The following is a 57,671-nucleotide window of genomic DNA, read 5'->3' on the forward strand; positions in this document are numbered from 1 at the left end:
ATGCTCCTTGGTTGGGGTGGCTTCCGATGGCGATCGCCGTCTGAGGCCCGATGTGCCCGAGCGCAGATGGCCGGGCCGAGAAGTCTGGGCGGCTTCGAGAGCACGCACCAACGGCCAAGACTACCGGCCGGGGGCGAGAGCGTCAAACAGCGGCGAGTAGCATTCCGGCGTGAGCATCCTGATCGACGATCCCGTCTGGCCCGCCCACGACACCGTGTGGTCGCACCTCGTCAGCGATTCGTCGTACGACGAGCTGCACGAGTTCGCCGAGGCTCACGGCGTCCCGCGACGGGCGTTCGACTTCGACCACTACGACGTTCCGGCGAGCCGCTACGCCGAACTCGTGGACGCCGGAGCGCTGCCGGTGGGCGGCAAGGAGCTGGCCGTGCGCCTGCAGGCCAGCGGGTTGCGCGTGCCGCAGTGGCGTAAGCGGCAGTTGCGCTGATCCTGCGCGCCCCATCTGCAAATTCGAAGGAGATTTCGGTGCCGCACCCCGTCGGATCCTTGAGTTGTCGTGCCGGTGCCGGCGTTTCTCCTTCGAATTCGGCAGCGGCCTAGCGGGGAGCGGGCGGGGCGAAGCGCGCGAGCGACTCCGCGTCGGAAGGCGGCGCGGGCGCCGGCGCGGGCGTTTCGGCAGGATCGACCGCAGGATCCGGCACGGCGTGGGCCGAGACCGATGCTTCTTCGCCACCGACCGAGCTGGCCTCGGAGGGCCCGACCGAGGGATCCTCGTCGCCTTCGACGTCAGTCGTCGACGCGGCGACCGCGGTCTCGGCTCCGGCCGCCTCGAGACGCATCGCCCAAAGCCAGGAGAGCGTGACTCCCCCGGCCAGGACGGCGGTGAGCTGCACGCCGAGTGCGAGAGGCGCGAACACGGTGCCGACGACGATTGCCGCTACGTCTCCCGAGGGCACGGCGGCGATCAGGCCCACGACGACGAGTGCGGCTGCTCCGGCAGCTCCGGCTGCCACGGCTCGCGCCAGGGCGAGCAGAAGGGACACCGTCGCGGTCACGCGGAAGACCACGGCCAGGGCGAGGAGAGCGATGACGTAGAAGGGCAGGGGGTCGAGCACGACCGCGCGCAAGAAGAGTCCGACCGGAGCGGCCAGAAAGCCGGTGGCATAGGCCGAGGGATCGTAGGCGACCGCGTTGCCCAGGAGCTGGATCAGCGCCACGACGAATCGGACGACGATCAGCACTCCCACGGCGACGGCGGCGGCAAGCACCGACCCAGCCGTGACCCCGACGTCTGCCAGGCCTTCCGGCAGGCGCGAACTTCGGAGGCGGCGCCTCGACGACGCCCGCCCGCCGGATGACGCGTGCGGGGCCGAGTGCGGGCCGGGAGGGGTCATCGGTGTGGACACGCGCGACTCCTCTCGGCCCGACCAGCTATTACAGGTCGTCGGACGATACTCCCACGCCGAGGATGAACGGGCCCGCCTCGTCGTCACCGGCCGCCGGTGCGGAGGCCGGAGCGGCTGCCGTTCCCGTGCTGGAGGCGCGACGCGACCGGTTGCGGCCCTGACCGGGCTGCTTGGGTTCGGGCAGCGCACCCAGGACGGAGTCGAGGATCTGCTCGGCGTCGTGAGTCGAGATCTTGCGCGGTGCGCGCTCGACCTTGGCGACGGGGATGTCGAGGATCGCGACGGTCGCCTCCGGCTGGACCACGGTCGCCTGCGAGCGACGCGACGGCGCCTTCTCGCGGACGACGGGGGCCTCGGTCGGCGTGGTTTCAGCCGGCGTCGACTCGGCCTGCTTCGGCTCCGCCTGCGCGGACTCGGCCTGCGCGGACTCGGCCTGCGTCGGTTCAGCCTGCTTCGACTCGACGGGTGCCGAACCGGCACTCGGCAGATCGATGACAGCGGGTGCCGACGACGTCTCGGCCTCACCCGACGCTGCCGACGACGAGGCACGACGGCCACGGCCGCGACGCGAGCGGCCCTTGGCCGGCGTCTCGGTCGCGTCGTCGTCGAGGGAGATCGACGCTGCGGTCGAAACCGAAGGATCCGGCGTGGTCGCCGACACGGAATCGCCCGCTGCGTTCTCGGCCGCAACGGCATCGATGGCTGCTTCGACCGCGGCAGCCGTCTCGGCGGGGGTCGCGGGAGTGTCGTCGGAGTGCACGACGGTCGACGCGGCGATCTTGGCGAGGGCGTTCTTCACGTCGTCGGTGATGGCGTGGATCGTGCCGGTCGCGGGCTGCGACTCAGAGCCGCGCTGCGAGCGACCAGTGCCGCCGCCGTTGCTTCCGCCAGTGCCGTTGCCGTTTGCTGCACCGCCGTTGCCGCCCTGCTTGGCACGACGACGCTCCTGCGAGCGCTGACGGTTCTGCTGCTGCTGCTCCTGGGCCTGCTGGCGGTCGACGCCGATCTCTTGGAACGACTCCATGAGGCCGAGGCCGAGCTTCTTGCGGGTCATCTGCACGAGCCCGAGCGACGTGACCTCGGCGACCTGGTGCTTGGTGCGGTCGCGGCTGAGGCACTCGACGAGACGGCGCAGCACGAGGTCGCGGTTCGTCTCGAGCACCATGTCGATGAAGTCGACGACGATGATGCCGCCGATGTCGCGGAGTCGGAGCTGACGCACGAGCTCTTCAGCGGCCTCGATGTTGTTCTTCGTGACCGTCTCTTCGAGGTTGCCGCCCGACCCGACGAACTTGCCGGTGTTGACGTCAACGACCGTCATGGCCTCGGTGCGGTCGATCACGAGCGAGCCGCCAGACGGGAGCCAGACCTTGCGGTCGAGCGCCTTGTCGATCTGCTCGTTGAGTCGGTACTCGTCGAACGAGTCTTTGTCGCCCTCGTAGGCCTTGACTCGATCGAGGAGGTCGGGCGCGACCGCCGAGAGGTACGTCTCGATGGTCTGCTGCGACTCTTCGCCGTCGATGACGAGCTCGTGGAAGTCTTCGTTGAAGACATCGCGCACGATCTTGATCAGCAGGTCGGGCTCGGAGTGCAGGAGGTTGGGAGCGTTGCCCGCCTCGACCTTCTTCGAGATGTCGTCCCACTGGTTGAGGAGGCGCTTCACGTCGAGCGTGAGCTGCTCTTCGGTCGCGCCCTCGGCCGCCGTGCGGACGATGACGCCGGTGTTCTCCGGAAGGGCCTCTTTGAGGATCTTCTTCAGACGAGCGCGCTCCGTGTCGGGCAGCTTGCGGCTGATGCCGTTCATCGAGCCGTTCGGCACGTAGACGAGGAATCGGCCCGGGAGCGAGATCTGGCTGGTGAGCCGCGCGCCCTTGTGACCCACTGGATCCTTGGTCACCTGCACCAGGACGCGATCGCCCGGCTTGAGGGCGAGCTCGATTCGACGGGGCTGGTTGCCGTGCTCGATCTTGTCCCAGTCGACTTCGCCGGAGTAGAGCACGGCGTTGCGGCCGCGCCCGATGTCGACGAACGCCGCCTCCATGCTGGGGAGCACGTTCTGCACGCGGCCCAGGTAGACGTTGCCGATGAGCGAGACGTTCTGCGACTTGGCGACGTAGTGCTCGGCCAGGATGCCGTCTTCGATGACGCCGATCTGGATGCTGTCGCCCTGCGAGCGGACGACCATCTTGCGGTCGACGCTCTCGCGCCGGGCGAGGAACTCGGCCTCGGTGACCACGGGGCGGCGGCGACCGGCGTCGCGGCCGTCGCGACGGCGCTGCTTCTTGGCCTCGAGGCGGGTGGAGCCCTTGATGCGCTGGGGCTCGGTGATGAGCTCGGGCTCGGGGCGCTCACGCGGCTCGCGATTGGCGCGCGAACGGGTGCGGCTCGTCGAGACCTCGTCGGAGCCCTCGCCTCCGTTGCCGCCGCGGCTTCTGGATCGACGACGCGCCGGCCCCTGATCGCGGTCGTCGTCGTCTTCGTCGTCGTCGTAGCGCGCCGGCAACGGCGAGATCTCGGGCGCGTGGAAGATGAGGCTCGTCGTGCTGAGCGGCGCTTCGAACGGCGAGGCCGACGGGACGACGGGCGTCTGGTCGGCCGCGTCACGCTCGATCGTCTCGGTGTCGACCAACTCGGCCGAAGCGGCGCTGTCGTTGTTCGTGCCGGTGCCGTCGTTGCCGGCGTTGTCGATGGTGCTGTCGGGCTGGGTCACAGCGGTCGCCTCCTGGGGCACGTTCGTGTCGGCGGCCGGGGCGCTCAGCACCGCGTCGGCTCGCTCGGAATGAGAGGAAGGTGCGGTCGAAGCCGTGGGCTCCGCCTGCTTCGCTGCCTGCTTCGACCGGAATCCGGCGAACAGGCGACTTCTTCTCTTGGGACTGTTTTCGTTCTTCTCCACCATTGGTGGTGCAACTCCTCGCCCCGTGCGACGTTCTGCGGGTGCTCTGTTCGAACACCACCCGGATTGCCGCCGGGAAATCATGTGCGCGTGAACCTGACTGGACGAAGCGACCCCTGGTCGCCGCATCTCGCTGCTCCGCGAAATCTGTTCTGTCACGGGATCCGGTCAGGATCCGTGGAAATCTGTTCGGTCGCCCGTCGTTTCTGGCGACCGTCTTGCCTGTCGTTTCTGGCAGCCGACCGTCACGGTCGGAAAGCTCGCCCGGCTCTCACCCTGGGACTGTCCCGATTATCGCACGCCCTGCCCGTCGGGGTGGATTCTCTGCGTGTCATAATCCGTGGGTGCCGTCAGCCAAGGTTTCCACCAAGCCCGTAATCCAGCATCCGCTCACCGCGATCCTCCTGATCGTGGCCGGGGTGGTCGGGTTCTATGGCTCGTTCAAGCTGGTCGTCGAGAAGTACGAGCTGCTGGAGAACCCCACCAAGGGGCTCGCCTGCGACATCAATCCGTTCGTCTCGTGCTCGACCGTGATCGACAGTTGGCAGTCTCACCTCTTCGGCTTTCCCAACCCGATCCTCGGTGTCGCGGGGTTCGTCGCCCCGATAGCCGTAGGGGTCGCACTGCTCGCCGGGGCGAAGTTCGCCCGCTGGTTCTGGATCGCCTTCAACGCTGGCCTCTTCCTGGCCTGGGCGTTCGTGACGTTCCTGTTCATTCAGACGGTGTTCTTCATCGGCGCCCTCTGCCCGTGGTGCATGCTCGTCTGGACGGCCACGATCCCGATGTTCTGGGTCTTCACCGTCTGGAACCTCGCCAACGGCAAGCTCACTCGCAGCACGACGCTCCAGCGCCGCATGCGCGCCTTCCTGCCCTACTCGTGGGTACTCCCGGTGGTCAACTACCTCGTGATCGTCATCATCATCATCCAGCACTTCCCGCTGCTGCTCTCGGTGCTGTTCGGCTGATTCACCCTCCCGGGCCCGCCCGCCGCGCCCGCGCCGCGCGCCGCGCGGCGTGCCCGCCGCGCCCGCTGAGGCACCCCCCGCTGGCCAATTCGGGGGTGGCATCCGGGGGTTGTCTGGCCATCCGGGGGTGCGCCAAGCCCGGGCGAGTTCATTTCGGATACTGAAGAGGCCCTGGGGGATCTCCCAGGAAGTCCATGACGTGTCACCGTTCAGCCTCGGCCAGACACCTGCCCCGGCTACTGTCGTTGATCGACAGCCGATGTTTACGCAGATCTGAGGACCAATGACACCGCCCCCCGAGACCGGTCAGACCAAGCGCGATCGTCGCGACGAAGCCCGAGAGAAAGCGCGCGTCGCCCGGGAAGCAGCCGCACGCCGCCACCGTCGTAACAAGGGCCTGCTCATCAGCGGAATCATCGTCGGCGCGCTCGCCCTCGTGACCGCGGTCACGCTCATCATCGTCAGTTCGGTGCAGCCCGCCGGCCCCGGCCCGAAGAACATGGCGTCGGGCGGGATCCTTCTTCAAGGAAGCGCGTCGACCAGCAAGATCACCGCCGTCGAGACGAAGGCCGTGCCGGCCGGCGGCAGCACGACCCCGACCGACCAGAAGAAGCTCGACAAGACCGTCAACATCTCGGTCTACCTCGACTACCAGTGCCCCTACTGCAACCAGTTCGAGACCACTAACGAAGCGCAGATCTCGACATGGCTCAAGAAGGGTGCGATCACCTACGAGATCCACCCGATCTCGATCCTCGACGCGTCGTCGCTCGGCACGAAGTACTCGACTCGCTCGGCCAACGCGGCCATGTGCGTCGCCAACTACGACCCCGACTCGTTCCTCGCGGTGAACACCTCGTTCTTCGCGAACCAGCCGGCCGAGGGCTCCAAGGGGCTCACCGACGAGAAGCTCAAGAGCTTGATCACGGCCGCCGGCGCGACGAGCCCCGACATCTCGTCATGCATAGACGACGGTACCTTCAAGGGCTTCGTCGCCGACCAGACCAAGGCGGCGCTGAACGAGAAGCTGCCGAACTCGTCGCTCGCCAAGCTCACCGGCACACCCACCGTGATCGTCAACGGTCAGGCGTACTCGGGCTCGCTCACCGACGCGGCGGCGTTCTCGTCGTTCGTGACCAGCCAGGCGACGAGCTAGCCGCTCTCCCGCACAAAGAAACGGCCCCGCACCTCGTCAGAGGTGTGGGGCCGTTCGGCGTTGTGGCCGCAGGTGCCTAGGCGAACCAGAGGGCGAGCTCGCGCGCCGCCGACTCGGGCGAGTCGCTGCCGTGCACGAGGTTCTGCTGCACTTTGAGGCCCCAGTCGCGGCCGAGGTCGCCGCGGATCGTTCCGGGTGCCGCGCTCGTCGGGTCGGTGGCACCGGCCAGGGAGCGGAAGCCGGCGATGACGCCGTTGCCGCCGATTCGGAGGGCGACGACGGGGCCGGACTCCATGAACTCGACGAGCGGCTCGTAGAAGGGCTTGCCGACGTGCTCCTCGTAGTGAGCTGCGAGGAGCGAGCGGTCGGCCTCGACGAGCTTGATGTCGACGAGACCGTATCCCTTCGCTTCGATGCGGCGGAGGATCTCGCCGGTCAGGTTACGGGCGACGCCGTCGGGCTTGACGAGGACCAGGGTTTCTTCGAGATCGGACACGGTGGCTCCTTAGGGGTGGGGGCGATGAGAAAGGCTTGCACTACTGATAGTCGCGCGGATCGAGGCCGGGGTTGGCCTCCATCCACGCGCGCAGGGCGGCGTTCCGCCGGTCGATCTGGATGCCCTTGACCAGGCAGAAGATCCAGATGCCGATGAAGACTGCTGCGACGACGTACATCAAGACGACGAGGATCCCGGTCAACGCCAGCAGCACCTGAACGATGCAGCCGAGCACGACGCCCCAGCGGTAGCGGAGGCCGGCGCCGGCGACGAGCATGAGAACGAGGAACCCGGCGCCGCCGAGAAGGGCCACGCTCCAGGGCAGGACCCCGGCACCGCCGACGTTCAGCACGAGGAAGAACAGCACGCATGCCTCGAGCACCAGCATGATCGAGAGCAGGCTCTCGGTCAACGAGCGCTGGCGACGCGGGCGAGCGGTACGGGGGCTGCGCCCGGTCGCCGCATCCGCCACGGGGACCTCAGGATCCGAGGCGGCCCCGTCAGGATCGCTCGTCACGTTGCTCACTTCTCTCCGGCCTCGAGCGTCAGGCTCATCACTTCACCGACCAGCGTGATCGATCCGGTGACGACGACACCGCCCTTCTCGGTCTCGTCGGCGAGGTCGCGGGCGATCGAGAGCGCGGAAACCACGTTCGTCTCGACGGTCACCCGGTCGGGGCCGACGATCCCGACGGCGATCTGAGCCAGCGTGTCGGCGTCGATGGCCCGCTCGGAATCGGACTGCGTGATGACGAACTGCTCGACGACGGGCGCGAGGGCACGGATGATGCCACCCGCGTCTTTGTCGGAGAGGATCGCGAGCACGGCGACGACGCGGTCGAAGTCGAAGTACTCGCCGAGCGCCTCGGCCAGCGAGTGCGCACCGTGCGGGTTGTGCGCGGCGTCGACGAGGATAGTCGGATCGTTGCTGAGCACCTGGAGTCGACCGGGCGACGACGAGCCGGCGAGCCCCTCCGTGAGGATGTCGGGGTCGAGCGGCTGGGTGCCGTTGCCGAGGAACGACTCGACGGCTGCGATCGCGACCGCCGCGTTCTGTGCCTGGTGGCGGCCGAACAGCGGCAGCGGGATCTCCTCGTAGCGGCCGGCGATCCCCTGCACCGAGATCAGCTGACCGCCGACGGCGACCTTCGACTCGAGCACCTGGAATCCGGCGCCCTCCGAGACGAACGTCGATTCCGAGAGCTCCGTGGCGCGCTGCAGCTCGGCCAGCGCCTCGGGCACCTGCGCGGCCGAGACGACGTTCGACGAGGGCTTGATGATGCCCGACTTGGTGCGGGCGATCTCGAGCACGGTCGAGCCGAGCCGCTTCGTGTGGTCGAGCGCGATCGGGGTGAAGACGGCGACCTGACCATCGGCGACGTTGGTGGAATCCCACTCGCCGCCCATGCCGACCTCGAGCACGACGACGTCCGCGGGTGCGTCGGCGAACGACGCAAAAGCGAGCACCGTGAGCGCCTCGAAGTAGGTGAGCGGCTCCTCGCCGGCCACCGTCAGCTCGTCGTCGACCATGCTCAGGAAGGGTGCGATGTCTCGCCAGTTGGCGGCCAGCGCGGCGTCGCTGATCGGCTCGCCGTCGATCACGATCCGCTCATTGACCTTGACCAGGTGCGGGCTCGTCATCAGGCCGGTGCGCAGTCCGTAGGCGCGCAGGATGCTCTCGATCATGCGGCTGGTCGACGTCTTGCCGTTGGTGCCGGTGATGTGGATCACCGGGTAGCTGCGGTGCGGGTCACCGAGCAGTTCGACGGCACGACGGGTCGCCTCGAGACGGGGCTGCGGGGTGTTCTCACCGATGCGCGCGAGAAGGGCCTCGTAGACCAGACGGGCTCCCGCCTCGTCGGCGGACTCGTCGAGCTCCTTCTCGTCGTCACGATCGTCGTGATCGCGTTCGTCGTCGTCGCCCATCGAGGGGAAGTCGCCGAAGTCGTCGCGCGTGCCGAACACGTCGGGCAGCGGCCCGGGGTCGACAGTCTCGTCGTCGTCGTCGTCGCGGCCGGGGCCTGCGGGGGTGTCACTCATATTTGCTCACCTGCACTGTCACGGCCGCACCGTCGCCGACCGGAACGGCGTCGTCGGGGGCCTCGGAGAAGAGATCGACCTCCAGGTTCAGGGTGAGGGTCTCACCCATGATCAGGTCGCGGTGCGCCTCGACGGCAGCCTCGGCCGCCGCGTCGACGCCGAGGGTCAGTCGGATGCGGTCACTCACGTCGAGCCCGGCGGATTTTCGCGCGGCCTGAACGGCGCGGACGACGTCGCGGGCGAGCCCTTCGGCCGCGAGCTCGGGCGTGATCTGCGTGTCGAGGAGCACGAAGCCGCCGTCACCGACGAAGGCGATCGCCCCGGCGCCCTCGGCGACGGTCAGCTCGAGTGTGAACTCGCCGGGGATGAGAGCGATACCACCCACGACGACGCCCTGCTCGCCCGACGCGTCGATGTCGCCGAGCGACCAGTCGCCCTTCTTGGCGGCCGGAATAACCTGCTGCACCTGCTTGCCGATGCGCGGACCGGCGGCCCGGGCGTTGACCGTGAGCTTGCGAGTCACGCCGTAGTCGCCGAGCGACTCTTCGGTGAGGGCGTCGAGGGTGACCTCTTTGACGTTCAGCTCGTCGCGGAGGATGGCTGAGAAGGGCGACAGCTGCGCGGGATCCTGAGATACGACAGTGATCGAGGCGAGCGGAAGGCGAACCCGGAGCCCGGTCGACTTGCGGAGCGCCAGGCCCGACGACGCGATCGCACGGATCCGGTCCATCGAGTCGACGAGCGAGTCGTCGCGTGGGAACGCCGACGAATCGGGCCAGTCGGTGAGGTGCACGCTGCGACCTCCGGTGAGGCCCTGCCAGATCTCTTCGGTGACCAGGGGCGCCAGCGGCGCGGCCACGCGGGTGAGCGTCTCGAGCACGGTGTAGAGCGTGTCGAAAGCGTCGTGGTCGTCACCCGACCAGAAGCGATCGCGCGACCGACGCACGTACCAGTTGGTGAGCACATCGGCGAAGTCGCGGAGCTTCGCGGTCGCGAGGGGCGAGTCGAGCGCCTCGAGGTCGTGAGCGACGTCGTCGATAAGCTGACCGGCCTTGGCCAGCAGGTACCGGTCGAGCACATCCGTCGAATCGGTACGCCAGGTCGGCTGGTACCCCTTCGAGTAGAGCGTGAAGAAGTAGTAGGTCGACCAGAGCGGGAGCAGGAACTGCCGGACGCTCTCGCGGATCCCCTCTTCGGTCACGATCAGGTTGCCGCCTCGGATCACGCTCGACGACATGAGGAACCAGCGCATCGCGTCGGCGCCGTCGCGGTCGAACACCTCGTTGACGTTCGGATAGTTGCGGAGGCTCTTCGACATCTTCTGGCCGTCGGAGCCCAGCACGATTCCGTGGCTGATCACGTTCGAGAAGGCCGGACGATCGAACAGACCGGTCGACAGGGCGTGCATGACGTAGAACCAGCCGCGGGTCTGCCCGATGTACTCGACGATGAAGTCGGCGGGGCTGTGGCTGTCGAACCACTCCTGGTTCTCGAACGGGTAGTGCACCTGCGCGAACGGCATCGAGCCGGAGTCGAACCAGACGTCGAAAACGTCTTCGATGCGACGCATGGTCGACGCGCCCGACGGGTCGTCGGGGTTCGGCCGGGTGAGGTCGTCGATGAACGGTCGGTGCAGGTCGGGCTCGCCCTCCGCGTTCAGCGGCAGGCGACCGAAGTCGGCCTCGAGCTCGGCGAGCGAGCCGTAGACGTCGACGCGCGGGTACTCCGGGTTGTCGCTCTTCCACACCGGGATCGGCGATCCCCAGTAGCGGTTGCGCGAGATCGACCAGTCGCGCGCGTTCTCGACCCACTTGCCGAACTGGCCGTGCTTGACGTTCTCGGGAACCCAGTTGATCTCTTCGTTCAGCTCGACCATGCGGTCGCGGTAGTCGGTCACGCGCACGAACCACGACGACACGGCCTTGTAGATCAGCGGATTGCGGCAGCGCCAGCAGTGCGGGTAGCTGTGCTCGTAGCTGGCCTGGCGGAGCAGACGCCCCTCGGCACGCAGCATCTGCGTGAGCGGCTTGTTCGCATCGAAGACCTGCAGTCCCGCGACCTCGCCGAACATCGGCAGGAAGCGCCCGCCCTCGTCGACCGAGATGATCGTCGGGATGCCGGCGGCCGAGCAGACCTGCTGGTCGTCTTCACCGTAGGCAGGAGCCTGGTGGACGATGCCGGTGCCCTCGCCGGTGGCGACGTAGTCGGCGACCAGGATCCGCCACGCGTTTTCAGTACCCCACTTTTCGAGGTCGGCATAGTGATCCCACAGCCGGTCGTACTGGACCCCGTCGAGCTCGCGTCCCTGCACAGTGCGCTCGACCGCGGCGAGCGCGTCGTCGGCGCTCTCGTAGCCCAGGTCTTTCGAGTAGGCGGCGACGGTATCGGTCGCGAGGAGGAAGCGGGTGAGCCCGTCGGCCGACCCGTCAGCGGCACCGAGCGGGCCGGAGGGCAGCACCGAGTACTCGATGGCGGGGCCGACCGCGAGCGCGAGGTTCGTCGGGAGAGTCCAGGGGGTGGTGGTCCAGGCGAGAGCCTTGACGGCCGTCAGCCCGAGCACCTCGGCCCGCTCGCCGACGAGGGGGAACGTCACCGTGACGGTTTGATCTTGACGCATCTTGTAGACGTCGTCGTCCATGCGCAGCTCGTGGTTCGACAGCGGCGTCTCGTCGTGCCAGCAGTACGGCAGCACGCGGAAGCCCTCGTAGGCGAGGCCCTTGTCGTGGAGTGTCTTGAAGCCCCAGATGACGCTCTCCATGAAGGAGGTGTCGAGGGTCTTGTAGTCGTTCTCGAAGTCGACCCACCGTGCCTGGCGGGTGACGTACTCCTGCCACTCCCCCGTGTATTCGAGCACCGATTTGCGGGCGGCCGCGTTGAACTGCGCGACGCCCATCTCGTCGATCTGGTGCTTCTCGGTGATGCCGAGCTGGCGCATCGCCTCGAGCTCGGCCGGGAGTCCGTGGGTGTCCCAGCCGAAGCGTCGGTGCACCTGCTTGCCACGCATGGTCTGGAACCGGGGGAACACGTCTTTGGCGTAGCCCGTCAAGAGGTGACCGTAGTGCGGGAGGCCGTTGGCGAACGGGGGGCCATCGTAGAAGACCCACTCCTCGCAGCCCTCGCGCTGGGCGATCGACTCCCGGAAGGTGTCGTCGCGCTTCCAGAAGGCGAGGATGCCCTGCTCGACGTCGGGGAACTTCGGCGACGCGGGAACGGCACGACGATCGGTGCCGACGTGGTCGAGATCGGTGGGGGCGGACTCGGGGGTTTCGTCGAACTCAGCGGCCATTGTCAACTCCAGTGCAGATGCGCGGTGCTTGCTTCTCGCACGAGGACGGCTACCGGAAGTCACCGGGAGTCGCGGTACCACCCCGCTTGCCCACCTCGATTGCCGGAGGGCCACTCATTGTCAGGCGATGTCGGGCCTGCCCCGCTCGGTTCTACCGGCCCGCACTTCGCCGACCGTGGTCTGCTCGCTGCAAGCGTTCTTCCGAGTGCTCCCCGGTGATGGCCGGATCAGTGCGCTCCAAGTGTAGCCGCAGACCGTGGCCCTCGAAGCGGGGATCGGGGCAGGTCGAGCGCCCCCATCACGATGAGTCGGTGACGGGTCGGCCGGATCCTCGTCTGTGCTTTACGTCGGCGGTCCTCCCAAAGGCCCACAGACAGGCGGTACCAGTCCCCCAAAGCGGGGATTACTAGGGCGTGTTCGGTCTGCCTAGTGTGAAAAGACGGTCTTCGGGGACCGTCGGTCAGGGGATCCATCATGGCGTCCACACGTCTTGCATCACGGCGCCGCAGCGCGCTCGCTCTTACCGTCGCGATCGTCGTCGCGGCGCCACTCGCCAGTGCCATCGATCTCGCGGCACCGGCCTCGGGCGCTCAAGCCGCGACCACCCAGGCGGAGTCTCCGGACTTCGCGACCCGCGCCTACGGCGACCCGTGGGACTACTCCAACTCGGGCGATCAGAACACCGACGCGGCCCGCGTCCGCGGCCTGAGTATCAAAAACGGGGTGATGAACCTGCGCGTCGGCGGCGGCGACTACTTCACACCGATCATCTCGCAGCCGGGCTCTCTCGCCGTGGGGCGCGACGGCGCCGCGAAGCCCGTCTCCCCGTCCGGCTACGACCACGTGTCGTTCAAGATGAATCAGCCCTCGTCGGGCGTCGGCGCCATCTGGTGGTGGACCTGCTCGACCACCCTCGCGACCTGCGGTGGCGGACAGACCTTCAAGCTGTACAAGGGCACGCACGTCTACAACTTCAACCTGACCTCCAAGTCGACCGTCGGGGCGAAGAGGCCGTGGAACGATCACGGCAAGCCGATCGTCCGGTTCCGGATCGCCCCGACCATCTCGGGGTCGAAGACCAGCCCGATCCTCGCGAAGATCGACTGGCTCCGCATCTACAAGAAGACCGGTTCGCTCGCTGCCTACCCCGCAGGCACCTACGACGGAGTCAAGGTCGTCTCGCGACCGATCTCGGTCGTCGACAGCCCGAACACCACCGAGGGCAAAGACATCAGCACCGCCCAAGGACGCAAGCAGTGGGTCTTCACGAGCGCGGCGGCAGCCCGCGGGGTGAAGGTCAAGAACGCGACCGTCAAGGGCTACGGCGCGGCCGGGATGACCGCCACCAACTCGGGGTCGAACCGCAACGACCCGGAGGTGCTGCTGCCCGTCAGCGCCTTCTCGGGCAGCACCTACCGGTACTTCTCGTTCCGGCTGACCTACAACGGCGGCTACTCGCTGGCCAACAGCCCGGGCGGCGGCAAGATGGCTCGGCTCGTGTGGAACGCCAAGGGCACGACCGCCCCCCAGGAGAGCAACGACATCGTCACCTACTCCGGCCCGAACGCCCGCACCCTCAGCGTCGACCTGGCCAAGGGCAACCCGCTCGACGAGAACTCGCGTTCGCCCCGTCTCGGCTGGAAGGGCCGCACGATCACCTCGCTGCGCTTCGACCCCAACGAGGATCCGGGCGCCAACACCTGGCACCTGTCATCGATCCACCTGCGGAAGGCCCCGGCGGCCAAGGCCTCGACGGTCATCAAGTTCCACGATGCCGCGTGGATCGCTGGCACGACGGCCACGATCAAGGTCGGCAAGAAGGCGCCCGGCGGCAGCGGATACACGACCCTCGCCCCCGACATCCCCGTCACGAAGGGCTCGAACCACCGCCGCTTCACGCTGGGCTCGAAGGCGACCGGGGCGTACTACGTCCAGGTCACGCTGCGCCACCCGGGTGGCGGCACCTCGACGTCGTACTCGACCGCGCCGATCACGATGTCGCGCTGACGCGGGCTCCCCGCCTCGCAGCACCGGCTGCACCCACCGCCCCGAAACCACCGCGGAGCAGTGGGTGCAGACTGGGCACATGACGACACCCGACGCCCACAGCTCGACTGCCAGGGGCGACGGTTCGTCCGCCGAGGGCGACGGTTCGTCCGCCGAGGGCGCCAAGCCCGAGAGCTCGCTCACCGTCATCGTCGCCTTCACGGCCAACCTCCTGGTCGCCGTCGCGAAGACCATCGCGTCGCTCCTGACCGGTTCTGCCTCGATGGTCGCCGAGGCCGCGCACTCCTGGGCAGACACCGGCAACGAGATCTTCCTCTTCGTCGCCGATCGCCGGGGCGGTCGCCGACGCGATGCCGACCACCCGCTCGGCTATGGCAAAGAGACCTACGTCTGGTCGATGTTCGCCGCATTCGGCCTCTTCACCGTCGGCGCCGTCGTGTCGATCTACCACGGCATCTCCGAACTGGGCTCGGCCGAAGAGGAGACGAGCTTCGTCGTCAACTACGTCGTGCTCGGCGTGTCCGCCTGTCTCGAGGGAGCCTCGTTCATCCAGGCGCTGCGGCAGGCGCGGGGTGTTGCTAAGAAGCGCAGGATCCCGGTGCTCCGCCACGTCCTCGGATCCTCGAACTCGACGCTTCGTGCCGTCTTCTTCGAAGATGCGGCGGCTCTCGTCGGCCTGCTGATCGCCTTCCTCGGCATCTTCCTGCACCAGGTGACCGGCTCGGCCGTCTTCGACGCGATCGGATCGATCCTGGTCGGCGTGCTGCTAGGTGTGGTCGCGGTCGTGCTGATCGATCGCAACCGACGGTTCTTGATCGGCGAGAGCCCGACAGACGAGGTCGAGTCGACCGTGCTGCGCCGCCTGCTCGAGCGCGACGACATCGATCGCGTCACCTACCTGCACACCGAGTTCGTCGGCCCGAGCCGCCTCTACGTCGTGGCTGCTGTCGACATCGTGGGCAATGCCGACGAGGAGCACGTCGCCGTGGCACTCCGCCGCATCGAGCGCGCCCTTGAGGGGCACGACATCGTCGAGGAGGCTGTGCTGACGCTCTCGACGCCCAACGAGCCGAGCCTTACACCCGCCAAGGCGCGGGATGCGGCGCCGGGGTCGCTGGCCTGAGGTCGCACCCGGTCCCCTGCAGCACTCGCGCAGACAGCTAGTCGCGTTTCGCAGGTCTAGTCGCGGTATTTCGCGATTAAACCTGCAAAACGCGACTATGAGCGGCGAGTACGCGGCGCAGGCGACCTAGGCCGACGCCGAGCCCCGCCGGCGTCGCGCCACCACGAGCAGCCCGACGCCGAGGCCCAGCACCGCGAATCCGACGAGCGCCTGCGGGCCGGAGTCCGACCCGGTGAAGGCGAGCTCGGCCGGAGCCGCGCCAGCGACAGCAGCCGACGTGACGAACGGCGTGCCGGTCAGGTGGATGAAGCGGATGTCGGAGGGCACCGAATAGGCCGCATCGCCGGTGGCCGCAGGTTCGACCTGGAACGCAGTCATGATGTAGTTGCCCGGCGTGCGAGCCAGGGTCGTCGACCATGTGCCGTCCGCCGCGACGACGATCGATCCGTCGTCGACGGGCAGCGGAGTCGTCGAGGCGGGGTCACCGCTCAGGGCGCGAGGCGAACTCAGCCGCGCGGCACCGGTCGCCGAATCGGCGTTCAGCACCTCGGGCTCGAACTCTCCCGAGAAGAGGGTCGGGTACAGCGCCTCGAAGTAGTAAAGCGACGTCAGGGGTCGCTCTTCGTAGAGCACGACATGCTGCCCGGGCGTGCCCGTTCCCGAGACCTTCATGGCGAGCTTCCCCGGGGTGGCCGCACTGGCCGTGCCTTTGACGGGAATGCCGAGCTCGTCGATGATCTCGTCGAGCGACTTCTCGATCTCGGAGTCTGTCTCGTCGGCTTCGTCGGCGAGCGCCTGGACTGCCCGGGGCAGAACGGATGCACGCGAGGAGGACGACGACGAGAGCGAAGGATCCTCGGCGCGCGCAGCTCGAGCCTTCACTTTCTGGGCCTGAGTCCGCGCGGGCTCCGCCGCGGAGGAGGCCGCTGCGGTGTCCGACGAGCTGAAGGAGAAGCCCAAGGAGCCGAAGGACGACTCGTCGTACGTGGGCTCGAGGACGGTGGGCGGGACAACGGTTCCGGCGGGGACCGTGATGGTCAGGCCGATCGTATTCGACAGCTCCGACTCCCGGGTGATCTCGTCGCCTTCATCGTTCGTCACAACCTGATAGGCGCTGACCTTCTCCGTGCCGAACGAAACGGTGTAGTCGGACGTCCAGGTGCCGTCGTCCCCGACCGAAACCGAGTCATTGAAGTCGAAGGTGAAGATGTCGCCCCCTGATTCCTCGTCGGAGGTCTGCGCGACGAGGTAGACGTCGCTACCGGGCGTGCCGGTTCCCGAGAACTGCACGACCGCGAGCGGCTCGCCGTTCGAGAACGGGAAGGGCGAGGCCTCGTACGACACGGCGGCTGTCGGGTCGGTGATAGTGGGCGTCGCACTCTGTTCGGCGTCGAACTCGACGTCGAAGTCGTATTCGCTGAGGTCTTCGCCCTTGTAGGTCGCGTACACGCTGAGGTACTGCTCGTAGCCGGCGTCATCAGCGAAGTGGAGCGGGATCGAGAACGACGTCGCCGTCGTCGTGAGGCGCTTGATCGGCTCACCCCAGCTGTCGGTGACGACGACCTTGGCGCCGATGGGCGCTGTGCCGGTGATCGTGATGTCGCGGGCTCCCGTGACGCGCACGTAGCCGTCGCGGTCGGCCGCGGGCACGGTCGCTGCCTTCAGGTCGGTCGGTGCCGCCTTCGGCGCGGCGGCCTTCGCCGCTGCCGTGGGCTTCGGGGTCGGGGTCGGGGTGGGCGTTGCAGGCGACGTCGACGTCGGCGTCGCGGCGGGTGTGGCGGACGCCGTCGGCGCGCTCGTCGCTGCAGCGCCGGGCTCGGCGGCGAATGCTGCCCCGGCGGAGAGCACGGAGCCTCCGACGATCAGGGCGAGCGCTACGGGAAGAGCCACTGCGGCTCGGAAATCGGGTTTCGTCAAAGAACTCGTCTGTCTTTCGGCGTGAGTCGGCAGGCATGTCGCCGCTCTGACCCACCCCCGAGCAACGCCCCGGCCCGGTGATCTCGGGCCGTCGAGCGAAGGTACCAGTTCGGCGATGCCGATGACGACACCCGTCCGGTTAGAGTGTGTGGCCCCCGAGCCCGGCGGCAACCGCCTCGACGGCCGGCTCCACCGCGTCTTCGAGACTGCCCCGGCCGATTCCGGCTCGCGCCCACGCGACCGCGGCCGCTCCCGCCGCTCCGAGAAGCGCCGCCGACACCACCTGCGGCCACGCGTCGCCGGCACGCGCCTCGGTCCGCTCGGCGACGAACGCCGCGACGATCGAGTGCTGCGCCACGAACCGCGCCGCGCCAGACGCAGTGAGGTCATCGCCGAGCCGCATCGTCTCCCCCTGCGACAGGGCCCAGGGCACCCGGGAGTCGTCGTGCCTCTGCGCCACGAGCACGAGCGCTCGAGCCACGCTGTCGGGAGCGGAGAGCGAAGGATCCGACCCGCCCACCTCGAGCAGAGCGCCCGGCAGCGACCGAAGGCTCTCGTCGAGGTCGAGCCAGAGCAGATCGGCCTTGCCTGCGAAGTAGTTGAAGAACGTGGCGCGGCTCACTCCGGCGCGCTGGGCGATCTGATCAACGGTGGTGCCCGCGTAGCCGTTCTCGAGGAAGAGCTCGGAGGCCGCATCGGCGAGAATCTCGGCCGACGAGCGCCGGGGGCGGCCCGTGCGTGCAGAAGGTGTCACGTCAGCATTCTCCCGCTAGACTCGATTGGCCACTTACTATACGGAGTCCAGAAATTACTACTCGCGCCCCCTTCCTCGCTCTCCTCGGTCTCACCGCGGCCAGTGCGCTCGTTCTGAGCGGCTGCACCGCCGCGTCCCCGTCCGACACCGCCAGCTCGAAGCCCGTCTCGGGCGGCACCCTGACCTACGCGTCGGGCGACGCCGAGCCGACCTGCCTCGACCCCCACGTCGGCGGCAACTATCCGCAGGCGCTCGTGTCGACGCAGTACCTCGAAGAGCTCGTGTCGAAGAACACCGCCGGCGACGTGATCCCGTGGCTCGCGACGTCGTGGAAAGAGGCCTCCGACGGCCTCAGCTGGACCTTCTCGCTGAAGAAGGGCGTGAAGTTCACCGACGGTACGGCCTTCGACGCCGCTGCCGTGGTCGCCAACGTGAAACACGTGCAAGACCCCACGACGCTGTCGTCGACGGGGTACCTCGCGCTCGCCAAGGTGAAGAAGGCCGTCGCTGTCGACGACAGCACCGTGCGCCTCGACCTCTCGAGCCCCGACAGCTCACTGCTCGACTCGCTCTCGCAGCCGTGGCTCGCGATCGAGTCACCCACTGCCCTCAAGCGCACGCAGGCCGTCAACTGCGAGTCACCGGTCGGCACCGGTCCGTTCAAGGTCGTCAAATGGACGAAGCAGCAGTCGATCACCCTGGAGCGTAACGACGGCTACACCTCTCCCCCGAAAGACGCCGCACACACCGGCAAGGCGTACCTCGCGAAGATCGTGTGGCGGTTCCTGCCCGACTCCGCCTCGCGCTACGCCGCGCTACAGGCGGGCCAGGTCGATGTGATCGACAACGCCCAGCCCGACACCATCGTCGCCGCGAGGAAGAGCGACCAGATCAAAGAGCTCGATGCCCCGCGCCCCGGAGCGTCCAACCGGCTCGAACTGAACTCCTCGCAGGCGCCGTTCAATGACGAACGCGTCCGCGAGGCCTTCATCCGCGGCGTGGCTGTGAACGACGGCATCACGTCGCTGTTCTTCGGCACCGCGAAGCGCTCGTACTCGCTTCTCTCGAGTGTCGAGAAAGACGCGTACTCCGATCCGTCGCTCTTCGACATCGACACCACGAAGGCGAACGACCTTCTCGACTCCGCCGGATGGACGACCCGCGATAGCGCCGGCTACCGCACCAAAGACGGCAAGCGCCTGACCGTGCGGTTCCCGGTCTCGACCAACCAGTCGATCCCGGCCGAGCGAGCCCTGTTCGAACAGATCCAAGAAGAAGCCAAATCGCTCGGCTTCGACGTCGAGATCTCGCAGCTCGACCTGTCGAGCTGGTACGGAGCCCTCGCCGCCCACAAGTACGAGATCGTGAGCGCTCCCTACACGAAGGTCGGCCCCGGCGTCCTCGGAGTGCTGTACGACTCGGCGAGCATCACCCCGGCCCCGAGCGGTTACTTCGCCAATAACGCCCAGGTCGACTCACGCAAAGTCGATGCCCTTCTGAAGCAGGCGAGCGCGGAGTCCGACGCGACGAAGCGCGCCGACCTCTACGAACAGGTGCAGAAGAGCGTGCTCGAGGGCTACTACGTGCTCCCTCTGTACGACCAGCAGAACCACTACCTGTACCGCACGAGCGTGCACGGGCTTCGAGCGATGCCGACGGTGTCGACGCCGACCTTCTACGACGCGTGGGTGCAACGCTGAAAAGTGCAGCGCTGAAAGATGCGGCGCCGAATGGTGCGGCGCTGAACCTCGTGCGCTTCATCGCCGGGCGGGTGCTCGGGGCACTCTTCGTGCTCTGGGCCGTCGCAACGCTGATCTTCTTCGCGATACGGCTCGTGCCGGGAGACCCCGCCGAGGCCATCCTCGGCGGGCCCGGGTCGCAGGCGTCGCAGGAGGCGCTCGACCTGGTCCGGCGCCAGTACGGCCTCGACCAACCACTCCTCGTGCAGTACCTCGATCAGCTCGGCCGCCTCGCGCGAGGCGACCTCGGCACCTCGTACTCGCTCAAGCAGTCGGTGTCGTCGGTGCTCGCCGCGCAGGTGCCCCCGACGCTTCTGCTGGCGTCCCTGTCTCTCGTGGCCGCCTGGATCCTTGCGGTCGGTGTGGCCTGGTGGAGCGCAGGATCCGGGCGGGTCGCCCGAGCGGTCTCGTCCGGTCTCGAGGTGGTCGCCTCGGCCGTTCCGCACTTCCTGCTCGGGAGCGTGCTCATCGTCGTCTTCGCCACCGGTCTCGGCCTGTTGCCTCCCGTGAGCACGGGCACGCCGATCGGCCTGGTGCTGCCGGTCGTGACGCTCGCGGTGCCGGTGGCCGGCTTCCTCGGCCAGGTCACCCGCGACTCGCTGCTCGACGCCGCGGCGGCGCCGTTCGCCCTCACTGCGACGGCTCGGGGCGAGGGGCCGTCCGGGCTGTTCTGGCGCCATCTTCTCCGCCACGCCGCGCTTCCCGGGCTCGCCCTGTCGGGGTGGGCCTTCGGCTCACTCCTGAGCGGCGCCATCGTCGTCGAGTCGCTGTTCGCAAGGCCCGGGCTCGGCCGCACCCTGCTCGACGCCGTGACGCTCCGCGACATCCCGCTCGTCACCGGTGTCGCGCTGGTCTCCGCTCTGGCGTACGTGGTCGTGGTCGCGCTCGGTGACCTGGCCGAGAAGGCCGTCGACCCGCGGGGGCAGAGCGCATGACGATCCTTCCCGAGCTCCCCGTCCTGCCCGCCGCCGCACCCACCCGTGCCGCCGAATGGCGCAGCCGCGTGATGGCCCCCCGCGTCGTCGCCGGAGCCGTCCTCCTCGGCGTTCTCGCTGCCGCTGTCGCCCCCGGCCTCCTGGCCCCCGGCGATCCGCTGGCAGTCCACCCGGTCGACGCCTTCTCGGCTCCCTCGCTCGCCCACCCGTTCGGCACCGACGACTCCGGCCGCGACCTCTACACGCGGGTCGTCCACGGCGCCTCCGCCTCCCTCCTCATCGGTGTCGCTGCGACGCTCATCGGCACTCTCCTCGGTCTCGTGCTCGGAATCGCCGCCGGGGTCGGCACTCGCCTCACCGACGCTGCCGTCTCGCGCGTGCTGGAGGTGCTGTTCGCGCTGCCCGGGCTGCTGCTGGCGCTCGTGATCATCGCCTTCGCGGGCCCCGGACCGATCCCTGCGACCCTCGCGGTCGGACTCGCCACTGCCCCCGGATACGCCCGCATCTTCCGCACCCGCATCCGGGCTGTCCGCTCCTCCGAGATGGTCGAGGCCGCGCGTGTGCTCGGGCGTGGCCCGCTCACCCTGCTGGTGCGGCACGTGTTGCCGAACGCTCTCGCGCCGGTCGTCGTGCTCGCCACCCTCGGCGTCGGCCAGGCCATCGTCTGGGCCTCGTCGCTCAGCTACCTCGGTCTCGGCTCTCCGCCGCCCGCTCCGGAGTGGGGCGCGATGCTCGAGGCTGGTCGCACCTACCTCCAGATCGCCCCGTGGATGACCGTCTTCCCCGGCCTGGCCATCGTCGCCACGGCCGCCGCCACGACGGTCGTCGGCCGCGCCTTCGCCGGGGCGGGTCGCCGATGAGTGGGTCGGTAGCGAGCGGGACGCCTGCGAGCGGGTCGTCTTCCGGCCGGGCGCCAGGCACCGGCGGTCTCCACGTCGAGAATCTCCGTGTCGCGTTCGACGGCGTCGATGCCGTGCGCACCGTCTCCTTCGAGCTGGCACCCGGCGAGTGCGTCGCACTTGTCGGCGAATCAGGATCCGGCAAGACCGTCACTGCCCGCGCGCTCCTCGGCCTGTCCGGCGGCACCGTCACGGCCACCCGCCTCGCTCTCGACGACACCGACCTCACCGGCCTCTCCGAGCGGCAGTGGCGGGGCATCCGCGGCCCTCGCATCGGCCTCGTGCAGCAGGACGCCCTCGTCTCGCTCGACCCACTGCGGCCGATCGGGCGCGAGATCGATGACGCACTTCGACTGCACACGACACTGGGTGCGGCCGAGCGGCGGGAGCGGGCGCTCGAGGTGTTGGCCGAGGTCGGGATGCCGGATCCTGCGATTCGTCGCGCGCAGCGCTCGGGTGAGCTCTCGGGTGGGCTGCGTCAGCGAGCGCTCATCGCCGCGGCGCTCGCACTGCGGCCCGACGTCGTCATCGCCGACGAGCCGACGACGGCGCTCGATGCCGAGGTGCACCGCGTCGTGATCGACCGTCTGGCGCGCCTCCGCGACGAGGGCACGGCCGTGCTGGCGATCAGCCACGACCTCGGCGCGGTGCGACGCCTCGCTGATCGCATCGTCGTGATGCGGGCCGGCGAGGTCGTGGAGCAGGGGCCGACGGCGCAGATCCTCGACGCCCCGGCTCACCCGTACACGCGGGCGCTCGTCGCGGCCGTGCCCGCGGGCAAACCGCGGGGCTCGCGACTCTCGGTCGGCGGCCCGACCGTTCAGAACTCTGGCAGAACCGGCGAAAAACGAGCCGGATCACCCGCAAAACGCCCGAATGACCAGAGTTCTGAACGCGTCCTCGAGGCGCACGGTCTCACCAGACGCTTCGGCACCTTCACCGCCGTCGACGATGTCTCGCTCACCCTCCGCGCCGGCGAGACGCTCGGTCTCGTGGGCGCCTCCGGCTCGGGCAAGACCACCACCGCGCGGCTGCTGCTCGGCCTCGACTCCCCCGATCACGGCTTGGTCGAGCTGCTCGGCGCCCCCTGGAACCCGCTGCCCGAGCGCGAACGCCGACCCCGCCGGGCGCTGCTCGGGGCGATCTACCAGGATGCGCTCTCGTCGTTCGACCCCCGCATGACGGTGGGCCGGATCCTGGTCGATGCTCTGACGAACGGAAAGACGACGAGGATCCGCGCGCACGCCGCTCAAATCGACGCCCTGCTGGCCGAGGTGGGCCTGCCGGCCTCCGTCTCGTCCCGCCTGCCTGCCACGCTCTCCGGCGGGCAACGGCAGCGCGTCGCCATCGCTCGCGCGCTCGCGCCCCGGCCTCGCGTGCTGCTGTGCGACGAACCGGTCTCGTCACTCGACGTGACGGTGCAGGCGCAGGTGCTCGATCTGCTCGACGAGCTGCAGGAACGGCACGGCCTCGCCTATCTCTTCATCTCGCACGACCTCGACGTGGTGCGGCATGTCAGCGACCGGGTCGCCGTGATGAGTGCCGGGCGAATCGTCGAGCAGGGCGAGACCGAGCAGGTCTTCTCGGCGCCGGCGCACTCCTATACGCGCGGCCTGCTCGCCGCCGCATCGTCGGCCGACTGACCGCCGGGCGCACGGCGCACGGCGCACGACGCACGACACCATAAAACGGAGAGCACACCGCCCAACGACGGTGTGCTCTCCGAAAAGCGGTGCCGCGACTAGCTGCGGGGCGACGAGGCCTGGGGCTCGGACTCGGCCTCGGCCTCGGCAGTGGCAGTGGATTCGGCCGGCGGTCGCACGATGTCGATCGGCCCGGACATGGCAAACTCCACGGCCCACTCCGACTTCGACACCTCGCTCGACTCGTCGGCGTAGGCGGCGATGAGCTCTTCGGCCTCCTCCTCGGTCGCGACCGACGGGCCGGATCCGAGCAGGGGCACATTCGCCGATTCCTTGGTGAACCAGACGGCAACAAGGCCGATCACCGCGGCGATCATCAGATAGAACGCCGGGATGTCATTCGCCCAGCTGTAGCCGTTCGAGGTGGCCCAGGCGACGAGCGACTCCGTGACGAGGGGCGTCGTGCCGCCGAACAGCGACACCGACACGTTGAACGCGATAGCCAGAGCGCCGTAGCGAATGATCGTCGGGAACAGCGCCGGCAGCGTCGAGGGCATCGTCGACGTGAACGTGACGAGCACGAGACCGAGGATCAGCAACCCCACGAACACGAGGGGCGTCGACTCGCTCTGCACGAGCTTGAGCGCGGGCCAGGAGAGCACGAGGAACCCGATGCACCCGGCGAACAGCACGGGGCGACGACCGAAGCGGTCGGAGAGCCGTCCACCCATCGAAATGACGGCCATCATCAGCACCATGACGACGATCACGAGGATCAGCCCGTTCTTCGCGTCTCGACCGAGGGTCGACGTGAGGTAGGTCGGCATGTACGACAACAGCATGTAGTCGGTGACGTTGAACACCAGCACGAGGCCGATGCAGACGATCAGCGCCCGCCAGTTCTCGGCGAAGAGACGGATGAAGGGCACCTTGACGTGCTCTCGCTCGGCGGCCTCCTCCTGCTGCTTCTGGAACGCTGGCGTCTCTTCGAGCTTCAGTCGCAGGTAGAGGCCGACCAGCCCGAGGGGGCCAGCGACGAGGAACGGAATCCGCCAGCCCCACGAGAGCAGCGTGTCTTCGGGCATCGCGAACTGCAGCACGGTGACGAGCGACGCACCGAGCACGTAGCCGCCGAGCGTGCCGAACTCGAGCCACGATCCCATGAAGCCGCGACGCTTGTCGGGCGAGTACTCGGCGATGAACGTCGCCGCTCCGCCGTATTCGCCACCCGTCGAGAAGCCCTGTACGAGGCGGGCCAGGAGGAGCAGGAGGGGCGCCCAGACACCGATCGTGTTGAAGTCGGGCAGGAACCCGATGGCGAAGGTTCCGGCCGCCATCATGATCATCGTGACGGCGAGGACCTTCTGGCGTCCGATGCGGTCACCGAGCGGACCGAAGACGGCGCCGCCGATGGGGCGCACGATGAAGGCCGCGGTGAAGGTCGCAAAGGTGAGGATCACGCTGAGCGTCGGGCTGAGCGAGGGGTAGAAGACCTTGGCGAGGGTGGTGGTGAGGTAGGCGAACACGCCGAAGTCGAACCACTCCATGCCGTTGCCGAGAGCTGCGGCCGCGACGGCTCTCTTGAGCTGCGATTCTTCGACGACGGTCACGTCGTCGCTGGTCAGTCTGCGGCGTCCTTGCCGATTCGGGCGGTGTTTCTTGATGGGTGTTGCAGGACGGGCTGACTGATCACTCATACACATTCACTCCAGTTGTCGATGCAAAAACCCCGAAAGCCTACCAGAGGGCAAAATTTAGCTAGAAAAGAATCACATTTCAGTGCTTGAGGACGTAAGGATCCGGGGCTGCCGCGACCGCCTCGGATCCTCGCGTTCCGATCCCGTAAACTCGCCTGCAGAACACGCAAGGCACCTCCCCACCGACACGGTGCCGCCCATATCGAAGGAGTACGTCCATGACTCGTCCCATGCCCGAGAAGCCCGCCCTCGAAGGCCTCGAGAACGTCTGGGGCCCCGCGTGGGAGTCCGACGGAACGTACAAATTCGATCGCAGCTCTGCGACCAAAGAGAACGTCTTCTCGATCGACACGCCTCCGCCCACCGCGTCGGGGTCGCTGCACATCGGCCACGTGTTCAGCTACACGCACACCGACGTCAAGGCGCGCTTCGAGCGCATGCGCGGCAAAAGCGTCTTCTACCCGATGGGCTGGGATGACAACGGGCTGCCGACCGAGCGCCGCGTGCAAAACTTCTACGGCGTCCGCTGCGACCCGTCACTCCCCTACGACGCCGACTTCACGCCGCCGTTCGAGGGCGGCGACAACAAGTCGTCCAAGGCCGCCGACCAGGTGCCTATCTCTCGCCGCAACTTCATCGAGCTCTGCGAGCGCCTGACCGTCGAAGACGAGAAGCAGTTCGAAGACGTCTGGCGCAAGCTCGGTCTCTCGGTCGACTGGACCCAGTCGTACCGCACCATCGCGGGCGAGTCGCAGGCCGTCGCCCAGAAGGCGTTCCTCCGCAACGTCGAACGGGGCGAGGCGTATCAGGCGCAGGCCCCGACGCTGTGGGACGTCACGTTCCGCACCGCCGTCGCCCAGGCCGAGCTCGAAGACAAAGACATGCCCGGCGCGTACCACACGCTCTCGTTCCACGCCCCGGACGGCAGCGACATCCAGATCAAGACCACCCGACCCGAGCTGCTCCCCGCCTGCGTCGCCCTCGTCGCGCACCCCGACGACGAGCGCTACCAGGCCCTCTTCGGCACGACCGTCCGCACTCCCCTCTTCGACGTCGAGGTGCCGGTGCTCGCGCACCACCTGGCTCAGAAAGACAAGGGCTCCGGCATCGCGATGATCTGCACGTTCGGCGACACGACCGACGTCATCTGGTGGCGTGAACTCGACCTGCCGAACCGCTCAGTGCTCGGCTTCGACGGCCGGTTCATCAGCGAGGCACCGTCGGCGATCACGAGCGAGGCGGGTCTCGCCGCCTACGGCGAACTCGCCGGCAAGACCGTCTTCAGCGCCAAAGCCGCTATCGTGTCGCTCCTCCAAGAGTCGGGCGAGCTGACCGGTGAGATCGAGAAGATCACCCACCCCGTCAAGTTCTTCGAGAAGGGCGACAAGCCCCTCGAGATCGTCTCGACCCGCCAGTGGTACATCGTCAACGGCGCCCGCGACGAAGAACTCCGGTCGACGCTGCTGAAGCGCGGCGAAGAGGTCTCGTTCCATCCCGACTTCATGCGCGTCCGCTACGAGAACTGGGTGAAGGGCCTCTCGGGCGACTGGCTGATCTCGCGTCAGCGCTTCTTCGGCGTGCCGATCCCGGTCTGGTACCCGCTCGACTCCGACGGCAACCCCGTCTTCGATCAGCCCATCGTGCCGACCGAGGCGCAGTTGCCCGTTGACCCGTCGTCCGATGCCGCTCCCGGCTACGACGAGTCTCAGCGCGGGGTTCCCGGCGGCTTCCAGGGCGAGGTCGACGTGATGGACACCTGGGCCACCTCGTCGCTCACCCCGCAGCTCGCGGGTAAGTGGGAGACCGACCCCGAGCTCTTCGACCTCGTCTTCCCGTACTCCCTCCGCCCGCAGGGGCAGGACATCATCCGCACCTGGCTGTTCTCCACGATGCTCCGGGCGCAGCTCGAGGGCGACACCGTGCCGTGGAAGAACGCCTCCATCTCGGGCTTCATCGTCGACCCCGACCGCAAGAAGATGTCGAAGTCGAAGGGCAACGTCGTCACCCCGGCCGCGATGCTCGACGACCATGGCTCCGACGCGGTCCGCTACTGGGCCGCCTCGTCGCGCCTCGGCACCGACGCGGCCTTCGATCCGCAGAACCCCAAGCAGATCAAGGTCGGTCGACGTCTGGCGATCAAGGTGCTGAACGCCGCCAAGTTCGTCTACTCGTTTCCCGAGCCCGTCGAAGGCGCGAGCGTCACCGAGCCCCTCGACCTCGACCTCCTGGCGAACTTCGCCCGCGTGATCGAGGCCGCGACCGACGCCCTCGAGAACTACGACCACGCCAAGGCGCTCGAAGGTACCGAGAAGTTCTTCTGGACCTTCTGCGACGACTACCTCGAACTCGTCAAGGAGCGCGCCTACGGCTCTGCCTCTAACGAAGGCGCAGGATCCGACGGCGCCGCCTCGGCAGGCGGCCAGGCTTCCGCGGTGCTCGCGCTCCGCACTACGGTCGACGGCCTGCTGCGGCTTCTCGCTCCCTACCTCCCCTTCGCCACCGAGGAGGTCTGGTCGTGGACGCACGACTCGTCGATCCACACGGCTCCGTGGCCCACGGTCGCCGAGCTCGCGGAGGTCGGCGAGATCGTGGCTCCCACCGGTCTGCTCGAGCTCGTGGGCGAGGCGCTCATCTCCATCCGTCGCGCCAAGACCGATGCCAAGGCGTCGCAGAAGACTCCCGTCACGTCGGCTGTGGTGGTGGCTCCCGCCGATTCGCTCGAGCTGCTCCGCACGGCTGCCGCCGACCTGTCAGCGGTGGGCCGTATCGAGTCGCTCACGTTCGAGGCGGGCGACGCTCTGGCCGTCAGCGACATCGTGCTCGCCGAGCAGCCGGCAGCCCCCGCGGCCCCGGCGACGGGCGCCTGATGCAACTCGGAACGCGCTGGTCGGTCGGGGGCCAGACCCCCGACCGCCTTCCGGCCGCCGTCGTTGCGGCCGTCACTCAGGTCGAGCGCGAGCTCGCCGAGCAGGGTGTTGACGCCGCGACCTGGCGCTGGACACTGACCTGGCTCGAACGCAAGCCGGTCGTCGAGCTCGACGACGGCACCACGATCCGCTACGACGCGGTGGCCGACACGGCGTCCATCCACGAGCCGGTCGACGGCGAAGAGGAATAACCGCTCGTACCGAACCTAGGCGCGCGCGATCAGCTCGCCGTGCGGCATCGCAAAGAAACCGTCGGGGGCATCGCGCCACGCCAACCACGCCTGCGAGATCGCGTGGAGGTCGAGATCGGTGGCGGCCCGCTTCTCGATGGCGTCGGCGTAGAACGCCGATTCGAGTGCCCGCACCGACCAGCTGTCGCCCCACCATGTGCGCTCCTCGTCCGACGAGAAGCACCAGATCGACGCCGACGACACGAGGTCGTTCAGACCCGCCTCGAGAGCCCAGCTCTTCAGGTGCCGACCGGCGTCCGGCTCGCCGCCGTTGCCGCGGTGCACGAGCTGATACACGGTCATCCAGTGGTCGAGACCGGGGTTCTCCGGGGCCCAGATCGTTCCGCGGTAGTCGACGTCGCGGGCCGCGACGATGCCACCGGGCTTGGCGACGCGGCGCATCTCGACGAGTGCGGCCACCGGGTCGGCCACGTGCTGAAGCACCTGGTGCGCGTGCACGATGTCGAAGGTGTCGTCGGCGTAGGGCAGCGAGTAGAGGTCGGCGGTCTCGAACGTGACCGTGTCCATCCCCTTCGACGCGGCCAGCTCCGACGCCTGCTCGACGATGGTGGGCGCAGAGTCGATGCCGATGACGCGACCGGGCGCGAGCCGCTCTGCGAAGTCGACGGTGATGGTGCCGGGCCCCGCGCCGACGTCGAGAAGCGACAGCCCCGGAGCGAGATGCGGAAGCAGGTAGGCGGCCGAGTTCTCGACCGTTCGCCAGCTGTGACTCCGGAGCACGCTCTCGTGGTGGCCGTGCGTGTATTTCGCGTCGGTGGGCTTCTGTTCCGGTGACATGGCCCCACGCTAGCGCGAGAAGACAGCGCAATAGGCTGGCCTGATGACGAACCCGTTCTTTGAACCGAGCACGCTTCCCTACGCACTGCCGCCTTTCGACCGGATCTCCGACGCCGATTACGCCCCCGCGTTCGAGCGAGGTCTCGCCGAGCAGCTGGCCGAGATCGAGGCCATAGCCGAGGATCCGCGGCCGGCCACCTTCGACAACACGGTCATCCCGCTTCAGCGCAGCGGCCAACTCCTCTCCCGGGTGGAGCACGTCTTCTTCAACAAGTCGTCGAGCGATTCGAACGACCTTGCGAGTGCCCTTGAGATGGAGCTCGCTCCCCAGCTCGCCGCCCACTCCGACGCGATCCGTCTCGACCCGCGACTCTTCGCTCGCATCCAGGCGGTGTACGACGATCTGGGCACCAGTGCCACCGCCCACCTGACCCCGGAGGAGGTCTACCTGGTCGAGCGCCTCCACTCCGACTTCAGCCGTGCCGGAGCCGGCCTCGGCGACGACGACAAGCAGCGCCTTCGCGACCTCAACTCCGAACTCTCGACTCTGACCACGCGCTTCGAGAAGAACCTCCTCGCCGACACCAACGAGCTGGCCATCACCGTCGACGACGTCGCTGAGCTCGACGGGCTGTCGAGCGACACGATCGCCTCGCTCGCCGCGGCGGCCACCGAGAGAGGCCTCGAGGGCGGATACCTGATTGCGCTGACCCTGTTCACCGGCCATCCCCTGCTCGCGTCACTCACGAATCGCGACCTCCGCGAGCGCATCATGACCGCCTCTCGATCGCGGGGCAGCCGCGGCGGCGAGCACGACAACCGGCAGGTGCTCCTCGACATCGTCCGGCTTCGTGCCGAGCGGGCCGCGCTCCTCGGGTTCCCGTCGCACGCCGCCTACGTCACGGCGGGCCAGACCGCCGGCTCGCCGGAGGCCGTCCGCGACCTGCTGGGGCGGCTCGCACCCCCGGCGGCGCGAAACGCCCGAGCCGAGCAGGACGATCTCGCGCGGGTGGCCGCGTTGGATCCTGCGTTCCCGGAACGCGCCGAGATCGCCGCGCACGACTGGGCCTACTACACCGAGAAGGTGCGCTCCGAGAAGTACGACTTCGACGCTTCGGCCATGCGACCGTACTTCGAGGCCGACCGGGTGCTGCGCGACGGCGTGTTTTACGCCGCGACGCAGCTGTACGGTCTGCGCTTCGAGGAGCGCCGCGACCTGATGCCCTATCACCCGGAGGCCCGGGTCTTCGAGGTATCTGACGACGACGGCTCCCCCGTCGGCCTCTTCGTGCTCGACCTCTACACGCGCGACTCGAAGCGCGGCGGGGCCTGGATGAACCCGCTCGTGTCGGAGTCGGCGCTGCTCGGCCACCTGCCGGTCGTCGTCAACAACCTCAACGTCGCTAAGCCGCCGGCCGGGTCGCCGACGCTGCTGACGCTCGACGAGGTGACGACGATGTTCCACGAATTCGGGCACGCCCTGCACGGGCTCGTCGCTCGGGTGACCTACCCGTACTTCTCGGGCACCAACGTCTTCCGCGACTTCGTCGAGTTCCCGAGCCAGGTCAACGAGATGTGGCTGCTCTGGCCGGAGGTGCTCGGACACTACGCGTTCCACTTCGAGACGGGTGAGCCCATGCCCGCCGAGCTCGTCGATCGGCTCACCGCCTCCGAAGGGTTCAATCAGGGCTTCGAGACGAGCGAGTACCTCGCGGCGACGCTCCTCGACCAGGCCTGGCATGCGCTGACCGTCGACGAGGCCGCGGGCCTCACGAGCGTCGATGACGTGGCGGTCTTCGAGGCGTCTGCCCTGGCAGCCGTCGGCCTCGACAACCCGGCCGTGCCCACCCGGTACTCGAGCACCTACTTCGCGCACACCTTCTCGGGTGGCTACGACGCCGGCTACTACTCGTACATTTGGAGCGAGGTGCTCGACGCCGACACCGTCGAGTGGTTCGCCGAGAACGGCGGGCTGACCCGGGCGAACGGCGATCGCTTCCGGTCGCGACTGCTGAGCGTGGGCGGATCGAAGGATCCCCTGGCGGCCTACCGCGACTTCCGCGGACGAGACGCCGCCGTCGAGCCCCTCCTCGTGCGCCGCCGTCTGCAGTAGCGCCGTCTCGACGACGGAGGCCCCCGCACCCTCTCGGGTGCGGGGGCCTCCGTTACCGGCGGGCCTCTGCGGTCTAGGCGCTCTTCTCGGCGCGCTCGATCACCCGCGGAACGATGGTCGGCGCGGCGTTCTCGAGCACGGACGCCTTAGTGACGACGACCCCGCCCACGTTGTCGTCGGACGGCACATCGAACATGATCGGCCCGAGCACTTCTTCCATGATCGCGCGGAGACCGCGAGCACCGGTCTGACGGACCACCGCGAGGTCGGCAATGGCCTCGAGGGCCTCTGGCTCGAAGTCGAGCTCGACGCCGTCGATCTCGAACATGCGCTGATACTGGCGGACAAGGGCGTTTTTCGGCTTGGTCAGGATCTCCATCAGAGCCTCCTGGTCGAGCTGCGACACCGTCGTGACGACAGGAAGGCGACCGATGAACTCGGGGATCAGGCCGAACTTGTGCAGGTCTTCGGGGAGCACCTCGCTGAAGAGGTTGACGTCGTTGCCCTTCTCATACAGAGGGGCGCCGAAGCCGATGCCGCGCTTGCCTGCTCGCGACGAGATGATCTCTTCGAGACCGGCGAAGGCGCCGGCCACAATGAAGAGGACGTTCGTCGTGTCGATCTGGATGAACTCCTGGTGGGGGTGCTTTCGCCCACCCTGGGGCGGCACTGACGCGACAGTGCCCTCAAGGATCTTGAGGAGCGCCTGCTGCACGCCCTCCCCCGAGACATCGCGCGTGATCGACGGGTTTTCGGCCTTGCGGGCGATCTTGTCGACCTCGTCGATGTAGATGATGCCGGTCTCGGCCCGCTTGACGTCGTAGTCGGCGGCCTGGATCAGCTTGAGCAGAATGTTCTCGACGTCTTCACCGACGTAACCCGCCTCAGTCAGGGCCGTGGCATCGGCGACAGCGAACGGGACGTTGAGTCGTTTTGCCAGGGTCTGAGCGAGATAGGTCTTGCCGCACCCGGTCGGGCCGATCAGCAGAATGTTCGACTTGGCGATCTCGATGTCGTCGCCCAGGGAGTCGGCCGACGTGAGCGTGTTCATCGACCGGATGCGCTTGTAGTGGTTGTAGACGGCGACCGAGAGAGCCCGCTTGGCCGGCGTCTGCCCGATCACATACTCTTCGAGGAAGTCGTAGATCTCGCGCGGCTTCGGCAGGTCGAACTCGCTCGAGGGCTCTTCGCCCGCTTCGGCGAGGCGCTCCTCGATGATCTCGTTGCACAGCTCGACGCACTCGTCGCAGATGTAGACCCCCGGGCCCGCGATGAGCTGCTGAACCTGCTTCTGGCTCTTGCCGCAGAACGAGCACTTGAGCAGGTCGGCACTTTCACCAATGCGTGCCATGCTCGGCCTCCCTAACACTTCTGTGGCCATAAAGGCCTCGAGTGACCTGACGGTCTTCGTTGAACGAGCCTAACCCGAACCCCCGACACCCGCGTGACCACGACGCCGGAATCGCCGGAGCGGGCGACCATCTCTAATTCGGCACCGGGGTCGTAAACGCTTGGACCAGGATCCTGCGCTTCGCCGCTCGCTCCCCGCCGGTACAGCGAAGGCCCCGGGCCGCACGGGCCCGGGGCCTCCGGTGGTGATTCTGGCCCGCGCTACTTGGTGAGCGCGAGGTTCTTGCGCGAGGTGAGCACCTGGTCGATCAGACCGTACTCGAGAGCCTCGGGGGCGCCCAGGATATTGTCGCGCTCGATGTCGCGGTTGACCTGCTCGGGCGTCTTGTTGGAGTGCTTCGACAGCGTCTCTTCGAGCCAGGTGCGCATACGGAGCACCTCAGCTGCCTGGATCTCGATGTCGGACGCCTGGCCGCCACCCGAACCGCCGGTGGCGGGCTGGTGGATGAGGACGCGGGCGTTCGGCAGGGCGAGACGCTTGCCGGGGGTTCCGGCAGCGAGCAGCACGGCCGCAGCCGAAGCCGCCTGACCGAGGCAGACCGTCTGGATGTCAGGACGGATGTACTGCATCGTGTCGTAGATGGCCGTCATGGCCGTGAACGAGCCACCGGGCGAGTTGATGTACAGCGTGATGTCGCGGTCGGGGTCCATCGACTCGAGCACGAGCAACTGAGCCATGACGTCGTCGGCCGACGCGTCGTCGACCTGCACGCCGAGAAAGACGATGCGGTCTTCGAAGAGCTTGGCGTAGGGGTCTTGACGCTTGTAGCCGTAGGCCGTGCGCTCCTCGAAGCTGGGCAGGACGTAGCGCGAGCTCGGGGTCTCAGCGCGCTCGAACCGGCCCGCTCCACCCATCATTGGCAGTTCCATGTCTGTTCCTTACTGGTGTGAGGGGGAGTTATTCCTGATCGGTTCCGGCGCCGCCGATGACGTCGGAGGCCGAGGAACGGATGTGGTCGACGAAGCCGTACTCGAGGGCCTCCTGCGCGGTGAACCAGCGGTCGCGGTCGCCGTCTTCGTTGACCTGCTCGACCGTCTTGCCGGTCTGGGCAGCCGTGATCTCGGCGAGGCGCTGCTTCATCGAGAGGATGAGCTGAGCCTGCGTCTGGATGTCGGACGAGGTTCCCCCGAAACCGCCGTGCGGCTGGTGGAGGAGCACGCGGGCGTTGGGCGTGATGTAGCGCTTGCCCTTGGTGCCGGCCGTGAGCAGCAGCTGCCCCATCGACGCGGCCATGCCGATGCCGACGGTGACGATGTCGTTCGGCACGAACTCCATGGCGTCGTAGATCGCCATGCCGGCAGTGATCGACCCGCCGGGCGAGTTGATGTACAGGTAGATGTCTTTTTCGCTGTCTTCGGCCGCGAGCAGGAGAAGCTTGGCAGCGATCTCGTTGGCGTTGTCGTCACGCACCTCCGAGCCGAGCCAGATGATGCGGTCTTTGAGAAGTCGGTCAAAAACACTGTTGGGCAGTGTTACGTCGGCCATGTGGTGCTCCCATTCAGTTGTCGCTTGCATACGAACTTAGGGGGTGTAACGCGCGGTTTCCGGGGTGTTCGCCCACGGCTGTATTGATTGCGCGGATTCCCGTCGCGGTGCCGGACCTCGACAAGCTCGGTCGCCCGGCACTGCGACGGAAATCCGCGCCTATCTCTTGCGTGGTTCCCCGGCGGGGGCTCTCCCGAATTTGAAGAAGAAACGTGCCGCCGGGAACGAAGACATCAGGATCCGACGGGGTCGGGTTCGAGAATTTCCTTCAAATTCGGGGCGGGGCGGGGCGGGCGGGGCGGGCGGGGCGGGGCCGGGCCGGGCGGGTCGGGGCGTCCGAGAAACGCGAAGAGGGCAGGATCCTCAGGATCCTGCCCTCTTCGGGAACTTCTCTAGCGACTACGCGTGGTCGTGACCCTCGTGGTCGTCCGCGTCGCTTCCGACACCGGAGGCGGCGGTGAAGGCCGACAGGTCGACGTCGGCGCCCTTGTCGTCTTTCACGGTGGCCTTGGAGAGGACCACTGCAAGGGCCTTGGACCGAGCGACCTCGCCGACCATGGCCGGGATCTGGCCGTTCTCGTCGAGCACCTTGATGAACTCGCCGGGCTCCATGCCGTACTGCGCAGCACCCTGGATGAGGTACTGGGTCAGTTCGTCCTGCTCGACCTTGACCTCTTCTTTCTCGGCGATGGCGTCGAGAAGGATCTGGTTGCGGAAGGCGGTCTCGGAGGAATCCTTGACCTCGGCGCGGTGCTCGTCGTCTTCCAGGCGGTTCTCCTGCTCGAGGTGACGGTGCACCTCGTCTTCGACGAGCTTCTCGGGCACGGGGATCTCGACGAGCTCGAGCAGCTTCTCGACGAGCTGGTCGCGAGCCTGTCCGCCCTGGCCGACCGCCTTGGAGCGGCCGAGCTGCTCCTTGAGGTCGCCCTTGAGCTCATCGATGGTGTCGAACTGGCTGGCGATCTGGGCGAAGTCGTCGTCGGCCTCGGGGAGCTCGCGCTCCTTGACGGCGGTCAGCGTGACCTCGATGAGAGCGGTCTCGCCCTCGCGGTCGCCACCGAGCAGCTTCGACTCGAAGGTGGTGGTCTCGCCCGCGGTCAGCGAGTCGAGCGCCTCGTCGATGCCCTCGATGAGGTCGCCGGAGCCGATCTCGTAGGAGATGCCCTTGGCATTGTCGACCTCGACGCCGTCGATGGTCGCAATCAGGTCGATCTGACCGAAGTCGCCCTTGGCGGCGGGACGATCGACGGTGATGAGGGTGCCGAAGCGCGTGCGGAGGTTTGCGAGCTCTTCGTCGACCTCGTCGTCGCTGATCTCGACCGAGTCGACGGTCAGCTCGAGGCCCTCGTAGGCGGGCAGCTCGAACTCAGGGCGGACGTCGACCTCGATAGCGAGAAGGAGGTCACCGGAGAAGTCTTTGGTGCTGGGCCATCCGACGACGTCGGCCTCGGGGCGACCGAGCGGGCGGATCGAGCTCTCTTCGACCGCGGCACGGTAGAAGGTGTCCATGCTCTCGTTGACGGCGTGGTTCAGAACCTCTTCACGGCCGACGCGCTGGTCGATGATGGGCGGCGGAACCTTGCCCTTGCGGAAGCCGGGAATCGAGACGCTCTCGGCGATGTGGCCGTAAGCGTGCGTGATTCCCGGCTTGAGGTCGTCGGGGCTCACCGCGATGTTGAGCTTGACGCGGGTGGGGCTGAGCTGCTCAACCGTGGTCTTGACCAATGTCGTACTTCTCCTGTGTCGGTGTTCTGCGGTGCTTCTGGCGGCGCGCATGTGACGCCGCGCTTCTGACGAGCTTGTCTAGTGCATGGATCTTGCTACTGCGTCGGGGCGACAGGACTCGAACCTGCGATCTTCCGCCCCCAAAACGGACGCGCTAGCCACTACGCTACGCCCCGGTATTCCTGTATCGCTTTGGGCCTTCCCTCTGATCCCCGTTGAGGTCGGGGCGAAAAGAACCTCGTGAAGTCTAGCCCGTTGCCAGGCACCGAAACTGAGCGGGTCGAAGAATGCCCTATGCTTGACCACGCACGACAGGTCAACGGCCTGTTTTTGCGGGGATGTAGCTTAGTGGTAAAGCCTCAGTCTTCCAAACTGATGATGCGGGTTCGATTCCCGTCATCCCCTCCGTAGATAGGCCACCCGGCGGTGTCCTCGCCCGACTCTTTCGCGTCGCTGTGACCCCCCTGTCAGGCGTCGCGACGGCCTCGAGAGAACCGCCATAATATTCTGGTGCGCGCGGTGACTCGGATCCTTGTCGGCGGTCTTCTGACTGCGACGATCGTCGTGCTCGCGGGCTGTGCCACGCTTCCCCACTCTGAGCCAAACGCCGGGGGCTTTTCGACCGTCGCACCGATGGCGACCGGTGCTCCCGTGCCCGAGGGCTCGACTCCCGGCGTGCGTGTCGCGATCGTCGGCGATTCTCTGACCGCCGGCGGAGGCCGCAGCTTGTCGGAGGGCCTCACCCCCAACACCTGGATCACCTACGCCAAGGGCAACGGGGTCGACTACGTGGGCGGCTGGGCCGTCGGCGGCACCACGATCCAGCAGATGGCCGCGGCGGTGAAGCCCATCGCCAAGGTGGATGTGCTCGTGCTAATGGCCGGCACCAACGACGTGCGTCACAAGATCTCGTTCGAAGACTCGAGGGCGAGCTACGAGAAGGTCATCGCGACCCTGCACCCGAAGCACGTGATCATCGGGGCGATTCCGCCCAATAATCGCCACCCTCGCCAGGCCGCCCTGTATGAGAAGCATCTCCACGCCTACGCGCTGGCCGCGGGCTACGACTTCGTCGATCCGTGGGGGTTCGCGCGCGACGGCGACGTCTACGCACCCGGCACCTCGCTCGACGGCACTCACCCGACCACGGCCGGATACCGCCTCGTCGGCCTCGCCTACCGCGATGCGATCGTGCGCGTCATGGCGACCCCGAAGGTCGGCTGAGCACCTTCCACGGGAGAAGGTCGACCATAGCTGGGCGCGCCTTCATGGCGTGAATGATCAATTCGTTGCCGCTGTCGAAGACAAGTACGACGGTCTCAAGCAGACGACCATGGGTATCGAATCCCAGTCGCAGTTGCCGCGCGGGGCTGTCGTCGTCCACTTCGTCGATCCAGGTAGCCCACGTCGCCGCCTGAATGGCATCCTCCGGCAGGACTCCACGCTTCAAGGCGGATTCGTGAACCTTCACGCAGCCGAAACCGAGAGAGCTTGGCGGATGACCTCCGAACGAGTCTTGCCTTCTAGCTTCGCGCGAGCGTCGATGGCGGCCAACTCGTCAAGGGTGAGCCGCAGAGCCACGACCTGCGACGGCTGAGCACCACGGCCGGGTCGACCTCGACCACGTCTTGTGAGGGTCTCGACGTCATACCCCGCCTCGGCCTCCGCAGCCCACGCGGCGATCTGTTCTTCGGTGACGGGAACCCCGTCGATCGACTCGTCTTTACGCATGTTTTTAACGTAATACGAAATAGCTGTTCTGTCGATGGGAGCTCGCGAGGTGACGCGAATGGGCCGAGGTGCCAGCGCCGCGGCGCGCGCGGTTGGCCGACTCACGCGAGGTCACGAGCCGAGGTCACGAACTCGGGCAGAAATGCCGCTCAGCTCTGCAAGAACGCCAGCACGGCCAGCACTCGCCGGTGATCGGTACCCGAGTCGTCGAGGCCGAGCTTCTGGAAGATCGCGGTCACGTTCTTCTCCACGGCACCCGTGCCGATGAACAGCGCCGCCGAGATGGCCGAATTGGTGCGCCCCTCTGCCATCAGCGCGAGCACCTCCCGCTCGCGCGGCGTCAGAGCCGCAAGAGGATCGCTGCGCCGACCGAGCAGCGCTCCGACCACTTCGGGGTCGAGCACCGTCGCGCCGTCCGAGATCCGATCGAGCGCCGACCCCAGCTCGTCGATCGAGGTCACCCGGTCTTTCAGGAGGTAGCCGACCCCGTCGGATCCTGCGCTCAGTAATTCTCGGGCGTACGCCACCTCGACGTACTGCGACAGCAGCAGGATGCCCGTCGACGGGGTGCGCCGCCGCAGCTCGATCGCCGCCCGCACGCCCTCATCGCGATGGGTGGGCGGCATGCGCACGTCGAGAACCGCCAGATCCGGGCGCGCACGATCGAGATCGGCGAGCAGCGCCTCGGCATCGCCGTACGAGCCGACCACCTCCGTGCCCAGCTCGTCGAGCAGGCGCACGAGCCCCTCCCGCAGCAGCACGGAGTCGTCGGCCACGACGACCCGGCGGCGAGGTGTCTCGGATCCGGTGGTCACTCCCCCAGCCTACGAGTCGCGCTCGGCAGGCCTGGACAGCCGAACCGAAGGATCCGACGGCTCGTCACCGACCCTCGGCAGCTCCTCGGTGGGGTACGGCCGCGTGTGCGCCTGGTCGGGCGGTGTCTCGCCGAAAAGGTGGTCCAGTTCGGCCGTGGCATCTGGGTCGGCGGCAGGCTGGTCGGGATCGACGGCAGGCCGGTCGAGATCGACGCGAGGCTGGTCGGGGTCGGCGGCAGGCCGGTCGGGGCCGACGGCAGGCCGGTCGGGATCGACGGCAGGCGCGTCGGCCTCGGCCTCGGGCACTGCCGGCGCCATCGGGATCCTGACGCTCGCGTGTGTGGGTCCGCCCTCGGGGCTCCGAAGCTCGAGACGACCGCCGAGCCCGACGAGGCGCTCTTCGATGCCGGCGAGCCCGTGACCCGGCCGGACCGTCGCACCGCCGGCACCGTCGTCCGTCACGATCACGCGGAGCTCGGTCGCCCCGGCGTGGGTCGGCGCTGACAGGATCAGCTCGGCCCGGTCGGCCCGCGAGTGCTTGCCGATATTGGCGAGCAGCTCGGCCGCGATGAAGTACGCGTTGCGCTCGATCTCGACCGGGATCTCGATGCCGTCGGGCAGCTCGTCGGTGAAGCGGGTCGGCACCGTCGATCGGTCGACGACTGCGTCGAGAGCGGCAGCGAGCCCGCGGTCGAGTAGCAGCGGTGGAGCGAAACCACGGGAGAGGGCACGGAGCTCCTCGAGGGCCTCGCGAGCCTGGGCGCTCGCATCGTCGATCAGGAGCCGAGCCCGAGTGCCGTCGGTGTCGACGACGCGGGAGGCGGCGGAAAGATCCATCTGCAGCCGGATGAGGCGCTGCTGTGGCCCGTCGTGGATGTCGCGTTCGAGCCTCCGCAGGGCTGTGCCCTCGGCCGAGACGGCCGCGCTCCGCGAGACCTCGAGGCCCGCGACCTCGGCCTTGAGCTGCTCGGACCGGAAGCCGCCGAGCATCCAGGTGGCGACGGCGCCCTGGACAAGCACCATGCCGCGGGTGACGAACGGGAGGAGGGCGAGGGCTCCGAGCGCCACGACAAATGCGACGACGGCCGCCGCGGGCGCGTGATCGATGAGCGCAGAGCTCACCCAGCCGCCGTTGATTCCGGAGAAGCCCCCCTCTCCGGACACGACGAGGACGATGCTTCCTCCGACGATCCCACCGGCGACCGTCAGCAGCATCCCCACCGTCACTGCGACGACGAGGGCACCCAGCCAGGGGAACACGATCGTCGTGAACGCGAAGTACAGCCAGTAGTGCGGATCGGCGGCCACCTCGACGAGGCGCTTGAACCGCCCGGTCAAGGTCAGCGTTCGCCAGGCGACCGGTCGAGGAGCCGGGTGGCGCGCCCACGACAGCCGAACGAGCTCGATGGCCCCGAACAGGCGACCGAAGTACAGGCCCGCGAGCAGGAGCACGAAGAACGCCACGAAGGCGAAGAGGGCGTTGCCGGTGCCGACCAGGATCTGGCCGACGATGCCGTAGGCCGCGAATGCCACGACGACCAGCACCCCTGTCAGCGCGAGATAGCCGATGTCTCGGGGGAAGGCCGCCCACAGCCGCCAGTACAGGGCGCGCGGCGGTGGTTCGGCAGCGGGGGCGGTGGTGGGTGGCATCGGGCTCGTCTCGGTGATCATGACTCCAGCGTGGCGCGATCCGGAGGCTCCCCCAATGGTGCCAGCGACCGAGCCTCTCGGGGGTTTACCCCCGATCCCGGCAAGGCAAGCCTCACTAAGCCGAGCCTCTGCTTGCTTGTCGGAATTTCGCGCGACCTCTAGCGTTGGGGAAACCGAGAGGCCCCAAGGCCTTCACCCGCAGAGGAGACACTCCATGTCCGAAGTCACCACCGTCACGCAGAGCTCCGTCGACCCCGACGTCGCAGCCGCCACCGCCCAGTTCCTCACCCCCATCGTCACGAACCTGACCGCCCTTGCCGTCAACGGCAAGCAGGCGCACTGGCACGTTCGCGGCATCAGCTTCATCGCCGTGCACGAACTGCTCGACGTGGTCGTCGGCCACGCTCAGGAGTACGCCGACCTCGCCGCGGAGCGCATCGTCGCCCTCGGCCTCCCCGTCGACGGCCGCCTCGAGACCGTCGCCGCCACCACGACCAACCCGCCGCTCAAGGCCGGCTTCCAGCAGATCGACGCCACGATCGCCGGAATCGTCGCCCAGATCGACTCGGCCCGCGTCTCGGTGCAGACCGCCATCGACGAGCTCGGCGAGATCGACGCCTCCTCGCAAGACGTCGCCATCGAGATCGCCCGCGGCCTCGACAAAGACCGCTGGTTCCTCTCGGCGCACGTCAGCCAGTAGTCTCCGGCACTCTGCCGCGAAGCCGTCGCTCCTCCGGGAGCGGCGGCTTCGTTGCGTCCGGGCTCGAGACCGGGTTGCGCGCACGCAGGCGCATGGCCGGACGTTCGACCGCGAGGTAGGTCGCCGTCGCCAGAGCCAGGGTGATGCCGCCGACGCATGCCACGGCCACGACGTACGACGCCCAAGCGCCCTCGCCGAACCGGGGAGCCCAGCGGTCGAAGCCCCGCACCACCGGCATGTGCCAGAGGTAGACGCTGTACGAGATCAGGCCGAGGCCCCGGAGCACCGGGAGCTCAAGAGCGCGGCCCACCCAACCAGGGCGGCCCGAGGCCGTCGGAACGACCGAGACGAGAAGCAGAGCGGCGAGGCAGAGCGGCGCGAGCAGGTCGGCGACGTCGGACCAGGGGCGGGTGAGGCAGACGACGGCCGCGGCGACGGCGACGAGAGAAGCGGCGAACCGCAGGATCCTGCGCCCCGCCCCCGACAGTGCCCCACGTCGCACCGCGACGAACACGAGAGTCGCCACCATGCCGAGGGCGAAGAGCTGAGCGTGAAGCAGCAGGCTGCGACTCGCGACGGACTCCCAGTCGTGCGACCAGCCGTGCGGGTTCGTGCGGTCCTGCCAGATGAGACCGGCGGCCCCCACCAGTGCCAGGACTACGACCGGGATGCAGGCTCGCGCCCATCCACCGAGGCCGCGCCCCACCCGAGAGGCCAGCGCGACCAGCACGGGCAGGCAGGCGTAGAAGGTGAGCTCGACCGTGAGGGTCCACGCCACTTCGAGACCCGTGCGGATCGTGTGCGGCGAGAAGGTCTGGAGGAGGGTCAGATCGGCGACGAAGGTGCCGGGATCGACATGCCCCGTCCGCCCACGACCGAGGAACGACAGCCCGAAGGCGAAGTTCGTCACGGCGACGACCACGACGTATGCGGGCCACAGACGCAGCACCCGGTTCGTCGCATAGCGCCTCGTACTCGGCAGTCCGCGACCGTCGATCAGGCGGTCGGCAAACCCGAGGAAGAGCAGGAATCCCGAGAGGATGAAGAAGAGGTTGAGGCCCTGATGGAGGGCGAAGAACAACTCCGGTGACCGATGGCGGACACCCGGCGACAGGATGTTCGACACGTGATAGCCGAGCACGGAGAGCGCGGCGACTCCTCGCAGCCCGTCCAACCCCGACAGATGCGCGCGTGATTGCTTCCCCATAGCAACCACACTGGCAGTACCGGGGAGGTCAAAATACCTCCCTGAGGACGAAAGAGGGGTCGTCCGGGTGAACAATCCCGCTGGGCTCAGAGCGCGGAGTGTGTGAATCGGCCACCGAGGAGGGTCGCCGCGACTGGCATACCCCGGAGGTCGTCCGTCGCCAATGGGTCGGCGTCGAGCAGAACGAGGTCGGCGAGGCTGCCCTGAGTGACGGAGTCACGGCCGTCGGTGGAGGCGGCAAGGGCCACGGCCACCGGCAGACTCTGCTCAGGATGCCAGGGCTCCCGGCCGTCGCGGCTTCTCGTGACCGCAGCGTCGAGCGCGATCCAGGGGTCGAGCGGCGCGACCGGTGCATCGGAGCCGAGACGAAGAGCCACACCGACCGCTGCCAACGACTCCAGGGCGAACGCCCGGCCCGTCCGTCCGGCCCAGTAGACCTCGGCGATGTCGCGGTCGTCCATGGCGTGCTCCGGTTGCACGCTCGCGATGACGCCGAGCCGCGCGAACCGCGCCACGTCGACCGCCCGGAGCAGCTGCGCGTGCTCGATCGATCCCCCGCAGCCGACGAGTTCGAACGCATCGAGCGCAAGCGAGTTGGCATGGTCGCCGATGGCATGCACCGCCGGCACGAGACCGGCGTTCGACGCGCGACGCATCAGCTCGGTGAGCTCGTCGAACGAGAACGACGGCAGACCGACTCCCCCGCCCTGCGCGTACGGGTCGTGGCAGTAAGCGGTGCGGGTGTTGAGCGACCCGTCCGTGATGATCTTCGCCGGGCCCATCGTGACGAGCCCGGCCCCGCCCGGAACGGCGTCGCCCGTGCGGAGGCCGCGGGCGATGACTTCGTCGAGGTCGCCCGGGTACACGCCGGTGCGAACGCGGAGGGCGTCGGATCCTTCGGTCACTCGCTTAGCCCACGCGTCGATCGACAGGGTCATCTCGAGGTCGACGATGCCGACCACGCCCCGAGCTGCCGCGGCACGCGACGCCTCGTCGACCCAGTCGTCCATGCGCGAGCTGTCGATCGCGGTGATGACGCCGGATGCGTCGAACGCGGCCTGTTCGCGCAGCAGCCCCGTCGCGTGAGTCGCCTGGCCGACCAGCGCGAGACCTTTGCTGTTGAGCCAGACGGCGTGCAGATCGGCGCTGACCAGGGCGACCGGAAACTCGCCCGCTGTGTCAAGCAGCTCGGCCGTCGGGGTGTCCGACCACAGCGCGTCACGGAACCCGTAGCCGACCAGGAGGTCGCGGTCGTCGGGGCGGTCTTCAAGGATCCGATCGCGCACCAGATCGACCGTCTCACGAGCCGACCCCGCCGACGTGACATCGAGGCGTTGGCGCACGAGAGCCCACTGCTCCATGTGCACGTGGTTGTCCCAGAGGCCCGGCGCGAGGAACCTTCCGCCGCACTCCACCGTCTCGACGGATCCCGGCGTGATGTCGGGTGCGAGAGCAGAAACGACGCCGCCCTCGACGAGGACGTCGACGGGAGCGTGATCGCGGCCGACGACGCGGACGTCGCGGAGGAGGAGGTCGGGACCTGTCGCTGCGGGCTGGCGCTGCTGACTCGCGGTCACTCGCGGACCCGCTTCATCTCGGCGGCTAGCTCCGGGCTGGCGTACTCGGCGCCGTTCTCGAGAGCGTCGATGATGCGATCGACGACGGCTGGATCCTTGTTCTGACTGAGCTTTGCTCTGGCGTCGAAGCGAGTGACCCTCAGGCGGATGCCGACCGTGCCCTTGGCGACCCGGCGGGAGCCGTCGGCGTCGAGCTCGAGCGACACGGGCTCGGGCATGCGGGCCTCGAAATGGTCGACGAGCTCGCCCAGAACGCGGAAGTTCTCGTCGTCGGACAGGATCTCGGGAGTGCCGTAGAGGTGCGCGGTGACGTGGTTCCAGGTGGGAATGATCTGGTCGCTCGGGTACCACCCGGGCGAGATGTAGCCGTGGGGGCCCTGCACGATGACGAGGAGTTCGTGCTGCCCCAGCTCATGCAGCTTCTCGTCGGGGCGCCCCACGTGACTGACGATGCTGATCTCGTCGCCCGCGGTCTCTTCGAGCACGATCGGGTAGTGGGAGGCGACGAGGCCAGCCGCCGTCGAAGACACGATCGTCGCCCACGGATTCTCTCGGATGAGGCGCTTGACCTCGTCGACGTCTTCGAGAAGGAAGTGGGGTGTGTGCCGCATGGGGTAATTCTGGCAGAGGGCGGCTTCGGCCTCAGGGGTGCTCGGGCTTCAGGCTTGGCAGACCGGGCACCAGTACAGCTTTCGGCCGGCCGCCTCCTCCATCACGATGTGGGTGCCGCACACGCGACAGGGCAGCCCCTCGCGGTGGTACACCCAGTGTCGATCGGCCCGGCTGCGCAGGGCCTTTGCGTACGCCTGCTTGGAGAGGCCGCTCATGGTCATCATCTGACCGAGCTCGACACCGGATTTGAGGAGTTTGGTCCAGTCTTTCCAAATCGCTCGCAAGGTGTCTTCGGAGACCTGGTTGCCGGGCGTGTGCGGGTTGAGACGGGCGCGGAAGAGGAGCTCGGCGCGGTAGATGTTGCCGATGCCGCTGACGATGGATTGATCCATCAACTGCAGACCGATCGGCGTGCGCTTCTTGTGGGCCGTCGCGACGAACCGATCGCCGCCCTTTTTAGGAGAATCGACGAGCGGGTCGGGCCCGAGCTTGGCGATCTGCGCGTCGACCTGCTCGGCATCGAGCACGTCGCACTTCGTCGGACCCCGCAGATCGGCAACTGCCGTGTCGCTCAGAAGTCGCACTCGCACTTGACCGATGGGCTCGGGCGGGAAGCTCTCGACGTCGTCTTCCTGCTTCTCTTGCTCGGCCATGCGCACCCGCCGCTTTCGAGGTGCGCCGATGCTGCTCATCGAGTGTTCGCCGTCGTCGTCGGCCACCGGCTCGGGGGCGTCGTCCGCCTTGGGGGTCGCAGCCTCGTTGGGGGTCGCAGACTCGGCTTTGCGAGTGGCCGTGCGGCGGACTCGCGACTCGGCCATGGCGGCCCCGGTGGCGATCTCTCCCGCGAAATCCCACGCACCGTAGAGACCGAGATGAACGTGGAGGTACAGGCCGTTGTCGAACTCGAGGAACATCTGCTTGCCGACAGCCTTGGCGTCGACCATCGTCGCCCCGTCGAGCCGCTTCGCGCCGGAGGCGAAGCGCCCCTGCGGACTCGACGTCTGGATGCGGTGGCCGACGAAGCTCTGCTCGAACTGGTTGGCGATGCGGTGGACGGAATGACCTTCAGGCATTGATCCAGGCTAGACGCGACCCCTGACAACGGGGCCGAAACGGTCGCCGATGGTCAGGCCGTGGTGCCGCGCGATCCGTGCCGAGCTGGTCAGTCGACCGGGTGGCCCTTGATGGCACCGGTCGTCTCGTATTCGGCGAGCTGCGCGATGCGACGCTCGTGGCGCTCTTCGAACGAGAAGGGCGTCTTGATGAACTCGTCGATGAGTCGGATCGCCTCGTCTTCGGTGTGCTGACGGGCACCGATGGCGACCACGTTGGCGTCGTTGTGCTGACGAGCCAGCTGGGCGGTGGCCGTGTTCCAGGCCAGCGCCGCACGCACACCCTCGACTTTGTTGGCGGCGATCTGCTCGCCGTTACCCGAGCCGCCGAAGACCACTCCGAGGCTCTCCAGCCCTTCGCTCTGATCGCGGACCACGGCTCGCGCCGCGGCAATGCAGAACGACGGGTAGTCGTCGAGCGGCTCGTACGACTTCGGTCCGTGATCGGTGACCTCGTGGCCCTGGCCTTCGAGGTGCGAGATGAGGGTCTGGGCGAATTCGAGGCCGGCGTGATCGGTTCCCACGTGGATGCGCATGGCCTTCATTCTATTTCCGGTTCGGGTGTGTCTCTGCGCCGACCGGGGCGCGCTGGGTGACGCGGTCGGTGTTGGCCGGTGTTGTGGGTGGTGGGCGGCTGTTATCGGTAGTGGGCGGGTGTTCTCAGCAGTCGACTTCGAGTGGGCGGGTGTTTTCAGCAGTGGGCGGGTGCTGCAGCACCCGCCCACACCCCACAACACCCGCCGACTACCCCGGCGCGACGCCTCGAGCCCGACGCAGCCCGGCGCGGGCTACGAGAAGTCGGGGCCTCGGGTGCGGCTGCGCTTGAGCTCGAAGAACCCGTCGTACGACGCCGCAGCGACGACTCCGTCCCACAGGGTGAGAGCGATCTCGCCCTTGGGCGCCGGGCTGATGACAGGCCCGAAGAACGCGGTGCCGTTGACAGCGATGACCGGGGTGCCGACGTCTTGGCCGACCCGGCCGATTCCGTCGTCGTGGCTGGCGCGCATGGCTGTGTCGTACTCGTCGGTGTCGGCGTACTTGGCGAGGTCTGCCGGCAGTCCGGCCTCGGCTAGCGACTCCGCGATGACGGCGTCCTGGTCGTCTTTGCGTCCGTCGAGGTGAATGCGGGTGCCGAGCGCGTCGTAGAGCGGCTTCACGACGCCCTGCCCGTGCAGCTCGGTCGCTGCGGTCACGACACGCGTGTAGCGGATGAGCATCGAAAGGACGGCCGGGTCGAAGCCGTCGTTGTCTTCGTTCAGGAGCCCCAGGCTCATGACGTGGAACTGCACCTCGAGGTTGCGGTGCGCGGCGACCTCGTCGACCCACCGACTCGTCATCCAGGCCCACGGACACGAGGGATCGAACCAGAAATCAACGGCGGTGACGGAGGTGGAAGCTACTGTGTCGGTCATGGGTTGAGCCTAGAACCCAAGCCCGAGAGAAGAGCGCCCATGTCGACGTCCGTGTCATCCAGCCCCGGCCCCACGCCCGCCGACTCCGCACCCCGCGGGGTCGAGGTGAACGGCGTCAACGTCATCGACGAGTCGGAGCGCAAGGGCACGCCGCGGCAGCTGTTCTGGCCGTGGTTCGCGTCGAATGTGTCGATCTTCGCCATCCCGTACGGCGTCTACATCTTCGGGTTCGGTGTCTCCTTCTGGCAGGCCGTGATCCTCGGCGTCGTCGGCATCGTCTTCTCGTTCCTGCTCTGCGGTTTCATCTCGGTGGCAGGCAAGCGAGGCAACGCTCCGACGCTCACGCTGAGTCGAGCAGCGTTCGGTGTCAGGGGCAACCGTGTGCCGTCAATACTCTCGTGGATCCTGACAGTCGGTTGGGAGACCGCCCTCACTTCGACAGCCGCCCTGGCCGTCGCCACCGTGTTCGAAGAGCTCGGATGGAACGGCGGGATCGTCACCAAGGTGGTCGCGCTCATCGTGGTCGCGGGTCTCGTCGTTCTCGGTGGAGTGCTCGGGTTCGACTTCATCATTCGCCTGCAGAAGTGGATCACGATCATCACAGGCGTCCTCACGGTCGTCTACATCGTCCTCTCGGCGCATCAGATCGATTTCTCGACCGTCTCGGCTCTCCCGGCTGGCAATGCAGCAGCCTTCATCGGCGCCCTCGTCCTGGTCATGACCGGATTCGGTCTCGGCTGGGTCAACGCGGCGGCCGACTACTCCCGCTACCTGCCCCGACGTTCGTCGAGTCGCGGGGTCGTGGGCTGGACGACATTAGGCGCTTCCGCCGCCCCGATCGTTCTGGTCGTATTCGGCTTGCTTCTCGCCGGAAGCTCGGCAGAACTCAGTGCGGCGGTCGGGCCCGACCCGATCGGCGCTCTGGCGTCGATTCTGCCGATCTGGTTCCTCATACCGTTCGCCCTCGTGGCCGTGCTCGGCCTTGTCGGCGGAGCCGTCCTCGACATCTACTCGTCTGGGTTGGCGCTTCTCAATGCCGGTCTGAAGATCCCCCGTTATCTCGCCGCCGGAGTCGACGGTGTCCTGATGATCGCTGGATCCATCTATGTCGTCTTCTTCGCCAACGACTTCATCGGGCCCTTCCAGGGCTTCCTCATCACACTCGGCGTTCCGATTGCAGCCTGGGCGGGGATCTTCCTCGCCGATGTTCAGTTGCGAAAGGCCGACTACTCCGTCTCAGAACTCTTCACGGCAAAGGGCCGTTACGGCTCCGTCCAGTGGGTCACAGTCGGCCTTCTCGTTCTGGGCACCGCCATCGGCTGGGGGCTCGTGACAAACGCAGCCGCGAGCTGGCTCGGGTGGCAGGGCTACTTGCTGGGCGACGGAGCATTCCTCAAGCAATGGGGCGGTGCCAACCTCGGCGTCCTGGCCGCACTCCTCGTCGGCTACCTGGGAACGCTGCTCTTCATGCGCCCGGTAGTCCGGCAGCAAGAGGGCCTCCTCCAGCTCGATCGAGACATCGTATGAGCCTGACGTTCGCCACCCCGCCGTGGCTGATGGCGATCGATATGCAGCGGGTCTTCGGCGACCCGGGCAGCGACTGGTTCACGCCCGACTTCGGGCTGGCCAGCGTGCGCATCCAGCAGCTCCGGCCCGCCTTCAGCACTCGCGTGGCCCTCACGCGCTTCGTGGCACCGGCCGAACCCACCGGAGCCTGGATTCCGTACTACGAGGAGTGGCCGTTCGCGCTCGTGCCCGACACGGATCCCCTCTACGAGTTGATGCCCGAGTTCCCGGTCGGAGACGCCGTCGTGGTCACCCGCCCGACGTTCGGCAAATGGAGCGATGAGACCGCCAAGGCGCTCGGCGGTGCCACCGATCTCGTGCTCGCCGGGGTCTCGACCGACTGCTGCGTGCTCTCGACGGCCCTCGCCGCGGCCGATGCCGGGGTTCGGGTGCGCGTCGTGGCCGATGCCTGCGCAGGGCTCAGCGAACTCGACCACCAGCGAGCCCTCGACGTGATGGCGCTCTACGCGCCACTCATCGAGATCACGACGACCGACGAGGTGCTCGCAGCGCTCTGAGCGGCGCCGACCCTTGCCGACGGGGTGACCGCCCGAATTCGAAGGAAATCCTTGTCGGTGAGGCCGTCGGATCCTTGATTTTGTGGTGGCTGGCTCACGATTCTCCTTCGAATTCGGCAACGGGAGCGGGTCAGGCAGTGACGCGCGCAGGCAGACGGTGCACACGAGCCAGCCCAGGAGCGGCCACGGCCAGGCACACAAGGGCACCGATTCCGCCGGCGAGAAAGGCCACACCGGGAGCAGAGCCGTCGATCAAGGCCCCGCACCCCGCGACGGCGAGCGCCGCACCCGTGTTCACCGCCGTGTCGATCCAGCTCGACGCCTCGGTGCGCACGTCGGCGTCGGTCAACTCGTCGGCGAGCAGGTAGCCGGTGACGAACGCCGGCGCGAGGAAGAACCCGACCACGACAAGCCCCACGGCCAGCCCGAGAAGGCCGGGTACGAAGACGAGCAGGGCGCACGAGACGCCCATCCCCAGGCCGATGCCGAGGAGGCGACGACCGGGTGGCGACGACCAGGTGCGGTGCCCGTAGACGAGGCCGCCCACGGCCGAGGCGGCAGAGAAGACAGCGAGAAGGATCCCGGGGCCGAGAATCGACGCCGACCCCTCGCCCGCGGCCGGTGCGGCGACCTCGACCGCGCCGAGCGCGAGCCCGACACCCAGCAGCCCCAGCACGACCGAGACGAACCCCGGTTGCGCGAGCGGACGCGACGACCGTTTGGCCGGCACGGTGGCGGCGACCCGGGCGCGGGAGGCCGCGCCGCTCGTCATGAACAAGGTGCCGACGAGCGACAGGGCGGCGGTCATGTACAGCGCGGCCGGAGGCGACCAAACGGCGATGACGACCGCCACGACAAGCGGACCGGTCGTGAACAGGGTCTCCTGCGAGATCGCGTCAAGAGCGTAGGCCCGGGCTCGAAGCACCGGAGAGTCAGTCAGCTGCGCCCAGAGCACGCGCATGGCGGCTCCCAGCGGTGGAGCGAAGACGCCAGCGAGACCGGCAAGAGCGATCAGGATCCAAAGCGGCCGACTTCCCGACGACGCCAGAGTCGCCAGCACGGCCAGGCTCGCCGCGTGACCGATCGCGAGAGGGGCGAGAACTCGCCGCTGACCCCACCGGTCGACCAGGCGCGCGCGAATGGGCGAAGCCACGACGTTGGCCACTCCGAACACCCCGGAGGCCGCCCCGGCCGCGCCGTACGACCCGGTGGCCGCCTCCACGGTGAGCAGCAGGGAGAGGGCGACCGTGGCGAACGCGAGCCGCCCGATCAAGGCCGGGAGAAAAACGCGGAGGGCGTGCGGGAGTCGGAGGACCGCGAGGTAGCCACTCGACGGGGCCGGGCTGGATCCTGGGGTCTTTTCGTCACCCGGGGGCGCCTGTGGAGAACTCACACCCCCAATTCTCGCCCACCAGTAGTGTGGTCGAGGGCCACGAGCCCACCACCTCACTCACCACCGACGGAGCACCCGATGCTCGTGGAGAAAACATGCCTGGAGAGAACCTCACCCGTGTCGAAGCGCAGGAGCGTAAGAGCATCGTCGACGTGCAGTCGTACGCGATCTCGCTCGACCTCACCCGCGGCGAGGAGGTCTTCGGCTCGACGACGACCGTGAAGTTCACGGCCACCGAGGGCGCTTCGACCTTCATCGACGCGTTCACCCGCACCGTGCACTCGGTCACTCTCAACGGGCAGGCGCTCGACGTCGCGTCGATCAACGACGGCGTGCGCATCCAGCTCGACGGCCTCGCCGCCTCCAACGAGCTCACCGTCGTTTCCGACGCCGAGTACACCAACTCGGGCGAGGGCCTGCACCGCTTCGTCGACCCGGTCGATTCCGAGGTCTACCTCTACTCGCAGTTCGAAGTGCCCGACAGCCGGCGCGTCTTCGCCGTGTTCGAGCAGCCCGACCTCAAGGCGACCTTCCAGTTCACCGTCACCGGTCCCGCGCGCTGGCAGATGGTCTCCAACTCGATCACGCCCGAGCCCGTCGTCGACGGCACGGATCCCGCTACGGCGACGGCCACGTGGTCGTTCGAGCCGACCGCTGTCATGTCGAGCTACATCACCGCGATCGTCGCCGGCCCCTACGACGTCGTCCGCTCGTCGCTCACCTCGTCCGACGGCCGCGAGATCCCCCTCGGCATCTTCACCCGCAAGTCGCTGTCCGAGTTCATGGACGCCGACTACATCTTCGAGAAGACCCGCCAGGGCTTCGCCTACTACGAGGAGAAGTTCGACTTCCCCTACCCGTTCGACAAGTACGACCAGCTCTTCGTGCCCGAGTTCAACGCGGGCGCCATGGAGAACGCGGGCGCGGTCACCTTCACCGAGACCTACGTGTTCCGCAGCAAGGTCACTGACGCCATCAAAGAGCGTCGGGTCGTCACGATCCTGCACGAGCTCGCCCACATGTGGTTCGGCGACCTCGTCACGATGAAGTGGTGGAACGACCTTTGGCTGAACGAGTCGTTCGCCGAGTGGGCCTCCACCATCTCGACCGCCGAAGCCACCGAGTGGACGGAGGCCTGGACGACCTTCCAGGCGATGGAAAAGAGCTGGGCCTACCGCCAAGACCAGCTGCCCTCGACCCACCCGGTCGTCGCGACGATCAACGACCTCGAAGACGTCCAGGTCAACTTCGACGGCATCACCTACGCCAAGGGCGGCTCGGTGCTCAAGCAGCTCGTCGCCTGGGTCGGTATCGACGCGTTCTATGCGGGTGTCGCCGCGTACTTCAAGAAGCACCACCACTCCAACACCGAGCTGAGCGACCTCCTCACCGAACTCGAGGTCACGAGCGGGCGCGAGCTGACCAGCTGGTCGAAGCTCTGGCTCGAGACGGCCGGCGTCAACACGCTCCGCCCCGAGATCGAGGTCGACGCCGAGGGCGCCATCACCTCGTTCGCCGTGCTGCAGACCGCTGCCGCTGACTACCCGACGATCCGGCCTCACCGCCTCGCGATCGGCCTGTACTCGCTCGACGGCGACTCGCTTGTGCGCACCGACCGTGTCGAGATCGACGTCGACGGCGAACGCACCGACGTGCCCGAGCTGGTCGGCCTCAAGCGAGGCGACCTGGTGCTGATCAACGACGACGACCTCGCCTACGCGAAGATCCGTCTCGACGACGTCTCCCGCGCCACGGCGATCGAGCACCTAGCGAAGATCCACAACCCGTTGGCTCGCGCGCTCGTCTGGGGTTCGATGTGGGATGCCACCCGCGACGCCGAGAGCGCCGCTCGCGACTACGTGAAGCTGGTACTCGCCAACATCGCGACCGAGACCGAGTCGACGACCATCCGCACCACGCTGTCGCAGCTCACGCAGGCCGCCCGCAGCTACGTCGACCCCGCCACCCGTGCGGCGACGATCACCGAGGTCGGCGACGCCCTGTGGGCGCTTGCGCAGGCCGCCGAGGCCGGTTCCGACGCGCAGTTCCAGTTCGTGAAATTCTTTGCGAACATCGCGTCGACCGATGCCCACGGTGATGCCCTCCAGGGCCTCTCCGACGGATCGATCGCTCTCGAGGGTCTTGAGATCGACACCGACCTGCGCTGGGAGATCCTCGAGGGCCTCGTGCTCGTGGGCAGGGCCGGCACCGCCGAGATCGATGCGGCACTTGCCGACGACAACACGGCAAACGGCGCTCAGGCGGCGGCACGGGCTCGAGCAACGATCCCCACGAGCGAGGGCAAGCTCGCTGCATTCGCGTCGATCGTCGACTCCGACGAGCAGCCGAATGCGATCGTGCGGGCCACGACGATGGGCTTCCAGCACACGAACGACCCGTCGATCCTCGAGCCGGTCGTCGCGAAGTACTTCGACTCGCTTACGACGATCTGGGAGACGCGCAGCTACCACATCGCCGACACCCTCGTCTCGGGCCTCTACCCGGCCGGGCTCGCCGACTCCGCCCTCGTCGACGCTTCCCAGGCGTGGCTCGCGGCCAACCCGGAGACACCGGCCCTGCGACGCATCGTGACGGAAAACGTGGCCGGCACGGAGCGCGCTCTGCGGGTCCAGGCCGCCGACAAGTAGCGGCTGCGACCGGCAGCCTGGCCGGCTGGTGGGCTAGCCGGCTGGCGAGCTGCATCCCGACGCCGAGCGGCGGCACCCTTCACGGGTGCCGCCGCTTCGCTGTGTGCGGGCCGGATCGTGCGTTTCGCGGGCATTGTGCCGCGAGATGGCCTGATCTACGGCGAAACCGCCGCGATCGCGGAGATCAGGCCATCTCGCGGGTCGCCGGCGGCTCGCGAGCCCCAGGCACCTCGCGAGGCCCGGGTCGGGCGTTGAGATCGCAGTTGAGGTCGCCAGGGCCCGACCACTACTGCGATCTCGGCGCCGCAGGCCCGGGTCGCTCAGCAGACCCTTGAACTCTTCCTCGTAGCATTGGCCGAATGGTCACTCAACTCCTCGCAGCCGCTGCGACCAAGACGAGCGCCGCCGACGACATCGCGACCGGGGCCAGCGCCTTCTGGGACGCCTGGGGCACGCCGATCGCGGTCGCCGGCGTCATCGTCGGTGCGGTCGTGCTCCGCATCATCGTCCACTTCGTCATCCGTCGTGTGGTCGACCAGATCGTCACGGGCGTCAAGAAGAAGCAGAACGTCGACGACACTCAGGCGCTCAACTCTCCCCTGCGCGCGGTGCGGGTGGTCCAGCGCACTCGCACTCTCGGCAGCGTCCTCAACAACGTCGCGACGGTCGTCATCGCGGTGATCGCCATAGCGACGATCCTCGCCACGTTGAATGTCGCCACGGTCGGGCTCGTCAGTGCGGCGAGCGTGATCGCGGCCGGCCTCGCTTTCGGCGCGCAGAACATCGTCAAAGACATTTTGAGCGGGCTGTTCATGGTCGTCGAAGATCAGCTCGGAGTCGGCGACATCGTCGACGTCCAGCTGGCGACCGGCGTCGTCGAGGCGGTGGGCATCCGCGTGACTCAGGTGCGCGACGTCAACGGCACCCTGTGGTTCGTCCGCAACGGCGAGATCCTGCGCGTCGGCAACATGTCGCAGGGCTGGGCCCGGGCCATCATCGATATCGCAGTTCCGTACGAGAACGACATCGACGAGGTCGAATCGATCGTGCTCACGACGTCGGCGGCGGTCGCCGCGCAGCCCCGCTGGAAGACGCGCATGCTCGAGAAGCCCGAGATCTGGGGCCTGCAGTCGATCTCGGAGTCGCACCTCGTCATCCGTCTCGCCGTTCGAACCCGGTCGGCCGACAAAGACGCGGTCGCGCGCGAGCTGCGCCTCCGCATCGTCCGCGCCCTCGACGCGAAGGGCATCCACCTCCCCTCGCTGCAGAGCGTCGTTCTGTCGGGCTTCGAGGAGGCCACCAACATCCGGGGGGCTCGCCCGATCGAGACGCAGCCGACACCCGTGCAGGGGCGGAACAAGGCGCCGCGGGCGCCACGTCGGGGCAGGAACGCCCCGCCCTCGGGAGACAATGAGGCATGACCGAAACGCACCCTGTCTCTTCTGGTGAGCCGGTGGATCCTCAGCGCTCTCTGCCTCTGGGCCAACCCGTCACGCTTCGGTCCGGCAGGGGCGACGACGATGCCCAGGGCAACTTCTGGGTGAAGGTCGGCGGTCGCCCGACGTTCGAGAAGCTCGTGCGACGCTTCTACGAGGGCGTGCAGACCGATCCGATCATCTGGCCCATGTACCCGGCCGACGACCTTGAGGGCGCCATTCAGCGGCTGACGGGGTTTCTCGAGCAGTACTGGGGTGGCCCGACGACGTACAGCGACGAACGCGGACACCCGAGGCTCCGCATGCGGCACAACCCGTTCACGATCACTCCCGCGGCACGGGACCGCTGGCTCGTGCACATGCGCGATGCGGTCGACTCGCTCGACCTCGCGCCCCTCGACGACGCGATGCTATGGGGCTACCTCGATCGAGCCGCGCACGCAATGGTCAACTCGTTCGCCGAATGACTCACACGCGACCGAGCTGCGCGTAGCTGCCTTCGCGGAGGTCGTTGACGAGGCTCGGGCGCGATGGCGACGGGCCGTGTTCGTCTCGACCCGAGGATCCGACGGCTAGAGCAACGAGGAACGTCGCTTCACGAGCACGTGCCCGCGGCTGGTGGAGAGGCGCGTCCAGGCACCCACCGTGAAGACCCGGGTCGGCTCCTCACCGGAAAGGAACCCGAGCGTCAGCGCCGCAAAGGCCGCACCGGCCGGAACCCCGTCGGTGCCGTCGATCGGGCGCGTCCAGACGCCCGAGCGGACCTTATGCACGATCTGCTCGCCCGTTCCCGTCGGGATGACTCGGGCGACCTCGTCGATTCCCGCCTTGGCCGTGGCCTCGAGGACGGCCGCGTCGACTGCGGCCGCCGCCTGCCAGCCACCTCGCGGCGGGGAGATGGCGGCCCAGGAGGCCGCGATCACGACAGGTGGCAGCGCGACGACGACTGCGGCGGTGGGGTCGACGACCTCGTTCTGAAGCCGCACCAGTCGCTCCTGGACGGAGCGGATCGGCACCACGGCGTCGAAGGTCGCTTCGCTTCCTTCGGCCAGGGCATAGGTTCGCAAACCCAAGACCGTCGGGCTCGTGTCGAGGAGACCGGCCGGGCTGAGAACGCCGACGTAGGCGGCGAGCACCCCGCCCGCTCCAATGAGGCGCACGGCACCGTCGTCGACCGCGGCAGCCCGCGCGAGGAAGGTGTGCAAGTCGTCGAGCGAGAGCGAGTCGGGGAGCGTGAATGCGGTAGTCATGAGCGATCTAAACTACCGCTGATGAACTCCGACCCGTCGCACCCCGCGGCCGCCACCGACCCCCTGGCCGACCTTCTCCATGCTCTCGAGCTCACACCGTCGGGCACCGACACCTTCGAGGGCTCGAGCCAGTGGATGCCCAACGGGCGTGTGTTCGGTGGGCAGGTGCTCGCGCAGTCGCTCATGGCGGCCGCGCAGACCGTCGATGGCGAGCGCGTGCCGCATTCCCTGCACGCCTACTTCCTGCGCGCCGGCAAGGTCGAGTTCCCCGTGTCGTTCCAGGTCGACCGGAGCCACGACGGCCGTTCCTTCGCCTCTCGCCGGACCGAGGCCTCGCAGAACGGCGTGCCGATCATGACGACGATGTCGTCGTTCCAGACGATCGACGGAGGAATCGACCACCAGGTCGAGGCGCCGACCGGGTTGCCGGATCCTGAATCTCTTCCGACGCTCGCCGAGGGGCTCGAGGGCATCGACGATCCGTCGGCGAGGTTCTGGGCTCACGGCCGGCCGTTCGACATCCGGCACGTGCCGTCGCCGATCTTCCTCCGGGTCGAGGGGGCGCACGTCGCGCACCAGGCACTGTGGATGAAGACGGTGGGGCGGCTCCCCGACGACGACCTCGTTCACCGCGCTGCGCTCGCCTACGCCAGCGACCTCGGCATCCTGGAGCCGATCCTGCGGCGACACGGCGTTCCACTGTCGGCACCCGGTATCAAGATCGCCAGCCTCGACCACGCCATGTGGTGGCACCGGGCCGGGCGTGCCGACGAGTGGCTGCTCTACGCCATGGAGTCACCGAGCGCACAGAGCGGCCGTGGGCTGTCGACCGGGCGCTTCTACGATCGCAGTGGGCGCCTGCTCGCGTCGGTCGCTCAGGAGGGTATGACCAGGGTTCCTGGCGCGTAGCTCGGCGGTGTGAGTCAGCGAGACCTCAAAAACGACCACCGATCAGCGCGATCGGCGGTCGTTTCTGAGGTCTCGACAAATGACGCGTCAGCGACGCCGGAACGTCAGCGGTTCATCGACGAACGGCGACCAGGCGGTTCGCTCGGCGTCGTTGATCCGGCGCGGGCGCTGCGTCGAGGCATCGACCAAGACCAGCGTCGAAGCGGCACGGGTGTGCAGTACGCGTGGCTCGACGCCGACCGGCGAGAAGACCTCGTAGAAGATCTCGAGGCTGGCACCGCCCATGTGGCCGATCCAGAGCTGGATGTCGAGGGGCAGACGCGTGTACGCGATCGGCGCGAGGTACTCGACCTCTTGCCGGGCGATGAGCGACCACGTGTCGGTTCCCGGGCTCGAGTCGAGGATGGCCGTCGCGGTCGAGTCGCCCGACTCTTCACCGGCCGACCAGAACGCCTGGATTCTGGCCTCTTCGAGGAGGTGCAGCATCTCGGCGTTGTTCACATGACCGTAGGCGTCGAGGTCGCCCCACCGCAGCACGGTGGGAACGTGAAGCCTCGCCACGTCAGTCTCTCGTCAGCTTGCGGTACGTGACCCGGCTCGGCTTGGCGGCGTCGGCGCCGAGGCGCTCGATCTTGTTCTCTTCGTAGGCCTCGAAGTTGCCCTCGAACCAGTACCAGTTGGCCGGGTTGTCGGGGGTGCCCTCGTACGAGAGGATGTGCGTCGCGATGCGGTCGAGGAACCACCGGTCGTGAGTGATGACCACAGCACAGCCGGGGAACTCGAGCAGTGCGTTCTCGAGGCTGCCCAGCGTCTCGACGTCGAGGTCGTTTGTGGGCTCGTCGAGCAGCAGAAGGTTTCCGCCCTGCTTGAGGGTGAGCGCGAGGTTCAGACGGTTGCGCTCACCACCGGAGAGCACGCCGGCCTTCTTCTGCTGGTCGGGGCCCTTGAAGCCGAACTGCGACACGTAGGCACGCGACGGGATCTCGGTCTTGCCGACCTGGATGTAGTCGAGGCCCTCGGAGACGACCTCCCACAGGTTTTTGTTGGGGTCGATGCCGCCGCGGTTCTGGTCGACGTACGAGATGTCGACCGTCTCGCCGACCTTCAGGTCTCCGCCGTCGAGCGGCTCAAGCCCCGTGATGGTCTTGAAGAGCGTGGTCTTGCCGACGCCGTTCGGGCCAATCACGCCGACGATTCCGTTGCGGGGAAGGGTGAAGGAGAGGTTGTCGATCAGGACCCGCCCGTCGAAGCCCTTTTCGAGACCCTTGGCATCGATCACCTGCTGCCCCAGACGCGGACCGACCGGGATGATGATCTCTTCGAAGTCGAGCTTCTTCGTGCGCTCGGCCTCGGTTGCCATCTCTTCGTAGCGAGCGAGGCGGGCCTTCGACTTGGCCTGGCGGCCCTTCGAGTTGCTTCGTACCCACTCGAGCTCGGACGAGAGGCGCTTGGCAAGCTTCGCGTCTTTCTTGCCCTGAATGTTGAGGCGCTCGCCCTTCTTCTCGAGGTAGGTCGAGTAGTTGCCCTCGTAC

48 protein-coding genes and 2 tRNA genes (1 of these 50 running past the window's edge) are annotated in these 57,671 nt (G+C 67.7%); 21 read left to right on the plus strand and 29 right to left on the minus strand.

Annotation, left to right across the window (positions count from 1 at the left end; all coding sequences use genetic code 11):
• Positions 1 to 169 precede the first annotated feature (169 nt).
• Positions 170 to 445, plus strand: coding sequence for a DUF4031 domain-containing protein (locus ASF54_RS10955; RefSeq protein ID WP_055962727.1), 276 nt, complete (start codon positions 170 to 172; stop codon positions 443 to 445).
• 109 nt (positions 446 to 554) lie between these two features.
• Here ASF54_RS10955 and ASF54_RS10960 read toward each other — a convergent pair whose 3' ends face one another.
• Positions 555 to 1,364, minus strand: coding sequence for a hypothetical protein (locus ASF54_RS10960; protein WP_157510157.1), 810 nt, complete (start codon positions 1,362 to 1,364; stop codon positions 555 to 557).
• A gap of 28 nt (positions 1,365 to 1,392) precedes the next feature.
• Positions 1,393 to 4,260, minus strand: coding sequence for an Rne/Rng family ribonuclease (locus ASF54_RS10965; RefSeq protein ID WP_084816199.1), 2,868 nt, complete (start codon positions 4,258 to 4,260; stop codon positions 1,393 to 1,395).
• 341 nt (positions 4,261 to 4,601) lie between these two features.
• Here ASF54_RS10965 and ASF54_RS10970 point away from each other — a divergent pair, with 341 nt between their 5' ends.
• A complete protein-coding gene (locus ASF54_RS10970) occupies positions 4,602 to 5,222 on the plus strand; it encodes a vitamin K epoxide reductase family protein (RefSeq protein WP_235481035.1) in 621 nt (206 codons plus the stop codon).
• Positions 5,223 to 5,505: 283 nt separating this feature from the next.
• Positions 5,506 to 6,378, plus strand: a complete 873-nt coding sequence (locus ASF54_RS10975) for a DsbA family protein (RefSeq protein WP_084816200.1) — start codon at positions 5,506 to 5,508, stop codon at positions 6,376 to 6,378.
• A gap of 76 nt (positions 6,379 to 6,454) precedes the next feature.
• On the opposite strand, the gene ndk is transcribed toward ASF54_RS10975, so the two are convergent.
• From ndk to ileS, 4 genes are read right to left on the minus strand one after another with little or no spacing between them, the layout of a single operon-like run.
• Complete coding sequence (ndk, locus tag ASF54_RS10980) at positions 6,455 to 6,874, minus strand: nucleoside-diphosphate kinase (RefSeq protein ID WP_055962733.1); 420 nt, start codon at positions 6,872 to 6,874, stop codon at positions 6,455 to 6,457.
• 40 nt (positions 6,875 to 6,914) lie between these two features.
• Entirely contained in the window at positions 6,915 to 7,391 is a 477-nt protein-coding gene (locus ASF54_RS10985; RefSeq protein ID WP_162237125.1) for a DUF4233 domain-containing protein, read from the minus strand.
• Between the two features lie 5 nt (positions 7,392 to 7,396).
• Positions 7,397 to 8,914 carry a bifunctional folylpolyglutamate synthase/dihydrofolate synthase gene (locus tag ASF54_RS10990; RefSeq protein WP_084816201.1) on the minus strand — a complete coding sequence of 506 codons (1,518 nt, stop codon included), beginning with the start codon at positions 8,912 to 8,914 and terminating at the stop codon, positions 7,397 to 7,399.
• Positions 8,907 to 12,200, minus strand: coding sequence for an isoleucine--tRNA ligase (gene ileS, locus ASF54_RS10995; protein WP_055962739.1), 3,294 nt, complete (start codon positions 12,198 to 12,200; stop codon positions 8,907 to 8,909). The genes ASF54_RS10990 and ileS overlap by 8 nt, the downstream gene beginning before the upstream one ends.
• Before the next feature lie 474 nt (positions 12,201 to 12,674).
• On the opposite strand from ileS, the gene ASF54_RS16455 reads away from it, so the two are divergent.
• On the plus strand, positions 12,675 to 14,207 hold the full coding sequence (locus ASF54_RS16455; RefSeq protein ID WP_055962742.1) for a hypothetical protein: 1,533 nt from the start codon (positions 12,675 to 12,677) through the stop codon (positions 14,205 to 14,207).
• 79 nt (positions 14,208 to 14,286) lie between these two features.
• On the plus strand, positions 14,287 to 15,330 hold the full coding sequence (locus tag ASF54_RS11005; RefSeq protein ID WP_157510158.1) for a cation diffusion facilitator family transporter: 1,044 nt from the start codon (positions 14,287 to 14,289) through the stop codon (positions 15,328 to 15,330).
• A 126-nt stretch (positions 15,331 to 15,456) separates the two neighbouring features.
• On the opposite strand, the gene ASF54_RS11010 is transcribed toward ASF54_RS11005, so the two are convergent.
• Together ASF54_RS11010 and ASF54_RS11015 are read right to left on the minus strand one after the other, a co-directional pair.
• Positions 15,457 to 17,247, minus strand: a complete 1,791-nt coding sequence (locus ASF54_RS11010; protein ID WP_157510159.1) for a hypothetical protein — start codon at positions 17,245 to 17,247, stop codon at positions 15,457 to 15,459.
• A 139-nt stretch (positions 17,248 to 17,386) separates the two neighbouring features.
• Positions 17,387 to 18,001, minus strand: coding sequence for a TetR/AcrR family transcriptional regulator (locus tag ASF54_RS11015; RefSeq protein WP_084816281.1), 615 nt, complete (start codon positions 17,999 to 18,001; stop codon positions 17,387 to 17,389).
• A gap of 38 nt (positions 18,002 to 18,039) precedes the next feature.
• Here ASF54_RS11015 and ASF54_RS11020 point away from each other — a divergent pair, with 38 nt between their 5' ends.
• Genes ASF54_RS11020 through ASF54_RS11035 form a run of 4 tightly spaced genes read left to right on the plus strand, consistent with a single transcriptional unit; the run spans position 18,040 to position 23,217 of the window.
• The gene (locus ASF54_RS11020) at positions 18,040 to 19,701 is read left to right on the plus strand and encodes an ABC transporter substrate-binding protein (RefSeq protein ID WP_442855787.1); all 1,662 of its coding nucleotides are present in this window, start codon (positions 18,040 to 18,042) and stop codon (positions 19,699 to 19,701) included.
• A gap of 41 nt (positions 19,702 to 19,742) precedes the next feature.
• On the plus strand, positions 19,743 to 20,675 hold the full coding sequence (locus tag ASF54_RS11025) for an ABC transporter permease (protein ID WP_055963928.1): 933 nt from the start codon (positions 19,743 to 19,745) through the stop codon (positions 20,673 to 20,675).
• Positions 20,672 to 21,535 carry an ABC transporter permease gene (locus ASF54_RS11030; RefSeq protein ID WP_084816203.1) on the plus strand — a complete coding sequence of 288 codons (864 nt, stop codon included), beginning with the start codon at positions 20,672 to 20,674 and terminating at the stop codon, positions 21,533 to 21,535. Before ASF54_RS11025 ends, ASF54_RS11030 begins: the two co-directional genes overlap by 4 nt.
• Positions 21,532 to 23,217: a dipeptide ABC transporter ATP-binding protein gene (locus tag ASF54_RS11035; protein ID WP_084816204.1), complete on the plus strand. Its 1,686-nt coding sequence runs from the start codon at positions 21,532 to 21,534 to the stop codon at positions 23,215 to 23,217. The genes ASF54_RS11030 and ASF54_RS11035 overlap by 4 nt, the downstream gene beginning before the upstream one ends.
• A gap of 98 nt (positions 23,218 to 23,315) precedes the next feature.
• Here ASF54_RS11035 and proP read toward each other — a convergent pair whose 3' ends face one another.
• On the minus strand, positions 23,316 to 24,920 hold the full coding sequence (gene proP / locus ASF54_RS11040) for a glycine betaine/L-proline transporter ProP (protein ID WP_326934337.1): 1,605 nt from the start codon (positions 24,918 to 24,920) through the stop codon (positions 23,316 to 23,318).
• 212 nt (positions 24,921 to 25,132) lie between these two features.
• Here proP and valS point away from each other — a divergent pair, with 212 nt between their 5' ends.
• Both valS and ASF54_RS11050 read left to right on the plus strand, forming a co-directional pair.
• Positions 25,133 to 27,781 (plus strand): valine--tRNA ligase, encoded by a 2,649-nt coding sequence (gene valS, locus ASF54_RS11045; protein ID WP_055962754.1) that lies wholly within the window; start codon positions 25,133 to 25,135, stop codon positions 27,779 to 27,781.
• Positions 27,781 to 28,032 carry a hypothetical protein gene (locus ASF54_RS11050; protein WP_055962757.1) on the plus strand — a complete coding sequence of 84 codons (252 nt, stop codon included), beginning with the start codon at positions 27,781 to 27,783 and terminating at the stop codon, positions 28,030 to 28,032. Before valS ends, ASF54_RS11050 begins: the two co-directional genes overlap by 1 nt.
• A 15-nt stretch (positions 28,033 to 28,047) precedes the next feature.
• On the opposite strand, the gene ASF54_RS11055 is transcribed toward ASF54_RS11050, so the two are convergent.
• On the minus strand, positions 28,048 to 28,869 hold the full coding sequence (locus ASF54_RS11055) for a methyltransferase domain-containing protein (RefSeq protein WP_055962760.1): 822 nt from the start codon (positions 28,867 to 28,869) through the stop codon (positions 28,048 to 28,050).
• 43 nt (positions 28,870 to 28,912) lie between these two features.
• Between ASF54_RS11055 and ASF54_RS11060 the strand changes: the two genes are divergently transcribed.
• Positions 28,913 to 30,982: a M3 family metallopeptidase gene (locus ASF54_RS11060; protein ID WP_055962762.1), complete on the plus strand. Its 2,070-nt coding sequence runs from the start codon at positions 28,913 to 28,915 to the stop codon at positions 30,980 to 30,982.
• A gap of 73 nt (positions 30,983 to 31,055) precedes the next feature.
• Here the strand turns inward: ASF54_RS11060 and clpX are convergent, their stop codons facing one another.
• From clpX to ASF54_RS11085, 5 genes are all read right to left on the minus strand, one after another.
• Positions 31,056 to 32,333, minus strand: coding sequence for an ATP-dependent Clp protease ATP-binding subunit ClpX (gene clpX, locus ASF54_RS11065; protein ID WP_055962765.1), 1,278 nt, complete (start codon positions 32,331 to 32,333; stop codon positions 31,056 to 31,058).
• 260 nt (positions 32,334 to 32,593) lie between these two features.
• Positions 32,594 to 33,262: an ATP-dependent Clp protease proteolytic subunit gene (locus tag ASF54_RS11070; protein ID WP_055962768.1), complete on the minus strand. Its 669-nt coding sequence runs from the start codon at positions 33,260 to 33,262 to the stop codon at positions 32,594 to 32,596.
• Positions 33,263 to 33,290: 28 nt separating this feature from the next.
• Complete coding sequence (locus ASF54_RS11075; RefSeq protein ID WP_055962771.1) at positions 33,291 to 33,878, minus strand: ATP-dependent Clp protease proteolytic subunit; 588 nt, start codon at positions 33,876 to 33,878, stop codon at positions 33,291 to 33,293.
• 399 nt (positions 33,879 to 34,277) lie between these two features.
• A complete protein-coding gene (gene tig / locus ASF54_RS11080) occupies positions 34,278 to 35,603 on the minus strand; it encodes a trigger factor (protein ID WP_235481037.1) in 1,326 nt (441 codons plus the stop codon).
• A 103-nt stretch (positions 35,604 to 35,706) separates the two neighbouring features.
• Positions 35,707 to 35,779: transfer RNA gene (locus ASF54_RS11085), tRNA-Pro, on the minus strand.
• 158 nt (positions 35,780 to 35,937) lie between these two features.
• Between ASF54_RS11085 and ASF54_RS11090 the strand changes: the two genes are divergently transcribed.
• Positions 35,938 to 36,008, plus strand: a tRNA-Gly gene (locus ASF54_RS11090).
• Between the two features lie 105 nt (positions 36,009 to 36,113).
• On the plus strand, positions 36,114 to 36,827 hold the full coding sequence (locus ASF54_RS11095) for an SGNH/GDSL hydrolase family protein (protein ID WP_055962776.1): 714 nt from the start codon (positions 36,114 to 36,116) through the stop codon (positions 36,825 to 36,827).
• On the opposite strand, the gene ASF54_RS11100 is transcribed toward ASF54_RS11095, so the two are convergent.
• The 4 genes from ASF54_RS11100 to ASF54_RS11115 all read right to left on the minus strand — a co-directional run bounded on the left by ASF54_RS11100 (position 36,802) and on the right by ASF54_RS11115 (position 39,820).
• Entirely contained in the window at positions 36,802 to 37,074 is a 273-nt protein-coding gene (locus tag ASF54_RS11100; RefSeq protein ID WP_055962779.1) for a hypothetical protein, read from the minus strand. The genes ASF54_RS11095 and ASF54_RS11100 overlap by 26 nt on opposite strands.
• Positions 37,071 to 37,334, minus strand: a complete 264-nt coding sequence (locus ASF54_RS11105; protein ID WP_055962782.1) for a ribbon-helix-helix protein, CopG family — start codon at positions 37,332 to 37,334, stop codon at positions 37,071 to 37,073. Before ASF54_RS11105 ends, ASF54_RS11100 begins: the two co-directional genes overlap by 4 nt.
• A 149-nt stretch (positions 37,335 to 37,483) precedes the next feature.
• Positions 37,484 to 38,149 carry a response regulator transcription factor gene (locus tag ASF54_RS11110; protein WP_055962785.1) on the minus strand — a complete coding sequence of 222 codons (666 nt, stop codon included), beginning with the start codon at positions 38,147 to 38,149 and terminating at the stop codon, positions 37,484 to 37,486.
• A 9-nt stretch (positions 38,150 to 38,158) separates the two neighbouring features.
• On the minus strand, positions 38,159 to 39,820 hold the full coding sequence (locus tag ASF54_RS11115) for a sensor histidine kinase (RefSeq protein WP_055962788.1): 1,662 nt from the start codon (positions 39,818 to 39,820) through the stop codon (positions 38,159 to 38,161).
• A gap of 193 nt (positions 39,821 to 40,013) precedes the next feature.
• Between ASF54_RS11115 and ASF54_RS11120 the strand changes: the two genes are divergently transcribed.
• Entirely contained in the window at positions 40,014 to 40,499 is a 486-nt protein-coding gene (locus ASF54_RS11120; RefSeq protein WP_055962791.1) for a Dps family protein, read from the plus strand.
• Here ASF54_RS11120 and ASF54_RS11125 read toward each other — a convergent pair.
• The 6 genes from ASF54_RS11125 to ASF54_RS11150 all read right to left on the minus strand — a co-directional run bounded on the left by ASF54_RS11125 (position 40,489) and on the right by ASF54_RS11150 (position 46,419).
• A complete protein-coding gene (locus ASF54_RS11125; protein WP_084816207.1) occupies positions 40,489 to 41,706 on the minus strand; it encodes an acyltransferase family protein in 1,218 nt (405 codons plus the stop codon). The genes ASF54_RS11120 and ASF54_RS11125 overlap by 11 nt on opposite strands.
• 86 nt (positions 41,707 to 41,792) lie before the next feature.
• Positions 41,793 to 43,283 (minus strand): amidohydrolase, encoded by a 1,491-nt coding sequence (locus tag ASF54_RS11130; protein WP_055962797.1) that lies wholly within the window; start codon positions 43,281 to 43,283, stop codon positions 41,793 to 41,795.
• Complete coding sequence (locus tag ASF54_RS11135) at positions 43,280 to 43,894, minus strand: FMN-binding negative transcriptional regulator (RefSeq protein ID WP_055962799.1); 615 nt, start codon at positions 43,892 to 43,894, stop codon at positions 43,280 to 43,282. The genes ASF54_RS11130 and ASF54_RS11135 overlap by 4 nt, the downstream gene beginning before the upstream one ends.
• 48 nt (positions 43,895 to 43,942) lie before the next feature.
• Entirely contained in the window at positions 43,943 to 44,968 is a 1,026-nt protein-coding gene (locus ASF54_RS11140; protein ID WP_055962802.1) for an Fpg/Nei family DNA glycosylase, read from the minus strand.
• An 89-nt stretch (positions 44,969 to 45,057) separates the two neighbouring features.
• Positions 45,058 to 45,543, minus strand: coding sequence for a ribose-5-phosphate isomerase (locus ASF54_RS11145; RefSeq protein WP_055963934.1), 486 nt, complete (start codon positions 45,541 to 45,543; stop codon positions 45,058 to 45,060).
• A 252-nt stretch (positions 45,544 to 45,795) separates the two neighbouring features.
• Complete coding sequence (locus ASF54_RS11150) at positions 45,796 to 46,419, minus strand: mycothiol-dependent nitroreductase Rv2466c family protein (protein ID WP_055962805.1); 624 nt, start codon at positions 46,417 to 46,419, stop codon at positions 45,796 to 45,798.
• Positions 46,420 to 46,458: 39 nt separating this feature from the next.
• On the opposite strand from ASF54_RS11150, the gene ASF54_RS11155 reads away from it, so the two are divergent.
• A complete protein-coding gene (locus tag ASF54_RS11155; protein WP_055962808.1) occupies positions 46,459 to 47,946 on the plus strand; it encodes a purine-cytosine permease family protein in 1,488 nt (495 codons plus the stop codon).
• Positions 47,943 to 48,503 carry a cysteine hydrolase family protein gene (locus ASF54_RS11160; protein ID WP_200919616.1) on the plus strand — a complete coding sequence of 187 codons (561 nt, stop codon included), beginning with the start codon at positions 47,943 to 47,945 and terminating at the stop codon, positions 48,501 to 48,503. The genes ASF54_RS11155 and ASF54_RS11160 overlap by 4 nt, the downstream gene beginning before the upstream one ends.
• Positions 48,504 to 48,633: 130 nt before the next feature.
• Here ASF54_RS11160 and ASF54_RS11165 read toward each other — a convergent pair whose 3' ends face one another.
• Positions 48,634 to 49,896 carry an MFS transporter gene (locus tag ASF54_RS11165; RefSeq protein WP_162237126.1) on the minus strand — a complete coding sequence of 421 codons (1,263 nt, stop codon included), beginning with the start codon at positions 49,894 to 49,896 and terminating at the stop codon, positions 48,634 to 48,636.
• A gap of 95 nt (positions 49,897 to 49,991) precedes the next feature.
• Here ASF54_RS11165 and pepN point away from each other — a divergent pair, with 95 nt between their 5' ends.
• The 3 genes from pepN (at position 49,992) to ASF54_RS11180 (ending at position 54,447) form a co-directional block, all read left to right on the plus strand.
• On the plus strand, positions 49,992 to 52,544 hold the full coding sequence (pepN, locus tag ASF54_RS11170; protein ID WP_055963940.1) for an aminopeptidase N: 2,553 nt from the start codon (positions 49,992 to 49,994) through the stop codon (positions 52,542 to 52,544).
• 359 nt (positions 52,545 to 52,903) lie between these two features.
• On the plus strand, positions 52,904 to 53,965 hold the full coding sequence (locus ASF54_RS11175; RefSeq protein WP_084816208.1) for a mechanosensitive ion channel family protein: 1,062 nt from the start codon (positions 52,904 to 52,906) through the stop codon (positions 53,963 to 53,965).
• Positions 53,962 to 54,447 (plus strand): globin, encoded by a 486-nt coding sequence (locus tag ASF54_RS11180; protein ID WP_084816209.1) that lies wholly within the window; start codon positions 53,962 to 53,964, stop codon positions 54,445 to 54,447. The genes ASF54_RS11175 and ASF54_RS11180 overlap by 4 nt, the downstream gene beginning before the upstream one ends.
• A 105-nt stretch (positions 54,448 to 54,552) precedes the next feature.
• Here the strand turns inward: ASF54_RS11180 and ASF54_RS11185 are convergent, their stop codons facing one another.
• Positions 54,553 to 55,230, minus strand: coding sequence for a hypothetical protein (locus tag ASF54_RS11185; protein WP_055962813.1), 678 nt, complete (start codon positions 55,228 to 55,230; stop codon positions 54,553 to 54,555).
• 21 nt (positions 55,231 to 55,251) lie between these two features.
• On the opposite strand from ASF54_RS11185, the gene ASF54_RS11190 reads away from it, so the two are divergent.
• Entirely contained in the window at positions 55,252 to 56,139 is an 888-nt protein-coding gene (locus ASF54_RS11190) for an acyl-CoA thioesterase (protein WP_199726194.1), read from the plus strand.
• 87 nt (positions 56,140 to 56,226) lie between these two features.
• Here ASF54_RS11190 and ASF54_RS11195 read toward each other — a convergent pair whose 3' ends face one another.
• Entirely contained in the window at positions 56,227 to 56,700 is a 474-nt protein-coding gene (locus ASF54_RS11195) for an acyl-CoA thioesterase (RefSeq protein WP_055962816.1), read from the minus strand.
• A 1-nt stretch (position 56,701) separates the two neighbouring features.
• Positions 56,702 to 57,671, minus strand: partial view of an energy-dependent translational throttle protein EttA gene (ettA, locus tag ASF54_RS11200; RefSeq protein ID WP_055962820.1) — the 3' portion only. 713 nt of this gene lie beyond the right edge of the window; only the last 970 of its 1,683 coding nucleotides appear in the window; its start codon lies off the right edge, out of view — the gene reads right to left on this strand; it ends in the stop codon at positions 56,702 to 56,704.

Origin of the sequence: Frondihabitans sp. Leaf304, from assembly GCF_001423105.1 — a bacterium.
In the GTDB taxonomy this organism is placed as follows: Bacteria; Actinomycetota; Actinomycetes; order Actinomycetales; family Microbacteriaceae; genus Frondihabitans.

Bases quoted from the DNA above. Each gene is read 5' to 3' on its own strand.
- ASF54_RS10965 (WP_084816199.1), bottom strand. From the start codon at position 4,260: ATGGTGGAGAAGAACGAAAACAGTCCCAAGAGAAGAAGTCGCCTGTTC.
- ASF54_RS10975 (WP_084816200.1), top strand. From the start codon at position 5,506: ATGACACCGCCCCCCGAGACCGGTCAGACCAAGCGCGATCGTCGCGAC.
- ASF54_RS10990 (WP_084816201.1), bottom strand. From the start codon at position 8,914: ATGAGTGACACCCCCGCAGGCCCCGGCCGCGACGACGACGACGACGAG.
- ileS (WP_055962739.1), bottom strand. From the start codon at position 12,200: ATGGCCGCTGAGTTCGACGAAACCCCCGAGTCCGCCCCCACCGATCTC.
- ASF54_RS16455 (WP_055962742.1), top strand. From the start codon at position 12,675: ATGGCGTCCACACGTCTTGCATCACGGCGCCGCAGCGCGCTCGCTCTT.
- ASF54_RS11005 (WP_157510158.1), top strand. From the start codon at position 14,287: ATGACGACACCCGACGCCCACAGCTCGACTGCCAGGGGCGACGGTTCG.
- ASF54_RS11030 (WP_084816203.1), top strand. From the start codon at position 20,672: ATGACGATCCTTCCCGAGCTCCCCGTCCTGCCCGCCGCCGCACCCACC.
- ASF54_RS11035 (WP_084816204.1), top strand. From the start codon at position 21,532: ATGAGTGGGTCGGTAGCGAGCGGGACGCCTGCGAGCGGGTCGTCTTCC.
- proP (WP_326934337.1), bottom strand. From the start codon at position 24,920: ATGTGTATGAGTGATCAGTCAGCCCGTCCTGCAACACCCATCAAGAAA.
- valS (WP_055962754.1), top strand. From the start codon at position 25,133: ATGACTCGTCCCATGCCCGAGAAGCCCGCCCTCGAAGGCCTCGAGAAC.
- ASF54_RS11050 (WP_055962757.1), top strand. From the start codon at position 27,781: ATGCAACTCGGAACGCGCTGGTCGGTCGGGGGCCAGACCCCCGACCGC.
- ASF54_RS11055 (WP_055962760.1), bottom strand. From the start codon at position 28,869: ATGTCACCGGAACAGAAGCCCACCGACGCGAAATACACGCACGGCCAC.
- ASF54_RS11060 (WP_055962762.1), top strand. From the start codon at position 28,913: ATGACGAACCCGTTCTTTGAACCGAGCACGCTTCCCTACGCACTGCCG.
- clpX (WP_055962765.1), bottom strand. From the start codon at position 32,333: ATGGCACGCATTGGTGAAAGTGCCGACCTGCTCAAGTGCTCGTTCTGC.
- ASF54_RS11070 (WP_055962768.1), bottom strand. From the start codon at position 33,262: ATGGAACTGCCAATGATGGGTGGAGCGGGCCGGTTCGAGCGCGCTGAG.
- ASF54_RS11075 (WP_055962771.1), bottom strand. From the start codon at position 33,878: ATGGCCGACGTAACACTGCCCAACAGTGTTTTTGACCGACTTCTCAAA.
- ASF54_RS11105 (WP_055962782.1), bottom strand. From the start codon at position 37,334: ATGCGTAAAGACGAGTCGATCGACGGGGTTCCCGTCACCGAAGAACAG.
- ASF54_RS11115 (WP_055962788.1), bottom strand. From the start codon at position 39,820: ATGATCACCGAGACGAGCCCGATGCCACCCACCACCGCCCCCGCTGCC.
- ASF54_RS11120 (WP_055962791.1), top strand. From the start codon at position 40,014: ATGTCCGAAGTCACCACCGTCACGCAGAGCTCCGTCGACCCCGACGTC.
- ASF54_RS11125 (WP_084816207.1), bottom strand. From the start codon at position 41,706: ATGGGGAAGCAATCACGCGCGCATCTGTCGGGGTTGGACGGGCTGCGA.
- ASF54_RS11135 (WP_055962799.1), bottom strand. From the start codon at position 43,894: ATGCGGCACACACCCCACTTCCTTCTCGAAGACGTCGACGAGGTCAAG.
- ASF54_RS11140 (WP_055962802.1), bottom strand. From the start codon at position 44,968: ATGCCTGAAGGTCATTCCGTCCACCGCATCGCCAACCAGTTCGAGCAG.
- ASF54_RS11145 (WP_055963934.1), bottom strand. From the start codon at position 45,543: ATGCGCATCCACGTGGGAACCGATCACGCCGGCCTCGAATTCGCCCAG.
- ASF54_RS11150 (WP_055962805.1), bottom strand. From the start codon at position 46,419: ATGACCGACACAGTAGCTTCCACCTCCGTCACCGCCGTTGATTTCTGG.
- ASF54_RS11155 (WP_055962808.1), top strand. From the start codon at position 46,459: ATGTCGACGTCCGTGTCATCCAGCCCCGGCCCCACGCCCGCCGACTCC.
- ASF54_RS11160 (WP_200919616.1), top strand. From the start codon at position 47,943: ATGAGCCTGACGTTCGCCACCCCGCCGTGGCTGATGGCGATCGATATG.
- pepN (WP_055963940.1), top strand. From the start codon at position 49,992: ATGCCTGGAGAGAACCTCACCCGTGTCGAAGCGCAGGAGCGTAAGAGC.
- ASF54_RS11175 (WP_084816208.1), top strand. From the start codon at position 52,904: ATGGTCACTCAACTCCTCGCAGCCGCTGCGACCAAGACGAGCGCCGCC.
- ASF54_RS11180 (WP_084816209.1), top strand. From the start codon at position 53,962: ATGACCGAAACGCACCCTGTCTCTTCTGGTGAGCCGGTGGATCCTCAG.
- ASF54_RS11185 (WP_055962813.1), bottom strand. From the start codon at position 55,230: ATGACTACCGCATTCACGCTCCCCGACTCGCTCTCGCTCGACGACTTG.
- ASF54_RS11190 (WP_199726194.1), top strand. From the start codon at position 55,252: ATGAACTCCGACCCGTCGCACCCCGCGGCCGCCACCGACCCCCTGGCC.